This window comes from Silvanigrella paludirubra, assembly GCF_009208775.1.
Classification (GTDB): domain Bacteria; phylum Bdellovibrionota_B; class Oligoflexia; order Silvanigrellales; family Silvanigrellaceae; genus Silvanigrella; species Silvanigrella paludirubra.
Genome location: NZ_WFLM01000002.1, coordinates 634,385 through 692,055, shown reverse-complemented (window position 1 = coordinate 692,055; position 57,671 = coordinate 634,385). Strand labels below are relative to the sequence as shown.

At 28.5% G+C, this 57,671-nt stretch carries 48 protein-coding genes and 1 other RNA gene (2 of these 49 running past the window's edge); 13 read left to right on the top strand and 36 right to left on the bottom strand.

The annotated features are described in order from the left end of the window. From GCL60_RS07110 to GCL60_RS07035, 16 genes are all read right to left on the bottom strand, one after another. On the bottom strand, positions 1–737 hold the 5' portion of the coding sequence (locus GCL60_RS07110) for a hypothetical protein (RefSeq protein WP_153419642.1). The gene continues 85 nt to the left of window position 1, outside the view; 737 of the gene's 822 nt are visible here — the first part of the coding sequence; it begins with the start codon at positions 735–737; its stop codon lies beyond the left edge, outside the window. 1,098 nt (positions 738–1,835) lie between these two features. Continuing rightward, positions 1,836–2,654 carry a hypothetical protein gene (locus tag GCL60_RS07105; protein WP_153419640.1) on the bottom strand — a complete coding sequence of 273 codons (819 nt, stop codon included), beginning with the start codon at positions 2,652–2,654 and terminating at the stop codon, positions 1,836–1,838. Continuing rightward, positions 2,638–4,170 (bottom strand): DUF456 domain-containing protein, encoded by a 1,533-nt coding sequence (locus GCL60_RS07100; RefSeq protein WP_153419638.1) that lies wholly within the window; start codon positions 4,168–4,170, stop codon positions 2,638–2,640. The genes GCL60_RS07105 and GCL60_RS07100 overlap by 17 nt, the downstream gene beginning before the upstream one ends. Then, positions 4,167–5,303, bottom strand: coding sequence for a type VI secretion system protein TssA (locus GCL60_RS07095; protein ID WP_153419636.1), 1,137 nt, complete (start codon positions 5,301–5,303; stop codon positions 4,167–4,169). Before GCL60_RS07095 ends, GCL60_RS07100 begins: the two co-directional genes overlap by 4 nt. Positions 5,304–5,311: 8 nt before the next feature. Continuing rightward, positions 5,312–5,704 carry a type VI secretion system baseplate subunit TssE gene (gene tssE / locus GCL60_RS07090; RefSeq protein WP_153419634.1) on the bottom strand — a complete coding sequence of 131 codons (393 nt, stop codon included), beginning with the start codon at positions 5,702–5,704 and terminating at the stop codon, positions 5,312–5,314. 28 nt (positions 5,705–5,732) lie between these two features. Beyond that, positions 5,733–6,308 (bottom strand): hypothetical protein, encoded by a 576-nt coding sequence (locus GCL60_RS07085; RefSeq protein ID WP_153419632.1) that lies wholly within the window; start codon positions 6,306–6,308, stop codon positions 5,733–5,735. Between the two features lie 40 nt (positions 6,309–6,348). Then, the gene (gene tssC / locus GCL60_RS07080) at positions 6,349–7,842 is read right to left on the bottom strand and encodes a type VI secretion system contractile sheath large subunit (RefSeq protein ID WP_153419630.1); all 1,494 of its coding nucleotides are present in this window, start codon (positions 7,840–7,842) and stop codon (positions 6,349–6,351) included. Positions 7,843–7,865: 23 nt separating this feature from the next. Beyond that, positions 7,866–8,399 carry a type VI secretion system contractile sheath small subunit gene (gene tssB, locus GCL60_RS07075; RefSeq protein ID WP_153419628.1) on the bottom strand — a complete coding sequence of 178 codons (534 nt, stop codon included), beginning with the start codon at positions 8,397–8,399 and terminating at the stop codon, positions 7,866–7,868. 102 nt (positions 8,400–8,501) lie between these two features. Continuing rightward, on the bottom strand, positions 8,502–12,353 hold the full coding sequence (locus GCL60_RS07070) for a hypothetical protein (protein ID WP_153419626.1): 3,852 nt from the start codon (positions 12,351–12,353) through the stop codon (positions 8,502–8,504). A 19-nt stretch (positions 12,354–12,372) separates the two neighbouring features. Continuing rightward, positions 12,373–13,086, bottom strand: coding sequence for a DotU family type IV/VI secretion system protein (locus GCL60_RS07065; RefSeq protein WP_153419624.1), 714 nt, complete (start codon positions 13,084–13,086; stop codon positions 12,373–12,375). Further along, a complete protein-coding gene (tssK, locus tag GCL60_RS07060; RefSeq protein ID WP_153419622.1) occupies positions 13,083–14,420 on the bottom strand; it encodes a type VI secretion system baseplate subunit TssK in 1,338 nt (445 codons plus the stop codon). Before tssK ends, GCL60_RS07065 begins: the two co-directional genes overlap by 4 nt. A gap of 15 nt (positions 14,421–14,435) precedes the next feature. Further along, entirely contained in the window at positions 14,436–15,071 is a 636-nt protein-coding gene (locus GCL60_RS07055) for a hypothetical protein (protein WP_153419620.1), read from the bottom strand. After that, complete coding sequence (locus tag GCL60_RS07050; RefSeq protein WP_153419618.1) at positions 15,064–15,579, bottom strand: hypothetical protein; 516 nt, start codon at positions 15,577–15,579, stop codon at positions 15,064–15,066. The genes GCL60_RS07055 and GCL60_RS07050 overlap by 8 nt, the downstream gene beginning before the upstream one ends. Before the next feature lie 399 nt (positions 15,580–15,978). Further along, positions 15,979–17,286 (bottom strand): phosphatidylinositol-specific phospholipase C domain-containing protein, encoded by a 1,308-nt coding sequence (locus GCL60_RS07045; protein WP_153419616.1) that lies wholly within the window; start codon positions 17,284–17,286, stop codon positions 15,979–15,981. A 303-nt stretch (positions 17,287–17,589) separates the two neighbouring features. Beyond that, positions 17,590–17,985, bottom strand: a complete 396-nt coding sequence (locus GCL60_RS07040; protein ID WP_153419614.1) for a NirD/YgiW/YdeI family stress tolerance protein — start codon at positions 17,983–17,985, stop codon at positions 17,590–17,592. A 208-nt stretch (positions 17,986–18,193) separates the two neighbouring features. Then, entirely contained in the window at positions 18,194–20,539 is a 2,346-nt protein-coding gene (locus GCL60_RS07035) for a helicase-related protein (RefSeq protein ID WP_153419612.1), read from the bottom strand. Positions 20,540–20,644: 105 nt separating this feature from the next. Here GCL60_RS07035 and secG point away from each other — a divergent pair, with 105 nt between their 5' ends. Further along, a complete protein-coding gene (secG, locus tag GCL60_RS07030) occupies positions 20,645–21,082 on the top strand; it encodes a preprotein translocase subunit SecG (protein ID WP_153419610.1) in 438 nt (145 codons plus the stop codon). 32 nt (positions 21,083–21,114) lie between these two features. On the opposite strand, the gene GCL60_RS07025 is transcribed toward secG, so the two are convergent. From GCL60_RS07025 to GCL60_RS07015, 3 genes are all read right to left on the bottom strand, one after another. Then, on the bottom strand, positions 21,115–22,704 hold the full coding sequence (locus GCL60_RS07025; protein WP_153419607.1) for an SGNH/GDSL hydrolase family protein: 1,590 nt from the start codon (positions 22,702–22,704) through the stop codon (positions 21,115–21,117). A gap of 311 nt (positions 22,705–23,015) precedes the next feature. After that, a complete protein-coding gene (locus GCL60_RS07020; RefSeq protein WP_153419605.1) occupies positions 23,016–24,209 on the bottom strand; it encodes an acetyl-CoA C-acyltransferase in 1,194 nt (397 codons plus the stop codon). A 14-nt stretch (positions 24,210–24,223) separates the two neighbouring features. Further along, positions 24,224–26,602 (bottom strand): 3-hydroxyacyl-CoA dehydrogenase/enoyl-CoA hydratase family protein, encoded by a 2,379-nt coding sequence (locus GCL60_RS07015; protein ID WP_153419603.1) that lies wholly within the window; start codon positions 26,600–26,602, stop codon positions 24,224–24,226. Between the two features lie 165 nt (positions 26,603–26,767). On the opposite strand from GCL60_RS07015, the gene GCL60_RS07010 reads away from it, so the two are divergent. Continuing rightward, entirely contained in the window at positions 26,768–28,063 is a 1,296-nt protein-coding gene (locus GCL60_RS07010) for an MFS transporter (RefSeq protein ID WP_153419601.1), read from the top strand. Here GCL60_RS07010 and GCL60_RS07005 read toward each other — a convergent pair. Together GCL60_RS07005 and GCL60_RS07000 are read right to left on the bottom strand one after the other, a co-directional pair. After that, positions 28,060–28,410 (bottom strand): CZB domain-containing protein, encoded by a 351-nt coding sequence (locus tag GCL60_RS07005; RefSeq protein ID WP_153419599.1) that lies wholly within the window; start codon positions 28,408–28,410, stop codon positions 28,060–28,062. The genes GCL60_RS07010 and GCL60_RS07005 overlap by 4 nt on opposite strands. Before the next feature lie 163 nt (positions 28,411–28,573). Further along, positions 28,574–28,930 carry a type II toxin-antitoxin system PemK/MazF family toxin gene (locus tag GCL60_RS07000; RefSeq protein ID WP_161998115.1) on the bottom strand — a complete coding sequence of 119 codons (357 nt, stop codon included), beginning with the start codon at positions 28,928–28,930 and terminating at the stop codon, positions 28,574–28,576. Positions 28,931–29,457: 527 nt separating this feature from the next. Here GCL60_RS07000 and GCL60_RS06995 point away from each other — a divergent pair. Then, entirely contained in the window at positions 29,458–30,708 is a 1,251-nt protein-coding gene (locus GCL60_RS06995) for a BaiN/RdsA family NAD(P)/FAD-dependent oxidoreductase (protein ID WP_153419595.1), read from the top strand. A 10-nt stretch (positions 30,709–30,718) separates the two neighbouring features. On the opposite strand, the gene GCL60_RS06990 is transcribed toward GCL60_RS06995, so the two are convergent. Continuing rightward, positions 30,719–31,528 carry a substrate-binding periplasmic protein gene (locus GCL60_RS06990; RefSeq protein WP_153419593.1) on the bottom strand — a complete coding sequence of 270 codons (810 nt, stop codon included), beginning with the start codon at positions 31,526–31,528 and terminating at the stop codon, positions 30,719–30,721. Positions 31,529–31,797: 269 nt separating this feature from the next. Here GCL60_RS06990 and GCL60_RS06985 point away from each other — a divergent pair, with 269 nt between their 5' ends. Beyond that, positions 31,798–32,286 carry a hypothetical protein gene (locus GCL60_RS06985; RefSeq protein ID WP_153419591.1) on the top strand — a complete coding sequence of 163 codons (489 nt, stop codon included), beginning with the start codon at positions 31,798–31,800 and terminating at the stop codon, positions 32,284–32,286. Positions 32,287–32,334: 48 nt separating this feature from the next. On the opposite strand, the gene dnaE is transcribed toward GCL60_RS06985, so the two are convergent. The 6 genes from dnaE to ssrS form a co-directional block, all read right to left on the bottom strand. Continuing rightward, a complete protein-coding gene (gene dnaE, locus GCL60_RS06980; protein WP_161998114.1) occupies positions 32,335–35,991 on the bottom strand; it encodes a DNA polymerase III subunit alpha in 3,657 nt (1,218 codons plus the stop codon). 26 nt (positions 35,992–36,017) lie between these two features. Then, entirely contained in the window at positions 36,018–36,617 is a 600-nt protein-coding gene (locus tag GCL60_RS06975; RefSeq protein WP_161998113.1) for a DUF507 family protein, read from the bottom strand. A gap of 101 nt (positions 36,618–36,718) precedes the next feature. Further along, positions 36,719–37,747: a tetratricopeptide repeat protein gene (locus tag GCL60_RS06970; protein ID WP_153419585.1), complete on the bottom strand. Its 1,029-nt coding sequence runs from the start codon at positions 37,745–37,747 to the stop codon at positions 36,719–36,721. Beyond that, positions 37,744–38,313: a 16S rRNA (guanine(966)-N(2))-methyltransferase RsmD gene (gene rsmD / locus GCL60_RS06965; protein ID WP_153419583.1), complete on the bottom strand. Its 570-nt coding sequence runs from the start codon at positions 38,311–38,313 to the stop codon at positions 37,744–37,746. The genes GCL60_RS06970 and rsmD overlap by 4 nt, the downstream gene beginning before the upstream one ends. A gap of 10 nt (positions 38,314–38,323) precedes the next feature. Continuing rightward, positions 38,324–39,208, bottom strand: coding sequence for an aminotransferase class IV (locus tag GCL60_RS06960; RefSeq protein ID WP_161998112.1), 885 nt, complete (start codon positions 39,206–39,208; stop codon positions 38,324–38,326). Between the two features lie 210 nt (positions 39,209–39,418). Further along, a non-coding RNA gene (gene ssrS, locus GCL60_RS06955) (6S RNA) lies at positions 39,419–39,608 on the bottom strand. 174 nt (positions 39,609–39,782) lie between these two features. On the opposite strand from ssrS, the gene GCL60_RS06950 reads away from it, so the two are divergent. Both GCL60_RS06950 and GCL60_RS06945 read left to right on the top strand, forming a co-directional pair. Next, positions 39,783–41,366: a sigma 54-interacting transcriptional regulator gene (locus tag GCL60_RS06950; RefSeq protein ID WP_153419579.1), complete on the top strand. Its 1,584-nt coding sequence runs from the start codon at positions 39,783–39,785 to the stop codon at positions 41,364–41,366. A 121-nt stretch (positions 41,367–41,487) separates the two neighbouring features. Next, entirely contained in the window at positions 41,488–41,964 is a 477-nt protein-coding gene (locus GCL60_RS06945; protein WP_153419577.1) for a hypothetical protein, read from the top strand. A gap of 1 nt (position 41,965) precedes the next feature. Here GCL60_RS06945 and GCL60_RS06940 read toward each other — a convergent pair whose 3' ends face one another. Next, complete coding sequence (locus GCL60_RS06940; protein ID WP_153419575.1) at positions 41,966–42,607, bottom strand: hypothetical protein; 642 nt, start codon at positions 42,605–42,607, stop codon at positions 41,966–41,968. Positions 42,608–42,882: 275 nt separating this feature from the next. Here GCL60_RS06940 and GCL60_RS06935 point away from each other — a divergent pair, with 275 nt between their 5' ends. The 7 genes from GCL60_RS06935 (at position 42,883) to GCL60_RS06905 (ending at position 50,671) form a co-directional block, all read left to right on the top strand. Then, entirely contained in the window at positions 42,883–44,115 is a 1,233-nt protein-coding gene (locus GCL60_RS06935; protein ID WP_161998111.1) for a hypothetical protein, read from the top strand. 228 nt (positions 44,116–44,343) lie between these two features. Next, positions 44,344–44,880 carry a hypothetical protein gene (locus tag GCL60_RS06930; RefSeq protein WP_153419571.1) on the top strand — a complete coding sequence of 179 codons (537 nt, stop codon included), beginning with the start codon at positions 44,344–44,346 and terminating at the stop codon, positions 44,878–44,880. Positions 44,881–45,154: 274 nt separating this feature from the next. Beyond that, complete coding sequence (rph, locus tag GCL60_RS06925; RefSeq protein ID WP_153419569.1) at positions 45,155–45,871, top strand: ribonuclease PH; 717 nt, start codon at positions 45,155–45,157, stop codon at positions 45,869–45,871. A gap of 8 nt (positions 45,872–45,879) precedes the next feature. Continuing rightward, the gene (locus GCL60_RS06920; RefSeq protein WP_153419567.1) at positions 45,880–47,250 is read left to right on the top strand and encodes an ATP-dependent 6-phosphofructokinase; all 1,371 of its coding nucleotides are present in this window, start codon (positions 45,880–45,882) and stop codon (positions 47,248–47,250) included. A gap of 50 nt (positions 47,251–47,300) precedes the next feature. Next, positions 47,301–49,355 (top strand): sensor histidine kinase, encoded by a 2,055-nt coding sequence (locus tag GCL60_RS06915; protein WP_153419565.1) that lies wholly within the window; start codon positions 47,301–47,303, stop codon positions 49,353–49,355. A 154-nt stretch (positions 49,356–49,509) separates the two neighbouring features. Continuing rightward, a complete protein-coding gene (locus GCL60_RS06910; RefSeq protein ID WP_153419563.1) occupies positions 49,510–49,746 on the top strand; it encodes a DUF2795 domain-containing protein in 237 nt (78 codons plus the stop codon). A gap of 214 nt (positions 49,747–49,960) precedes the next feature. Further along, positions 49,961–50,671 (top strand): PilZ domain-containing protein, encoded by a 711-nt coding sequence (locus tag GCL60_RS06905; protein WP_153419561.1) that lies wholly within the window; start codon positions 49,961–49,963, stop codon positions 50,669–50,671. Positions 50,672–50,679: 8 nt separating this feature from the next. Here the strand turns inward: GCL60_RS06905 and GCL60_RS06900 are convergent, their stop codons facing one another. The 7 genes from GCL60_RS06900 to GCL60_RS06870 form a co-directional block, all read right to left on the bottom strand. Next, on the bottom strand, positions 50,680–52,032 hold the full coding sequence (locus tag GCL60_RS06900; RefSeq protein WP_153419559.1) for a TldD/PmbA family protein: 1,353 nt from the start codon (positions 52,030–52,032) through the stop codon (positions 50,680–50,682). A 23-nt stretch (positions 52,033–52,055) separates the two neighbouring features. Beyond that, the gene (locus tag GCL60_RS06895) at positions 52,056–53,519 is read right to left on the bottom strand and encodes a TldD/PmbA family protein (protein WP_153419557.1); all 1,464 of its coding nucleotides are present in this window, start codon (positions 53,517–53,519) and stop codon (positions 52,056–52,058) included. Between the two features lie 30 nt (positions 53,520–53,549). Further along, a complete protein-coding gene (locus tag GCL60_RS06890) occupies positions 53,550–54,335 on the bottom strand; it encodes a substrate-binding periplasmic protein (protein WP_161998110.1) in 786 nt (261 codons plus the stop codon). Between the two features lie 28 nt (positions 54,336–54,363). Further along, positions 54,364–56,178, bottom strand: coding sequence for an aspartate--tRNA ligase (aspS, locus tag GCL60_RS06885; protein ID WP_153419553.1), 1,815 nt, complete (start codon positions 56,176–56,178; stop codon positions 54,364–54,366). A gap of 98 nt (positions 56,179–56,276) precedes the next feature. Next, positions 56,277–57,020: a tRNA (guanosine(37)-N1)-methyltransferase TrmD gene (gene trmD / locus GCL60_RS06880; RefSeq protein ID WP_202614006.1), complete on the bottom strand. Its 744-nt coding sequence runs from the start codon at positions 57,018–57,020 to the stop codon at positions 56,277–56,279. Then, on the bottom strand, positions 57,017–57,577 hold the full coding sequence (gene rimM, locus GCL60_RS06875) for a ribosome maturation factor RimM (protein ID WP_153419551.1): 561 nt from the start codon (positions 57,575–57,577) through the stop codon (positions 57,017–57,019). Before rimM ends, trmD begins: the two co-directional genes overlap by 4 nt. Beyond that, on the bottom strand, positions 57,574–57,671 hold the 3' end of the coding sequence (locus GCL60_RS06870) for a cyclic di-GMP-binding domain-containing protein, MshE-related (RefSeq protein WP_153419549.1). 262 nt of this gene lie beyond the right edge of the window; 98 of the gene's 360 nt are visible here — the last part of the coding sequence; the start codon falls outside the window, past its right edge; it ends in the stop codon at positions 57,574–57,576. Before GCL60_RS06870 ends, rimM begins: the two co-directional genes overlap by 4 nt.

Below are 57,671 nucleotides of genomic sequence, written 5' to 3'. Positions count from 1 at the left end.
TATGCATGAATAATAGAAATAAATATGTTTATATTACTTTCTGATTTAATTGTATATGGAAATTCAGAAAGTTTTGGTTTTATTAAGTAATTACTCATTTTGATCTTGAATATTTTTTTTTCATATAAAAAAAGGTCTTTTATGTAGTTTGAAACATCGAAATATTTAAAAAGAAGAAAATTAAGATTATTTTCTATTTTAACATTATATTTTGTTTCAATTGATTTAAGTATTTTAAATTTTATAAAAGGTGTTAATAATAAATAAACTAATAAAAATCCCATAGAAGTATTAAATAAGCATTTATTTGTATATTCCATTGAGCTGGTAAATAATACGTACATTTCTTGGAAAACTCCTGTGAGTAATCCAATAGAAATAAATAATAATATCAAAGTCTTTGTTGAAATGTAAAATATAAGACATATTATTATATTTATTTTCGTTTCATCCTTTAAATCATAATTTAAATGGTGTAATAATGGTTTAATTATTACTGGTTCTTTATATTTTAAAATATTTAATTTTATTAAATATAAATATAATATATAATCTGCAACATTAGAGCTTTTGGATAAAGATGATTTTATAAATAACGGGTAATCTAATTTAGTATTGTATCTTTTTTCAATATTTTTAATTACTTTTAATTGAATTAAGAAAAATGAAATAATAAAAATTATAAAGGAAGCAAAAAGAAAGTAAAAGCATAATACGATATCAATTGACAATGACATATAATGGTTCCAATCATTTTTAATGAATAAATTAGTAAGTAAATATTTATAATAATTAGTTTATTTCTTATTGCTTTAATTATTATTAAAAATCTAATTTGGTTTCATATTTTAACTAAATAATTTTAATTTTAAAATGGTAATTTAAAACTCAATTATTTTTTTTATATAGTTTTTTATTTACAAGTAGAAATAGAAAATATATCTTGTGAGTTATTTATCACCAAAAACTAAAACAAAATCAAATGTTAATCCTATAATAAATATTAATAAAAAAATTGCAAATAATTTTCCGCTATATGAATGAATAATGGAAATATATGTTAAACTTACTTTCTGTTTTTACTGAGTATGGAAATTCAGAAAGCTTAGGTTTAATTATATAATTACTCATTTTAATCTTGAATATTTTTTTTTCAAATAAAAAAAGGTCTTTGATGTAGTTTGAAACATCAAAATATTTAAAAAAAAGAAAATTAAAATTATTTTCTATTTTAACATTATATTTATTTTCAATTTCTTTAAATATTTTAAATTTGATAATAATTGTTAATATTAAATAAACTAATAAAAATCCGATAGAAGTATTAAATATGTATTTATTAGTGTAATCTAGTGAGCTAGTGAATAATACATACATTTCTTGGATACCTCCAGTAGTAAATCCAAATAAAATAAATAAAAAAATCGTAATTTTATTTGAGAAGTAATATATAATACAAATAAAAATATTTAATTTAGATTCATCTCTTAGATCATATTTTAATTTATATAGCAATGGAATAATTATTACCGGATATCTGAACTTTCTTATATTTAACTCTACTAAATATAAATAAAATATATAATCAGCGACATCAAAGCATTTGGCAAAAGAAGAATTACTAAATAATGGATTACTTAATTTAGTAAAGTATCTTTCTTCAATATCTTTTATCACTTTTATTCGGATTAGGATAACTGAAAAAATACAAATTATAAATGAAGAAAGTAGAAAATAAAACAAAACTACTATGTCAATTGATGATAACATATAAAGGTTCCAGATGTAATAAAGTATTATAAATATAAATCTTTTTTTGCAAAAGTTGTATATTTTTACTTATTATCCATAAAAAATATAAAACAAATAAATAAAAATATAACAGATAAAGAGATTAATAATAAAAATATTATAAAACTATAACAGTGTATTGCACATATATATATATTGAATTTAGTTTCATTTTTAGTTGAATAAGATGTTTTGGATAAAATAAGGTCATCTAAATAAAAATTTCTTTTAAAAATTTTATTTTCCTCAAAAAACTTATGTATAATATATTTGCTAATATCTAGACATATCATGCTTGTTCTTGTGGGTATTTTATTAATAATAATTTGATAATTTAATTCTAAGTTTTTAATAACTTTAAATTTAATTATTGGAGTAACAATTAAATGAATTAATAATAAAATTAAAGATATTTTGATTATTAAAAATATAAATGGATTTAGTGAATTTGTGAAATCAATGTATAATTCCTGAAAAAGACCAGTTTTAAATCCAGTAAAAAATGCTACTATGATTAAAGATCTAAGTGTTATTGAAAATAATACACATGTAAAAATATTAAATTTTGATTCATGTTTGATTTCATAGCTTAATCTGTAAAGTAGAGGGATTAAATACTTTGGTTCTTTAAACTTTAAAAGTCCAATTTTTACTAAATATAAATATGTTATATAATCTCCTACATCTAAATATTTAGCTCCAAAAAATAAAGAGCTTTTTATATAAAATAAATTTCCTAATTTTGTGTTGTATCTTTTTTCTATGTCTTTTATAACTTTAAAAGCAATTAGTGATAGTGTTATTATTAAAATTGAATAGCCAAAACAATGAAATAAAATAATTAATTCATTTGATTTCAACATATAATGGCTCCAATATTTTTAAGGAATTATTTTTGTCAGGATTTACATAATTATAAATATATGAGCACCTTTTTTTTGCCTCATAGTCAGCTAATATACTAAAGGCAACACTCCCAATAATACCTCCAGCAAAAAAGCCAATAATTATTCCTGGTGGGCCTAATAAAAATCCTAATTTAGCTCCAATAGCAGCTCCTGTTATAGCTCCCATTTTTCCTCCCAAGGTTCCTCCAACCCAATATGCCCCAAAACCACAAGTTTCTTCAAATAATTTTTCTTCACCCGCTCTTTTGCTAATTTTATAAGCTGAGTCTACATTGTCTATTCGATCGGCAAGATTTGTAATAAGGAAGACTTTATCTAAAAATTTTAAATATTTTAAGGATGTTAAATTTGCAGAAATAGAGCTAATTGAAATTGTAAAAGTTTTTGGAGGTCCGTTTTTACGTATATTTTTTAAAATTTTATTCGTATTATTAATTCCATTTAAATCTTTAAAAGCAGCTTTTTTTAAATTTGTTTTAATTTTTGAAATGCCTTTAAGTTTTTTATTTTCATTAGATAAACTGTATTTATGAATTTTATTGAGAGTATTTTCTCCAACAATGTTTTGTAAGTTTTTATGCATTATTTTAACTTTTAATGCCGCAAGTTGTAACCGATTGCTATGCATTTTACTAACATTTTGAGTTCCTTTTTTTATGGAATTGTATTTTTGTTTTTCGCTTTGAAATTCTTTTGAATATTCTCTAATGCTAGAGTCTAATTCTTTTATTGCAGTATAAAGTTTTTCTTTTCGTGAACCTATCTCTGCGGTTAATCCTTCTCTAAGACCCCTGACGACATTTGCCGAATATTCATTTTTAATTTCTTCAATTATCTTTGAAGCCTGAGTATTTGCTTCTTTGCTATTGCTATTAACGTTAATTAAATTTTCTTGATTCGCCTTCACTGGAGGAGAGTATTTTGAAATGAAATTTTCTAATTTTTCAAAATTTTCTGAGAGTTCATCAATAAATTGATTAAACCAAATGTCATCTTTTAAGCTATTATAAGAAAGACTCGTTTCAATGATTGCATTAGTGTTTACGATTCCTAATTTTTCAATCATTTGTTTAAAAGTTAAAAAAATATGATCATCATTAAATAAGTTTTCAAAATGATTATTGATAATATTTGCAGTTTCAATAATTAAAGAAGTATTTATGGTATCATGAAAAAAGATCAATTCATAAAGAAAAGAATTTTCGTCTGGTAAAATAAGCCAGATATTTTCTTTTAATTTATTATTAGGTAAAAAAAATGCAAATCTATCTAAATCTCTATTATATTTATTCATGATTTGAATAGATGATTTTAAAATTTGGGCTTGCTTTGATAAAATAATTTCAGGATAAATTTCGTCAATAATGCTATCAATAGACTCACCTTCCGATGTTTGGTGAATTTTGATATCAAAATTTGCCGAATTTATGGAATCTCTGTTTTGTCTATATCTTTTTATACTCTCAATCAATTTCCATTCTCCGCATTTTCAAAAAGTCTAACAAAAGAATTTTTGCCGTTACAAATTTCTTCTAGTTCTTGGAAAACTTTATGAATGGGGAGATTTCTATAGCTTAAGTTTTTTTGAATCATATTAGGGATAAGAGATTGAGGATCTTGTTTTAATAAAAATTGAATCGATTTTTCGATCATTTTATAAGCGTCTTCTCTTGATTTAATTTGAATTTCATATAAGTTTTCTTGACTTAATGTAGAATATGAAGTTGGCGTTGTTTCTGAATTTAGAAGAGAAAGAAAATGGGACTCTTTTGGAGTCATTTGATTGATAATATTAAATGCATTATCTGTTTGTTTTACTTCTTGATTTAAATTTGTATTACTAACAACTTGTTCTGAATTTGCTTTCGCTGCAGTTAAAAGATCATTCTGTTTGTCTAAAGAATTTTGATATAATTTTAAAGTCTTTTTAAGATATTTATGACATAAAAAAATGTCAATGTCGTCAACAGGAATGAGTTCTAAATAATCATTTGTTTTTTCTAAGCATTCTAAAATTTCTTGAAATAAATTGACTTTATTTTCCAATTCTGACTTTGGGATTTTAGATAAATAATTTTCAATTTTATTTTTTAATATGCTTAATTTTGTCGAATTTGTTTCATCAATAAAATGTGTAAGTAATATTTTTTCTTCTTTATCTTCACATAATAAGTAACTAGATGATAATTTATAAAGACCCGTTTGCAAGAGTTTAAAAGGCATAGCACGAAGATCGTAATCTTCTGTAGACAATTCTGGATAAATATTTTCCCAGTAAGTGTCACATAGAGCATTATATACCTTTAATCCATGTAACATACCTTGAATAGAATATGTTTTAAAAAGGGCTTCAATATAATAATTACAGACCATAAGGTCTTTTGAAACGCTTTTTAAAATATTTTCACACATTTCTATTAAGGTTAAATAAGTTGCTCCTTTTTTTTTGTAATTCCATTCGCTATTATTTTCTGTTTCGTTCTGTTGAAGTTCAATGCGAAGATCACGCAGCTCGCGCAATTTATCGGATACATTGAGATCGATTCCACATGGCATTTGAGAATCAATTGGTTTTAAAAAATTTTCAATATTATTATCAAACATATGTTATTTTACTCACAATTGAATTTCCAAACGGAGACATGTAAAAATAAATTAATAGTCGCATTTTCAGAATCTATTTTTCCACTTGCACAAATTTGGGCAATACGTTTGTACTTATTATAGTTTTGGAAAGTTACTTCTAAATTAAAGAAACGGGGTTCAAAAAAATTTAAAGCCTTTTTAATGCAGAGGCATAAATTTTCTTTATCACTTTCATTCGCTAAAGTGAGGCGATTGATATTTGGTAAACCAAAATTAGAGGAGTTTATATGATGCCTTGATAGGGTTAAAAATTCATCAACCGATAATGTATTCCGTGTATTTAATATATAATCTATATTATGTTTTACAGAATAATGAATATCTTTAAATGAATAATTTTCTTCTACCAAACGCATCATAATAAAACTCCTTTTTAATTACTTTAAATTAAGCTTTTAAAGCAAAATCTTTATAAGAACCAAGTGTTACCTTGATATTTTTAAGATCTTCGTAAGTAATAAGTTGTGGATCAAGAATAACAGGATTGCCTTGAACTTGGTTTTTCGCAGCATATTTAACTCCAACATAACCAGTAGCATTGCTGATAATGATTTTTAGAGTTTTTTTGCCGTCTGCTGCTAGAACAGGAAGAGCAAGTTTAACGTGAATGTCTAGGTAAGCACCATGCTTAACATAAAGTGGAGAACGATCTTGGTCTTCTACGTACTCAAGAATTTTTGCAGATTTTAGCTTAGATTGTTCAAGCTGAGCATAAATATCTTCAATTTCTGCTCCTTCTGGAGAAGAAAGAGTGATTTCCACATTTACTGGATAGTTTTTGAATGTTCTTTCTTTTAAAGATGTATTAATTGTAGACTCTGGCATAAATTCGCCGTTGAGTTCTTGAATTAATAAGTAAGCAGGCAACTCTGGGTGAGCTGCATTTTTAGGATCATAGTCAAAGAAAGAAATCGCTAACTTAGTTTGTGACTTTGGAACTGGTGCTACTAATGTATCTGTCATAATTATACTCCATCATATTATGAGTTGTTTTAAAAAAAAGTTATTTACCTGCTGGTAACTCGCTAACTAAACGCATTGAAATTGTTAATTCGTTTAAATAGAAGTGTGGCCTTAAGTACATTACTGCGCTGTAAACACCAGGCTTGCCAGGAACGGTTGAGACGTCAATACGTGCTTCACGTAGAGGAAATGCGCTTTTTACCCAGTCGGAAGCAGTATCAGATAAAATAACGTAACGGGAAATCCAATTGTTTAAATAAGCGGAAACACCTTCTGGTGTTGAAAAACTTCCAATTTTATCACGCATAATACTCTTTAAATAATGAGCAAAGCGAGATATAGCCATTATGTATGGCATTTGTATAGTTAATGATGCATTTGCATTGGCTAGATCATTGTCATACTCCTTCAATTTATGAATTGTCTTGGAGCCAAAAAATACGGCTTGGTCTGTACCACGTTTATAAACAAGGCTTAAGAAACCAAGGTCATCTAATTCTTTTTCACGACGGTCAGTAATTGTTACTTCCACAGGATTTTTTTGAACTCTGTTCCCTTCTTCATCTGTAAATAGGTAAATAGGGAGGCCATCAACGGTTCCGCCATTTTCAACGCCGCGGATATTTTGGAACCAACCGAATTGACGATAGGATTGTCCAATTCTGTCTGCTAAATAGAATGCAGCATTACCCCATAAGAATTTTTCGTGGTCTTTTTCATTTAAATCTTCTACAAATTTAAATTCTTTAACAGGAATGCCATCATCAGAATATTCATTACGCATGATAACGCTTGGCATAGCTAAACAAACATATTTAGATTCTTCTTTAGAACGGAATGTATTCCAGTTTGCATAATCTACAGAATTAAACATGCGCTCTAAGCTTTTTGGTTTGCTTAAATCGGTAAAGGAATCCATGTCAAAAAGTTTAGAACCTGCAGCTGAAATAAAAGGAACGTGAGCAGCAGAGGCAACTAAAGAAACAGCTCTTAAAAATTCAATGTCTGTTTGACTACGTGAGCAATAGTAATCACCTACTAACATTCCAAATGGTTCACCACCAAAAGTACCGTATTCGCTTTCGTAAACTAATTTAAAAAGTCCACTTTGGTCCCAGTCAGGAGCGGTGCGGTGGTCTAAAAGAATGTCATCTTTTGTTGCATCAAGAACGCGAATTTTTAATTTATCATCTGGTTCTAAATTATTGATTAGCATTTCTAGACCACGCCAGCTTGCTTCTAATTTTTGAAATTCAGCATGGTGAATAATTTTGTTAATTTGTTCTGTTAATAATTCATCAATTTCAGAAATTCTTTCATTGATCATTTTATTAAAATCATTTTTTGTATTTAATTTTTCTTGAACAACTTCTTCTGCAAATACTTGCAACATTTTTTTGAAGTTTTCTTTTTGCTGATCATCAATATCGCTGTGTGTTACTTCAAGAATTTTTTCACTGATATCAAAATCTTTCATATCTAAAAATGATAAATCAGCTTCCATTACTTCCTGGTATCTTGCTTGTGCGTTCATGTTTATCCCTTCTTTTTCTTCTTTTAATTATTAGAATTAGTTTCTTCAGGTTGTGAATTTGGTTTTTCAGGAGCAGCCGCTAATTTTTTTAGAGCTCCTTTATTATCCATTAACTTTTTCAAAATCACTTCAAGAGATTCATTGCTGTCTACTTTAGACTGAAGGTCAATTAATTTTTTTCTTACTTCTAAAAGTTTTGAAAGAGTAGGATGATTTTCTGCAATTTTACCAGGAGTAAAATCAGCCATGCTTTCCATTTTTAAATTAACAGCTAAATTTGAGCCATTTTTTTCAAGTGTATTTTCTACTGTAAATGAAACTTCTGGTGCAATTTTTTGCATAGTTGAATTATAGTTTTCTTTTTCAACAGTCAAAAATTGACATTGTTTTATTTTTTGAGGTTTTTTGTTTTTATGACCAGATAAGTTTGAAATAAGGCCAATTACAAAAGGAAGATCCTTAGGTTTTAAGCCGCCTTCTGCATGAAGATCATATGTAATTTGAACTCTAGGTGGTCTTACTTTTTTTAACTTATGTTGAATACTTAATGCTGACATTTATGTCTCCTTTTATGTTTTACACTTCCCTGTAACAATTAAAAAATTGATTGATAATTAAACTTTCATGTTTAATCCTCCAAACTCTAAAATATATATTCCTTAAATATCTGGTAACTCTGAACTTTCATCTTGTGAAACCCGACTTGATTGGTCTTTTACTTCTGGTGCAAAAACTGGGAATTTTGGAATTGCAATTTGTTCATTTAAACTGTTATTTTTAAATAATTTATAATTGAAATTAAATAAAATTGCGTTTTCACCGTTTGAGTTAATTAAATTCATTTTTAATTTGTTTGAATTATCGCATCCGTCTTTGCAATCACGATATCTCATAATTAAAGCAAGCATTCCCCATGGGTTATTTTCATCGGAGACAATATTTTGAATATCGCTATTTGTTACCTTGCTTGTTTTAGACTTTGAAATTTTGAATGAAAGCTTACATGGGTCACCAAATGTCCATTTAAAACGGGCTTCTTCTTGTGTTCCATGGTTTGATCCAAATTTTTCAGCTCCACATTCTAATTTCCAATTTAAAATTTTATTCCCATTGATTTCATTTTGTCTATCTGCACGAAAGAAAAATTCTACAGGAAATTTAATTTTACCATCGGAGTCTTTGCCAGAAGCCATAAAGGAATAAAACTTATTCGTTTTTTGAATAAAGTCTTTATATTCTGGTTTAAAGAAACTTGGGTAATATTCTTTCAAAAAGCTTAAATATGATTTTGCAAAAACTAAATAACTTTGCATAAATGACTTCACATCATCTAATAAAGCATATTGTCCCATCTGTGAAATTTTATTTGTTTCAATAAAAGGAAATTTGTTTGATAACTTTTGATTAAACATTTTAGAGATTAAATTGTATTCAATTATGCTTCTTTCATAATATAAAGATTGGCATCTGTTTCCAAATTTATTGGCAAGATTATACTTAATTACATCAAAATAATCTTCATCATTACGGCGATTTATTTGAATTGATTTTAAATATTTATAACAAGTTTCTGTAACTGTTTTATTTAATGAGTTTAATATAAAATCATTTAAGGATGAAATAGAACCAACTTCCGATTTTTCAATTAAATCAATTTTAATACGTTTCCAAAATTCTCTACTTTCAATTTCGGAAGAGTCTTTAAAGGATAAATTTAATTCTTCATGTATTGTCATGAGAGGAGAGACTTGGTCATTGTATATTTTTAAAATAATTCCTTTTTGTTTTTGAAGATATTCTGACAATTCAGCTTCGGTTGAAACAGCAAAATATCTTTGGGCTGCAGGACTTTCTCCATTCCACCAGTTAAAATTTGAGGTTGTTCCTGCATAGAGACCAGCGCCAACTAATTTTCCTTTTAATGTTTGAAAATTGTGGTTAATTTTTGAATACACAAATGGAAAAATTGTTTGAGCAATTTGAGATAACTGGTATTTTGTAACAAACGTGTTCATTTGTTTTATAACCTGATACGATTCTACAAGATTTTTTACATGGTCATCTTGCGAATTTTCAATGGTATTCAAATTTGAGCGATAAGAAGAAGTAAATAATTTATTTTTATTATTAATTAAATGCAATTCAACAATAAATTTCAAAGTGCTTTCAATTTTATTTTGTAAATTTGGCGTATACTTTTTATCTTTAAATGATTTAATAATATTATCTAAATTAATGGTGTTATTTAAAACTGTTTGTAAAAATTCGATATTAAAATACTGAATTTCATTTAAAGCTTCTAAAGAGTGCTCATTTGATGGATTTAGTGCTGTATAATCAGATATAATTTTACTTAAGTGTGAAAAATAAAAGTCAATATCTTTATGAATTACTACAGATTTATCTAATTCAATTAAAAATAGTTTTTGATCGAATTCCTTAATTTGGTAGGTCAGCATAATGTCTTTAAAGTCTTTAAATATGTCTTCAATTCTTTTTTTATAAAAATCGATGTCTTTTTTAGAGATAATAGATGCATTTTGAAGACTTGTATACAAAACATTATAATGATTTGTATTGATAAACTCATCAACCGATTTTGTCGTTTGAGAAGTTATACTAGCAAATTCTTTTAGTGCTAAATAATCGGCTACAATTTGTTTTATAAATTTAAATTTTTCTTCGTTACTTAAGGAATTAAAGTTAGGTTGCTCAATTTTAAAAGCAGTACTAAATAATTTATTCATTGAATAAGCGTGTGCATCGAGTTTCTTTTTATTAAACTGTGATGTTACTAAAATTTCGAGAACTTTATCAAATTTATCTTTTGATTTTTTTTGAAAAGCGTCATGGCTCATTTCAAGTTCGAGCTTAAAATTTTTACTTTGTAAGGTAGCAATTTTTGCATTTGATTTAAAATCAAAATTACATTGAGTTAAATTACTATCTGTCCCATAAATTGTCTGAAGCATTTGGTTAATAGAATCACTGAATGAATCGGAATCTTTGTGATTAAGTTTGCTATAAATATTATTGATTCGAGACATTCTACTCACGTTGTCTGATGCATAAGCGTAAGCTTGGTCATGGTTTGAAAAATTAGAAATATCATCATGAGCAGTAATAACGACGGTATCGCTCACATATTTATTGAAAGAATGAATTAAATTTTTATTAAAAAATTTGGAAAAATGGGTTGAATATTGTTCTTGGATAGAAGAGGAAGAGCTTTTACTCCAAGAAGGAATGATAAAAGTATAATTGCTATCCATCCTGCTTAAATGATAGGCGTCATTGATGATTTCGCAAGAAATATTTGTAATTTTAGAATTTTTTCCTAAATCAGAAAGGGAATTATACTCTTTAATTTTATTATTTATGTGGCTTATTTTATCGTATTCCTTATGAAAACTTATAAGAGAATCCGTTAAACCAACCCCAAGTGCTACGGTTGTGATTCCAGCAACTCCAGCTCCAGCAACAATTACATTTTGGTACTTATTAAAACGATTGTTATTTAATCTAATATTTTCAAATTGAGATTCTGAAATTTCTTTTAAAAGAGACTCAATATTAATCATGGATGGATGATCTAAATGATAAAAGAACATGCCAGCGGAACAAAGATTAATTTTATATTTTTCAAGATTCTTTTCAATTTCATAGTTGTAGTTCTTATGGCAATTACTAACTCCATTTTTTAAGGATGAAACAATACCAATATATTTTCTAATTTCATTTGAATCTAAATTTTGTTGAACAACATTAAATTTTTTAAAATCGAGAAGTTTTTTATAATTTTCAATAAATTTATCTGAACTTTGTTGAGCAATATTTGAATTTTCAAAATGAAAAGGATATTCACAAAATCCAACTATTTTTGTATTATCTTTTATTTTGAAATCTGAAATAATTTCAGAATAGTTTCCTTTAATTGGTAATTCTAATAATGAATAATATGGAATTTCTGCTTTATAAATTCCATTTAACTCTGAAAGTACAAAATAGTCACGAAAAACAATAGCATTTAGTTCATCAGGATTATTTTTATTATTGGAAATATCTTCGTTATCTTTGAAAGAAAGAATTCCTTTAAATAAATAAAAATCATTATTTTTTCTGATTCTCTTTAAAAGTCGAATGAAACGTCTTTTAAGAGCTTGCATTTCTGGATTTCGCTCTTGATTGAGGACTTCTGTGTTTAAGATAATGTAGCTTGTATTATTTACAAAAATTGCTGAAAATAAAGATTCTTTTGGAAAATTGTAAATTTTATTTGTTTCAGGGTTTAGTTTTTCTATTATTTTAGTTGTATTTTCATCTAGAATAAAAAAGTATTTTTTATATTTAAAATCTTTTTTTATGGATTGAAAATAAAAATAATCTAAAAAATAATTTTTTAGTGCCGGTTTTCTTAAAAATTTAAACTCTCGTTTTTTTAAGAAAATTATTTTTCTTGCAATATAAAATATACTGCAAAGAAATAAAATTATTAAGACAATTTTAATCATAAATTAAATTACCACTTGATTAGTTAAGTTTAAGCATAATATGCCAGTATATTTCACCAATTAAAAAAGAAACAACAATTCCAACAAAAATATATTTTATTGTTAAATAAATTAATTCTTTTTTTATAAAATTCTCATATTTATTTCTTGTCACTAAATAAGAGGGTTTTTCGAATTCTTTGCCAATACTTGTGGAATCTGAAAATATTTCTCTTAGTTTCTCTGTTAGCTCTTCATATTTTTCAGTAAAATCGAGTTCACGGTATTTTCCTTTAAAACCAAGTTTCAACAATGTATAATAAATTTTTGCAAGTTCAGCGTCTTTCGAGTTTTTTTCTTGTATTAATTTTTCGATCGTATTAAAAATAAGATCTCCACCTGCTTGTGAAGTGTAAAGAGCTTTTTCAATAGAATCTAATCGCCAAAACTGTCTTCCATTCCAATTTAAACAAATAAAAGTTTCATCAAAAAAGCAAATTATTGTGAAGACGATTTCGTCAATAATTTTTATGTCAGATGATCTTCTGTTTTGCTTTAAATATTTTTGTTTATTTTTAAAATATACTATTAAATCATTTTTTAAATTTTTAACTTTTTCTTCACAATCAATTGAATTGAATAAATCCGTATTGACTGCATCATATATATGTTCATTTAATTTTGATATAGATTCATCTATAAATTTATTTATATCAGAAAAAATATCATTGATTACTAGGTTTGAATTTATCATGATACTTTCTCTTGATATAAGTAAATTTCTTCTGGTTCAAACTTATTTAGTAATGAATTTGATTGTGTAACTATAATTACGTTATCAATTTTATTTTCAATAACCTTAGTTTGAATATTAAATGTTATGAAATCTTTTTTAACAATAATATCTGGGTTTAAAAACTCTTGTTTTCTTTCAAAACCTATTGCTCTTTTTTCTAAATTAAATTCCATATCTGTTTTTTCACAAATAAGAGCAGTTTTAATCCACTCTAATATTTCTTCGTCTTTTGTGTTTGCTTGTTTTTTAATTGAAACTTTTATAAACTCAGGAAGTTTATAATTTAAATTGATAAAGAATATATTATCTTTTTTGTTAAAACGATATGTTCTATATTTTTCTGAAATTTCTTGCTCTAAGGAGTTCTGAATTTTAGAAATAATATTATCAAAAACATATTTTATATTTGTATGGTCATAGATTGTATTTTCTACATTCTCAAAAATTTGATTGATTGAACTAATTAATGATAAAGCAACACAGCATTCTTTGTATAAAATTTCTGGTGTTGTTGATTTTAATTGCATAATAGATTCAATATTTGAGATGGCATGTTTTAAATTTATATTTAATTGAGTTTTTTCAATATAGCTTAAAAAGTTTTCTGTGTTCTTAATGAAATCTATATCTTGATTTAAAATATCAAGTTTATTTCTCATAAATTCAATTAAGCTTAAAGAAGTTTGATATAATTTATCGCTTGATTTTATAGAAAGACTTGGTGGAATATATTCTAAAAAATGAATGACACCATCATCAATTTTAATTTTTCCGAGTGGTAAAAAGGCACAATTTACAGGTGGATGAGTATCCATATCTAAAAATACGTTTTCGTCTAATGTAATAAATTGTTTTTCTTCGTTTTCCCAATCATTAAGACTTTGAGTTTTAGATGATTTGTAACGAGAGTCCTGTTCTCCAAAAACAAAATTCTTTGGTGAACATTCTGGGATAGAAAGAAAAATATAAGTTTCTTCTATTGGATTATTTTTATACTGATTTAAATCAATTTTAAGTTCATATTCATTTTCAAAATTTTTACAAAACAAAGTGCCATCGGAAAAAATACACTCAATTTCTTTAATTTTAAAAATATTATATTGTAAATCATCTTCTTCAATTTTAATTTTATGAATCCCATAAAAATTTGGATTTTCAATTAAAAAACGTTGTTTATTAATTATGTCAATTCTTTGAAATTCATAATATAATACCGATGGATGAAGGACATTACCTTCTTTCCAGTTTACTGCTTTTGGTATTATTGAAAATCCAAGATCTTTTTGTATCATTAGATATTACCTTATTTAAAAATTTCCAATAAATAGATGAAACATATATTCAACATTATTGTCTGATACTTTTTGTGAAGCTTTAAAAATATAACGATATTGAATACCAAATTCGAGAGTGGCATATTTCCATAAATTTATTTCAGCAGAAATAGCAGGACTAAAATAGTCAAAGTTATTTATTAATTTAAATTCATCATTCTCTATTTCAAAATAAGCTCTTCCAAAAGTTGCCCTTAACTTTGGATGTATAAAATATTCTCCAAAAAAGGAATAGCCAATTCCAGCATTGAATGAGCTATAATGATTCATAATTACGGATTCAGTTGTTTCTTCAATTTGATATTCAATACTTGTTTTTGTAATTGAATATTGTATGCCAGAAAAAATTGAAAAAGAGTTATTTAGTATTATACCAAGCTGTGTCGACAAAAGAGGTGTATATTTATTTCCAAATTTAGATACATAAAGGCCTTGATCTAAATAATACCCTACATTCTTATCAAAATCTTGATATGAATTTACGTTTATTACATTTTGTCTAATATCAGCAGGATATGCTGTATCAATTTCATGAGCTTCAATTTCAATTGCATTTAAACTTAAAGGTAACAATGTAATTATAGAGAATAATATTTTTCCTTTAAGCATTGTCATCTTCCTTAATTGTTGCTTCGAGTTCATTCGATTTTAGATCAATTTCTTTGACTTCAATCTTTAATTTATCAAATAACATTCTTATGTTACTTTCTGAGTTTACTTTTATAGGAAAGGCATTTTCTTGTGAGCTATAACGATTAAATATATAAATATATTTACAATTTTTTGGAATATTTACTGTGACCATTTTTTTAGATTCGGTAGGTATAATATATGTCTTGTAAACTTTAACGTATTTTGATTTTTTAATTTCTTGAAACTCTGTATTTGATTCGTCAAACCAATCTTTATTTGAAGTTTGCTCTATTTTTTTACTAAACTCTGGTGAAGAACTTGTAACAATATCATTTTCAAATGCCATGTTTTTATTTGATTCACTTTTAATTTTCATTCTAATTACGAGTGTTTTGCCAAATAAAGCCTCATCCAGAGTTTGACAGCCTGTAATAAATGTAAGAAAATTAGATATTACTAATAAATAGAAATATTTTTTAAACATTCATATCTTCCTATAGAGTAATTCAAATGAATGACACTATACTTTTTGTTTAATTGAATTTTAGAAAACTAATTAATTTTATTTTTTTTATATGCCTAAATATGAATTTTTAAAATTACATATTTTATTATAAAAAACTATAAAAATTAAAATTTTTTAGTTTAATTGAATTAAAAATATAATTCAATTGGTATATTTGTGATAAATAAATTTTTAATTTATTTCAATTTTTAATTAAAAAATTTTTAAAGTATTTGGAATATATTTTTCCTTTATTTTTTATCTAAATAAAGTGTATTTATTGTTTTTAAAATAATTTTATAGCTGTTTTATTTGATTAAAATTAGGAAGAATATTTTGAAGTGATTATAAATTACATATTTTTTAGATATTCATTTCTTAATTATCATTTTTTATGTTGCTTCGAATTATTTCAACTGCATAAACAGAATCTTTCATTCCATTTTTTCCAAAATATTTTAATTTAAAATTTTTGTTTTCAAAAGATGCATCAAATGAATCTATGTTAATAGGTTCTGTAAAATTTAAATCATTTAGGACTTCTATTTCTGTGTATTCTGAATTGTTTAAATTGTAGTCAGAACTATAAATTAGAATTTTAGTTCCTTTTGGAACTCCTTGTAATTGCGCCTTTGTTACATAGTCATAACAACCCGCTTTGTATAAAGGAATTTTTCTATTGAATGTAGTGGCTAGGCCACAAACCAAACTTTCGTAATTAAAGTTTTTATTATAAAATAAAATTCCACCATTATTATGCCATTCAACATATTCTAAAGCATTGCCATGAGTAATGTTGTCCACAGCTATAAAATTAGGAAATCTTTTTGAATAAGGTTTGCAATATTTTTCTTCTCTTTTTTTCAATTTATAAAACTTATTATCTTCCTCGGAATGAGGGGCATAAGGTATTCCATGAAATTGGTTCATAACAAAAATTCTATCCCAGTAATTATAAAAGGGTGAAGCCTTTTCTGTGGACAAGGAGATGTCTTTCCATCTAGAGTAACATCTATAATCATGACTCATATAGGTGTCACCTAAGCTCCAATAATTTTCTACAGAAATATCTTGCCCAAAAATAACGTGGACTTCACCAGAATTAATTTCAAAATAGCCAGAGTTTTTTTCATTTTCAGAAATTATAAAAAGTCTTTGATTTTTTTGGATGAGTTCATTTAATGTAGGCCAGTTACTTCGATCGTTCCATTTTTGAGGATTAAAAACATATTTTGAAAGATCTTTAACTTGATTTAATGCTCTTTTAAAAAAATCTTTACTGCTATGGTCTTCTAAAAATAATGTTAAAACTTCATTTGGATTATTTTCTAAGAAGGGAATAATAGTGTTATTCATTTCTTCAACAAATGTGCCATATTCACTTAATAAACATGTTTTATGGCATAAATAAATCTCATCATTAAAATCATATAAATCAAGCATAAGTCCTCTAACGCCTAATTCTAATTGTTTAGAGATTTTAATGCCATATTGATTTGAAAAATTAGAATAATTTGAATAGGCATTATGAGCAACAAGCCAGGTATATTGGTTAAATGGTTTATCATAATTTGACACATAGTCTGGTCTGGGTGCATAGTCATTAAACTCGAGACAAAAAACATTGAATTGAATAAAAAATAAAAATAGAAATGTAAATAATTTTAAAAATATATTGTTTTTCATAATTTTTTTCCAGAGTATTATAGGTGTATATTATTTATAATAAATTATGAATTCAATTTCAAGAGAAAATATTTTTATTTTTATGCTTTATTTTAATTTAATTATATATTTTTAAGATTAATTTGTAATATTTTCGAAATAAAAAATATTTTTTAAAATTTTGCTTTTGAGCAGTAGGAATTTTCAGAAGGTAACTTTTTTCTAAAAAGAAATTATTTACGACATTAGATATGCAATAATATGTCTGAATTTTATTCAATATATCAACTAATTATATTTTTCTATTTATGAAATTATTAAATTTTAAAGAAGTTCTATAGGTTCCTTTACATCAATCTTAAATCTATTGCATTTTCCAATATCTAAATAACTTTTATCTATTTCTCCACGAATTCGAATTTTTTGATTTTTGTCAAATGGTTTATCAGGCATGATTTTTTTTCCATCATCAAATTCATCTATTTTTAAACAAATATTTTCTTTTGATTTTTTATCAGTAAATAAATATTTATCTGATGAATTAGTTAATTTAGATAGAATATAGCCTTCTAAAATAACGAAAGAATCATTGGGCATTGACATTGCTTCTTTAATACTGATCGCTTTATCTTGAATCGTATCATCTACAAATCCTGCATTTGCAGTTGAGCTAGAGAATGATACTAATAATACAGAGAAAAATTTATTTATAGTCTTCATTAGATCCTCCTATGAGAAAGAAAATTTACTATATTGTTTTTTTATTTTTTTTCAAATTTTATAAATTAGCTTATATAAAAAAAATCAAATTATTTTTAAAGATAATAATAATTTGATTCAATTTAGTGAAATTATCTAATATTAAATTTTTTATGTTTTTTATGGGAGTAAAAAGTAACATTATTTTAGCAAACAATGTTACTTTAAATTAGTTTTTTTTATGTTCGTCTTGCAGTTTTGATGGTTTTTTTAAAATTTTGAAACGATCAAGAACATTGGATAGTGTTGGCAAGTTTTCTTGAATATTTGTTGCCACAGAATCCTTGGCTGCAACGGCAGCAGACTGAACAGCATCTTGAACTAAAGACACCATGATATCGAATAGTCCAGGACGTTTTGGTGGGGTAGAAATTTTTTGAGTAGAGCGATCTTTGCGCTTATCGTTAGCTGTTTTGGCAGCATGGCGAGCAGCATCAATCGCATCTTTTGCTCTTTCATCCCTTCTATTGAATTTATCAGTTGTTTGGCGATTTGTTGTGCCACCATCTTGTTGGTGTTTGTGACCTTGTTGGTACGAAGCTTTACGCTGCTCGAAAGGCTTTTGATTGAAACTTGCTGTCTGAGATTTGGAGCCCTCTTTTGCAGTGATTTCTTCTTTTGTTTCGCTTTCTGGGCGTGGATAAAGTTTAGCTGTAAAGGCAGCTGTTGAAACATTGTCTTTTTGAACAGGAGTTTCAATTTCGTATTTTTTAGTAACTTTTTGAATTGGTTCTTGAGTAATTGTTTCAGGTTTAGATATAGGAGTTATATCATCTGCTACAGCTGTTACTTCTTCCTCTTCGTAAGAAACACCAATTCTCTTTACTTTTCCGCTAGACTCTAAAGGATATTCTGAAATATCTTTCATATTAAAATAATTTTTATCAGGATTTGCAATATGAATTTTAAAGCCCAAAGTATTTTCAATTGCTTTAATATTAAAACCATAGTCTTCACAAATAAAAGAAACAGCAATAGGATTTTTTGCCCCTTCTATTCGACAAATACGGTTCATAAATGTGCTAGGGGAGTCTGGTAAATCAAAATTATAAATACAACTTAATTCACGAATGCCGAGAGATTTTGATATAGCATCTGTTGTTACAATTACATTTACATCGCCTGATTTAATAGATTTTATCAATGCAATTCTTTTTTGAGAACTAATTTGTGATGTAATCAGTTCTACTTTTACTCCATTCCCATGAAGTTTAAAAGCAATCCATTCAGCAACTGGTTTTGTATTTGCAAATATAGCAGCACAATTAGGTTTGTGAGTTTTAAGGTGTCCAAGTAAAACTTGAAATTTTTGTGTTGCTTGTAATGCATGTGCAAACTGTTTTGGTTGTCTTTCTTTAATTTGGCTTGGTAAAGTAGTAATGTATTCTGGATCTTCAAGAAATTTAAATGAAAACTCTCTTACATAGGGAGAATTTTCATTTGCAGAAATAATTTTTTGTGTTCTTTCTTGAGGAAGCTCTGCAAGAGTTAATTCTAAATCTGTAATGGATTCTTCATTTGAAAAACTTTGGGCTTCAAAAGCAAAATATAAGCCTACATTTTTAGACTTAATAGATTTATTTTGAATCGCTTTATTCAGACTCTTAGGAGTGGAAACTAAAACGTCTATGGGTTGTCCAAGTTCTGTTTCTTTAAGTTCATCTTCGTCTAGTTTTGAAATAGATATTCCTAAACTCTGGAAAATAGAGTGGCTTGCTTTATATAACTCATCTGCCTTGGATTGAGTGGGGCTGATAAAAAGAACAGATGGAGAATGGGCCGCACCTTTAGGCAAACTTTCAGATAAAATTTTAGAAGCAGCTGTTACTGTTCCAATTAAAAACCCTTCCACCTGTTTGGGCTTGATAAGCAAAACATCGGATCCCCTAAGAGATGCAGACAATGCTTTTTGAAGTGTTTCGTTAGGTTCAGAAAACCCAGCTTTTTTAATAGCTTCAATGATAAAGTCATTTGCTATTATGTTTTCAAAACGTACTCTTTTTTTTGTGTTTTCAGACTCATCAGGTACAACGTAACTAGGTGCTGGAGATGATTCCGCTTGTAAAACTTTAAGCTTAGGTTCTTCTTTATAAGGAAGAGTATAAGACATGGTCTTTTTTTCTTCCGACTTCACTGTGGCTTCTATTTTTACAACAGGCTCATGTTTTATTGTCTCAATTTCAATATCTGGAAATAATGTATTTTGAGGCAAGATTTCAGTTTCTTTAACTATTTTAGCACTTGATAACGTTTTTTTCTTAGCTGCTGGTTTAACAACTTCTTGTTTAACCGCTTTTTCCTTTTTAACAGGAACTTCTTTTACCTTTTTAGGTGCCTGTTTTTTTATAACTTTATCCTGTTTAGTCGCTTTGGAGGTTTCTGCCTTCTTTGATTTTGGTGCAGCAACATCCGATTTCGTCGTAGCTTTTTTAGACCTAATTCCAGAAGGCTTTGCCTTAGTCGTTTTGTCTACTTTGGATTCTGAAACTTCTTTTTTTTTGGTCATGCGCGTCATTTAATAAACCCACTTGGTGAAACGAACTTGAGAAATCTTTATTGCTGTGCAATACCTATCCTACTTGAGTAGGCATACAGCCTTTTCTATCCTGAGGATACTAAGATGATTTCAACTCTTCTGACAACTCTTTTAATCATAGATGCCTTAGTTTTGATAGTCCTAATTATTGCGCTTCAGCAAGGTAACGAGGGTGGACTAGGCGGAGCCTTTGGTGGAGGTAACACATCAGGCTTTTTTGGTGCAACTGGTGGTGTCAAACTTATTGTTAGAGCCACTTGGATTTGTGGGCTTTTATTTTTTGTTTTAGCAATTTCTTCATCTTGGCTAAGAACTCATAATAAGTATGAGTTAAAAAACCAACTTGAAAAAAGTTTATCAACGCCAAGTGCTGCGGCTCCTTTAGATACTGCGCCTTCGGCAACATTACCACAACAATCTTTACCGTTGTCATCTTCTGGCCCTGCTTTACCTAACCCAGAGCCTAAAGCCCCAACTATTCCAAATCCGGAACCCAAAGTTCCTACGGCTCCTAAGCCATAAAAAAACCTTAACTTTTATGTTAAGGTTTTTTTTTAAATATTAATTTGTTTCTGACAATACTCTCTAATGTTTTCCATATTGTAGTCTGTTTTTGGAATAAAATTTTCCTCTTCCAATTTATGAATAACCATGTAAGAAATCCAGCAATGAGTATAACTTGTTGGGTGTGGAGAATTCCAAAAAATAGCAAATCTGTCTACTGTTCCATCCTTAGCTTTACAAGAGTTATTATAAGCAGATTGATAAGCAGATTTATCCCCCTTAATTGAGTTTTTAGATGCGGTTAAATAACTGCCTTTATAACAATAATCTTGGATAAACTTTTTAGTTTCTCCTGGAATAGGATAAATTGAATCTAGTTTTGTAAATCCATAATTAAAATCTTGATTTGTAAATATATCTTTTCCATCAAGAAGTGAATTAAAGTTTTTATTAACATCTAAAAGAGAAATATTTAAATTTTGATATGGATTATTTTCCATATTATCTAATTCTCTCTTTAAATATTGGTTATAAAAACTAATTACATTGGAAATATTGATAGAAAATTCTTGTTTATCTGTTTTGTCATCAAGATTTTTGTCAAACTTCATTTCTAAAGTTAATGGTGTTTTTCCAAAATCAGGAAGATTTAAAACTAAAAAATGTCTTCCCCCTCTATCACTTAAAGTTTTTATTTGCGAAATAATATTATCTACAGCTCTTTTAGAAACTGTTCTTGAACCATTAATGGAATCAGGATATTTGAAAAAATCTTCAGAATACATTGTTTGTTCAAAAGTTGAAATATAATCATTTGCACCAATCCACAAAATAAATAATGTTTCTTCTGGATTAGAGATATAATAAGATTTATTAATATAAGAATCATTTGTTAAATAATTATTAACATAATTATTAATATAATCTCTAGAACTTCCTGTTACTATATTTCTTCCAAATGAAATTATATAATCCATGAAGTCTTTAATATAGAAATTATTGTTACCTTCTGTTTTTGCGCCACCAAATGAAAAATTTAATATTGGTAAATGTGCTAATTTTTTTAAATAGTCATTCCAAATGAATCCATCTGAAAATCTCCCATACCAAAATGGATAAAATGGCATTACTTTTGTCCATCTTTTTAAATTGCCAGAATCAGAAAGACTATCTCCAAACAAAACAATTTGTTTGATATTTCCTTTAGTTGAGTCATCTTTTTTAAAACGAATTGGATACTCAAATCCATCATAATTTGAGCGGGATGCTTTAATGTCGTATAGTTTATAACTTTTGTTTGATTTCCAAAAAAATGTACCTTGTGTTATTGCTTTTTGGCATTGTTCTTTAGCTGTCTCATAATTTAAATCTTCGGCATAATAAAAGCCATCTACAATTTTTCCATTTAATTGAACATAGCTTGAATTATTTAAGTCGATTGCCCAAAAATAATTTGTTATTGCTCCAGGAATTAAAGTACTTGCTTTCATAAGCGACGGATTATGAGAACTTTCACCACGATTTGTATCGTAGTAATAGCAAGCCATATAATAGTTTGCTGCTATGGCGGCAAAGGAATATTTCATAAAAAAGCATAGGAAAAAAATATTTTTAAAATTGATAAATTTTTTTATATGCATAATAATTCCTTTATTTTTTATATATAAATATTTTAAATCCAACTATTTTTTACAAAGCAATTCTTGTGCCATATATGTTTTTTAAATTAAATTTATATAATTTATAGTATATTTATGGTTTTTTGAATTTATAGGATTTTTTGATAAAAATAAATTATGTTTAGAATACATTAAATTTTATTTTATTGTATTTCTTTCATCTATTTTTAATAATAAGTTAATGATTAAATTTGTTACTAAGCAAAGGGATTTTGTTTCAATAAAGAGATTAAGAAGAGTTTTACTCTTCTTTTTGAAGAGGAGAGTTTATTTTAAACCATTTCTATTAAACCAGCAGCACCCATACCTGTTCCAATACACATCGTTACAATTCCATATTTGAGATTATGTCTTTTCATACCATGAACGATTGTTGCAGTTCGGATTGCACCTGTTGCACCAAGGGGATGTCCTAAAGCAATTGCTCCGCCTAAAGGATTTACTTTTGAAGGATCTAATCCTAAATCATGAATAACGGCTAAGCTTTGTGCTGCAAATGCTTCATTTAATTCAAACCAATCAATATTATTTTGTTTTATTCCCGCTTGTTTTAAAACTTTTGGAATAGCTTCTTTTGGACCAATTCCCATAATTTCTGGAGGAACTCCTGCAACAGAAAAACTCACAAATCTTGCTAAGGGAACAAGATTATATTTTTTGATTGCTTTTTCACTTGCTAAAAGAATAGCTGCAGCACCATCACTCATTTGTGAACTATTTCCTGCGGTAACACTTCCTCGTGCTGCAAAAACAGGTTTTAATTTTGCTAATGCCTCAATTGTTGAGTCTGCTCTTGGGCCTTCATCATGGATAATTACTTTGTTACTTGTAATGATTTCCCCAATTCTTCCAGGAGAAGCATCCGTAATTGTGTATGGAATAATTTCATTTTTAAATTCACCATTTTTAATTGCTTCTGTAGCTCTTCTGTGACTTTCTAAAGCAAATAAATCTTGTGCTTCTCTTGTTACTTTCCATTTATCAGCAACCTTTTCAGCTGTCATTCCCATTCCATAAGCAATCCCAATGTTTTGATCATTGAAAAAAGCAGGATTCATCACGACTTTATGGCCCATCATTGGAATAAGACTCATGCTTTCTGTTCCTGCGGCAACCATTAAATCGGCTTCTCCCAATTTAATTCTATCTGCAGCCATGGCTACTGCTTGAATCCCAGATGAACAAAAACGATTGATCGTCATACCGGGAACTGAATTTGGGTACCCTGCTAATAAAAGTGATATACGAGCGACGTTCATTCCTTGTTCAGCTTCAGGCATGGCGCAGCCAACAATAACATCTCCAATTTCGTTTGGATCGATTTCGGGTGCTTGAATTAATAAGCCTTTTAAGCAGTGAGTAAGAAGATCATCAGGTCTTGTTACTTTATATACTCCTCGAGGAGCTTTACCTACAGGAGTTCTTATTGCGGCACAAATGTAAGCATCTTGAATTTGTTTTGACATATGGAAACTCCTTCTTAATTTCTTAGTGGTTTGCCATTTTTTAGCATGAATTCTATTCGTTGCTGTGTCTTATTTGTTTTTAATAGTTCCATAAAGAAACGGTATTCTAATTCAAGTAACCATTCGTCAGTTACCATGTTACCTTGTTCGATTTCTCCACCACCTAAAATGGTTGCTACTTTTTTTCCAATTTCAAAATCATGCTCAGAGATAAAACCGCCTGCTAACATATTTACAAGAGCTGCTTTAAAGGTCGCAATTCCACCTTTTCCAGTGACTATGATATCTCTAGATTTTAGAGGTGGACGATAACCAGATTCATACATTCCTTTTGCTTCTGCAGTAGCAACATAAAGTAACTCATTAGGATTAAAAATAATGGTGTCTGATGGTCTTAAATAACCAAGCTCTTTTGCATCTTCAGCACTTCTTGATACTTTTGCCATTGCTATATTTTCAAAATATCTTTGCAAAAATGGGAAAATATTTCCTCCTTTTGCTTCACGGCTTGCTCGTAAGGCAAACTCTTTACAGCCTCCACCTGCTGGAAGAAGTCCTACTCCCACTTCTACAAGTCCCATATATGTTTCAAGTGCTGCTACTGCTTTGGAGCAATGCATAACAAATTCACATCCCCCTCCAAGAGCAAGACCTTGAACGGCAGCGACGGTAGGGATTAATGAATGTTTTAATGCCATGGATGCTTCTTGAAAACGTTTTACCATTGTTTCAAGAATGGTGAAGTTATTTGTTTGTAACGCTTGAGTTACTTGAGCAAGATTTGCCCCTGCACTAAACGGAGATTCTGTTTGCCAGAGCACCAAACCTTTAAAGTTTTTTTCTGCTACTTTAACAGATTCAATTACGCCATCTAAAACATCGGAACCAATAGCATGCATTTTACTTTTAAAAGAAAGAACTGCAATATCAGGATCAATATTCCAGAGTCGAACACCATCATTTTCAAAAATGGTTTCACCATACGAGTGTTTTTCCCCTAAAACTTTTTCAGGATAATGTTGTCTTAAGTAAACTGGAAGTTTTCTTCTTTCTTCATTTATTTTTTTAGTTGGCGAATAGCTTCCTTCAGCAAAATGGACAGCAACACGATTTTGATCTGTTACCCAAGTTGGAAGTGGTGTATTTGTTATAGATTTACCTGAGGCGATATCATTATTTATAGCTTCTGTAATTAATTTCCAGCCCGCAGCTTGCCAAGTTTCAAATGGCCCCATGGACCAGCCGTATCCCCAACGAATAGCTAAATCGAGATCTCGTGCATTTTCAGATATATCTTGTAATTGAACAGAACAGTAATGAAATAAATCTCTGAAAATAGACCATAAAAATTGAGCCTGCGGATTATCTGATTTAATTAATTGTTTAAATTTTTCAGAAGGATCTTTTATTTTTAAAATAGCTTCAACAGAGGGATCAACTTCTTGTTTACTTAAGCGATAGTTTTGTAATTCAAGATCAAGAACATGAATTTCCTTACCATTTTTTTTGTAAACCCCTGCCCCCGCTTTTTGTCCTACAGCACCTTTAGATATTAAAGTTTGAATCCAATTTGGTACTTTAAAAATGGAGTGCCAAGGATCATTTGGGAGTGTATCCCCCATTGTTTTAATAACGTGAGCAAGAGTATCAATGCCAACTACATCTAATGTTCTATATGTTGCGCTTTTTGCTCTACCAATTGATGTACCTGTTAATGCATCAACGGTATCAAAACCTAAATGAAATTTATCGGTATGGTACATTGTTGCTAACATGGAAAAAACCCCAATTCTATTTGCAATAAAATTTGGGGTATCCTTGGCACGAATAACGCCTTTACCAAGTGTCGTTGTTAAAAAAGCTTCTAATTGGTCAAGAGTTTTAGCGTCTGTTTCTTTTTGAGGTATGATTTCAACAAGAGTCATGTATCTGGGAGGATTAAAAAAATGAATTCCGCAAAAATTCTTTCTTAAATGAGATGGTAAAACCTCAGATAAAGATTGAATAGATAATCCAGATGTATTTGTTGCAAATATAGCATGTGATGCAATTTTAGAAGAAACTTTTGAATAAAGATCTTTTTTCCAATCCATTCTTTCGCTAATTGCTTCAATAATTAAATCACATTGTTCAAGAAGATTTATATCATTATCATAATTTGCTGCAGTGATATAATTTACTTTTGATTTTACAGAAAATGGAGTTGGTTCTAATTTTTGTAAAAACGCTAAAGATTTTTGAACAATACTATTTGGATGTCCTTCTTTAGAGGTAAGATCAAATAAAATAACTTCAACATTTGCATTTGCTAAATGTGCTGCAATTTGTGAGCCCATTACACCAGAACCTAAAACGGCTACTTTTCGAACTAAAAAACGATTTTCATTTGCCATTTTTAACCTCGCATTTAAAACGTAACAGAACTTATACGACTTCTAGGTTGCGCTGGAGTGTAAACTTTTAAATTAGATTTGACAACTTTAAGTGATTGCATACCTTTTTTGTAAAGCGAGCTGATGTTAGAATTTCTTTGTTAATTTAATTAATTGGAGGAATGAATGGCTAGCTTTAAAATAAAGTCTACTTCAAGTATCTTTTTAACCGTTTTAGGTAGTGGTTTGGGGAATGTTGTTGAGTGGTATAGTTTCTTAGCTTATGCCTATCTAACTCCTGTTTTATCAAAACTTTTTTTTCCAGATGTTAGTGAAAAGAAAAGTATAATTTATGTTTTTTTAATTTTTGCTATTGGATTTTTAGCTCGACCATTTGGAGCTATTTTTTTTGGTTATTTAGGTGATAAAGTTGGAAGAAGAAAAACATTAATTATTTCACAATTATTAATGGCTATTCCAAGTTTAATTATTTGTTTTATTCCAACCCATGAACAAATTGGTTTTAGTGCAGCAATTATTTTATCTATATTAAGATTTGTACAAGGTTTTTCTATTGCAGGTGAATATACAACCTCGCTTTGTTACATTTCTGAAATGAGTCCTAAAAAAAGGAGGGGCTTATATACAAGTACAGTACCTTCTAGTACAGCAATTGGGATTTTAATAAGCTCATTTATCACTCTTGGTATAATTCATTATTTTGAAAAGAATAACACTTTGTATACTTATGGATGGAGAGTTAGTTTTTTTATCGGATTTGTTTTAAATACATTAGTTATTTTTATTAGACTCATGCTTAAAGAAAGCTCTGTTTATACAAATCAAAAAAAAGAATTGGGGAAAATATCTTTCAAAAAATTTCTTTCTCTTTTAGCGAAAAAAGAAGTTATTAAGTTAATTACTGTTGTCGTTTTACTAGTTGTGGCTTATGCATACTTTTATCAATTAATTTATATTTGGAATCCTACATTTTTAGAGTCATATTTAAAAAAATCGAATGATTTTTCTCTTGCTGTTAACGGTTTTTCAATGATAGTATTTTCTATTTTTATATTAATTGGAGGTTTTATTTCTGATTATATAGGAAGGAAAAAAGTAATAATCTATTCGTCTATTTTTATGATACTTGTATTTGGGCCTTTGTTTTATTTATTGGCAAATATGAATGAAGTTATGTTTATTTATCTATATATGTTCATTTTATCTATTTCTTTTGGGCTATATGTTGGAGCATCTAGTTCTTTATTTGCAGAAATTTTTGACACTAAAATTAGAGCGACAGCCTTATCTCTTGCTTATAACATACCCTATGCAATAGTAGGAGGTTTGACTCCAGCACTGTTATCTACAGTTTTATTTCAAGGAAATTATTTATTTATAATATTAATCACAATGTTAATAATGCTAGTTGCTTTTATAACATCAATTTATCTTAAAGAAACTTACAAAAAAAATCTTTAGATCAGTAAATGCTGCATTTGCATTAGTAAAGAAACAATTTCATTTGATAAAGTATTAAACTTGGAATTATTTCCTGTGATGTCTGTCTCATTTATTTTTTCGCCATTATCAATTCTCTGCACAATATTAGCTGCTTCTTTATGAAAATCTGCATGAATTGACTTTAGCTTGAGATAGTTTTTGTTGGTTGAAAATTTATTTTCAACTTTATAAATCCATTTACCTAAATCACAAACATTGTCTTTGCAAACAATGTTGTGATCAAGAGATTTGTCTGGATTTTTTAGATAATTAAACAATTTCACTTTCCATGCGGTATGGGCTTTTACGGCATCATCAAAGTTCATAGGAAATCCTTTAACTATAATTAAATAACTTAAGGAAATAATATTATTATTTTTAATTAATGTAAAGTTATTGAAATAATTTTTAATTATCGTTTTATATGAAAAAAGTTAAATGAATATATTTTCATTTAACTTTTTATATTTAAGATTGATTTTTTATATTTTATTCTTTGAAGTATGCAAATAATTTATTTTGAATTTTAGATCTTAAGTTTTCAGGAACTAAACCAACTTTTTTGATAAAAATATTTCTTTGAACAGTTAATATTTGATCGCAAGTAATGTAGGATTCACAAAAAAGACCAGTTTGTTTACTTCCTTCAATTGCAATAGCAGAATAGCTTCCTAAACAATGAAGCATTATAGGTAATACAGTAGGTGCGTGATAAGTATCTAAATAGCTTTGTCCAGTTACAATAATGCAGTAATTAATTTCACTTTTTTCTTCAGATGTTTGAGTTAATGTTGCAGGATCGGTGAGTTGACTTAAATCTATTTTCCAAATTTCCCATTGTTTCATAATGAGCTTTCCTTCCATCAGAAAATATATGAATAAATTACGAGGTTGAAAAACTCGATAAATTAAATTAACAAAACAGAAAAAAATTGTCACCTTATTTTTAATGTATTTATGAAATTATTTATATTAGTTATTATAGATATTTGTAAGAATAAATATCTGTATTTAAGTATAATTTAATCAATTAGGCGTGTTACCTTGTTAGTTCATGTTTTAATTTCGCGAATTAAATAATGATTAAGATATCTTTATATTATAAATACATAAAATATTGTTATATTTGAATTATATTTTCTTTGACCTTTATATTTATATATAATTTTTTTAATACCTGATAATTAAAGTGTTTTTTTGTGTATAAATTAAAAAATATTATAACATCATGAAAATATAGATAAAATATTATTATTCCGGCTTTTCTTTTTTTATGTATGAGATAAAATGAATTTTATCATTCAAAATCTTGCCAATTAATCCTTTAAAATATAGGTTTTACCTCTTTGTTAGGCTCTTTTATGGAGATAAAAATGGAAGAATGGGATTTTGTCGTTATAGGAGGGGGAGCTGCTGGATTTTTTGGAGCTATTGCCTGCGCAGAAGCTTATCAGGAGGCTAAAGTTCTTATATTAGAAGCAACAGCTCGCGTTCTTACAAAAGTAAAAATATCGGGTGGGGGGCGTTGTAACGTTACGCATCATCAATATGAGCCGAAACAACTTGTTACTTATTACCCTCGTGGCCAAAAAGAACTTGTCGGACCATTCCATCGTTTTCAACCTAAGGACACAGTTTCCTGGTTTAAAGAACATGGTGTTGAGTTAAAAGTTGAAGATGATGGAAGAATGTTTCCCATAACAAATGACTCTCAAACAATAGTGGACTGTTTACTGAACACGGCAAGAGAGTCGGGTGTTTTGCTTAGAAAAAACAAATTGGTTGAAAATATTGTTAAAGTAACAGATGGTTATGAATTAATCGTAAAATCTGAGGAACGAATTTTTGCTAAAAATATATTATTAGCAACAGGAAGTATGCCTTATGGAGTTTCTTTGGCTGAAAAACTAAGCCATAAACTAATTTCACCTGTTCCTTCTTTATTTACATTTCAAATAAAAGATCCATTATTAGATGATTTACCTGGTATTTCTTTTCCTCAGGTAAAAATAATTTTAAAAATAGAAGGTGTTTCAAAAGATTTTATTCAGGAAGGTCCTTGTTTAATTACCCATTGGGGGTTAAGTGGCCCTGCAATATTAAAGCTTTCTGCTTTTGCTGCAAGAGAATTATACCAATCAAAATACAAAGCAAGTATTATTGTAAATTGGCAAGGTAATTTAAAATCTGATAATGCTTTACAAATACTTGAAAAATGTAAAAAAAATTCACCAAAGAAAAAAATAATAAATGAAAATCCATTTCAATGCGTAAAAAGATTTTGGGACTCCTTATTAAAAGTTTCAGGAATAGATGAAAACCAAATTTATGCAGATGTAACAAAAAAGCAATTAATAGATTTGGCTAATAAAGTAACACAAACAAAACTAGATGTATCTGGAAAAGGTGTTTTTAAAGATGAGTTTGTAACTGCTGGTGGAGTTACAAGAGATGAAATAGATTTTAGAAATATGGAAAGTAAAATTCATCCAGGCCTTTATTTTGCTGGTGAAACTATTGATATAGATGGCATAACGGGTGGCTTTAATTTTCAAAATGCTTGGACTGGAGGCTGGTTAGCTGGAAATGATATAGCCAAAAAACTAAAATTGAGTATTTCGTAAAAATATTTTTTTATTTTAAAACTTCTTTTATTTTTGCTTTATACTCATTTGATTCTCTTACTTCTTCAAGACTTTTCCAAATTTTTTTTGCTAGTTCAGGGTCTTCTTTTACTAATTTATGAGATAAAATTAAAAAATATGATTTTTTTTCAAGTGGAGGATCTAACTTAATTACATTTGAAAATTCTTTATTTGATTTTATTGTGTTATCTGCTTGAAAAACAAGCATAGCAGCTGCATCTAAGTTGCCTTTAGATACATTATTTATAAGAGCTACCGAGGTCTTAGCAGAGTCTTCCACAGTTTCAATATTTTTCATTTCTTTTTGTTTATTTAATAAATCAACTATAGAAAAACCGCTTTGTGCTCCTACTTTTTTAGCTCCTGTTATCTTACTTCCATCCCAATGAATATTTGCTCCTTTTTTAATATAAAGCGCATATTCAGATGTATGAGTTCTTTTAGAGTCATCTGGTTTTCCTTCTTTTGAGCCTAGTGGGATACCTGGATAAGCTCCATTTTCAAGACGATCTGCTTTGTAGCTTCCAGCAAATACACCATCAAATTTGTTTTCTTTTAGTTCTTCTAAACAACGTTTCCAGGGAGCTGCCGTTAATTTAACCTTTAGCTCTGGTATTTTTTTTTCAATTCCTTGAATTTCAAACATATTCAGTCCTGAATTATTTTTCATAATCCATGGGAATGATTCATTATCTTCATGGCAAAATGTCAATTCTTTTGCATTTAATGAGTTCATTAATATAAAACTAGAGATAAATAAAAGAGACTTCGTTTTGAATGAATAAAATTTTAGTACCATATATTCTCCTTTTAAAAATTCTTATTCTATTTAAATATAGCACTTTTATATATTTGTATTCAAATACTATGACAATATTTTGTTAAAATTATATTTTATTATTTGAATTATGTAATAGTTTAATTTTTTAGTCCTTTAAATATATGAATTAACTATTAAATAAATATATTTAAAAAACATAAAATATATATTTACTTGTTATGTTTTCTATAATAGCTAAATCAAGTTGTTTTTAAGTGTAATTTTATTGAATAAAGGGAAAATAATTAATGAAAATCAACAAATTAATAGCTATAATCACTTCGCTTTTAATCACTACTGCCGTAATCAGTTGTGGAAAAAAAGATTCCAATTCTCCAAAAGTAGAACAAATCTCTTCTGATGCAGATAAAAGAATTTTAGGGAATTGGTTTTTATTTAAAATTCCAGTAATAAATGATAGTACAGGGTTAACTATTCCTAATCATTATCTAACAACAGTAATGAAAGTTGAAAATAATGAATTAACATTTATAAATTCATTTGATAATAATGGGATAGTTTATTGTACTGTTCAAGCATCTACAAATAATTTTAAAATATCAAAAGATACTATAGAATTGAAACAAGATTTATCTGCTGAAAATACACAAGGTGGATTTAGTTGCAAAAATAAAGTTAAAAGTTTTAATTCCAAATATGCTCTTGAATCTGATGATATTCTTGTTTTAACAAATGTTGAAAGCAATGATGTAATAAAAATTAACAGAGTAAAATAATTTAAAATATTTTATTAGCCCACCAAATTGAACTTTTGGTGGGTTTTTTTATATTTGCTGAATTGGTAGTTGATATAATCTTTCTACTTTTATCATACCAGGCCAAGTGTTTTCTATATCAAAAATAAAAGTATCTGTTGGTTTAATAAAATGATTTCCTAATTTTGCTTTTATTCTTAAATTTTGATCTTGAATTAAAATGTCCATAAATAAAGGAGTATTCCCTTTGTTTTTTTTGAGTATTTCTTCAAGTAATAATAAATTTTTAGTTTCTTTTAAAAAATCTTCATCTGTATTTAATATGATACGTTTTACCAGTTCAATTCTTTTATTTGAAATTCGATCAATACTTTGTACAATTCCTTTGACACTTCCTTCTTCTATACCCTTTTTAATTTTGCACTCAATTAGCAGAGCTTCTCCTATTTTAATAGGTTCTGTTAATGCTGTATATTGTTTGCTAAATAAAGTAACTTCTAATTCGCCATAGCCATCTTCAATTTTTAGAACTAAAAAAGGGTTTCCATCTTTATTCTTTTTTTCTAAAACCATAGATACAATGCCAGCTATTTTAATTGCTTTTCTTTTGTAATCAGGAACATTTTCTGGCTCTAAATAAAATGCAGTTTGATCAAGAGTAATTTCAGTAATTTCTTTTATATCTTCTCTTAGTAAATCAGCGGGATGTCCCGTCATATAAAAACCAAGTGTAGAAAATTCATGACTTAATTGTTCTTGATAATTCCAAGGTTTTGTTTCTTTTAATTGTACAGCAACCAAGTGGTTCAATATTTTATAGGAACAGCTTTCTGTTTTAATTAATGTAGGAATAGCTTTTGGACAAAACTCAAACTTATTTTTAGAATTTTTATTTGTTTTTAATTCTTTAATAGGTTCTTTTGTTTTTTCTGTTTTTAAAGGTGTTTGTTCAATTATACCAAATATATCATAGCCTGTGCTTTCGTCTCGTTCTGCCTCTTTGGCAATCGTTCGCATCCAGGAATCAGAGTTTGTTAATAATTCAGCACGATTTGAGGCGATGGAATCAAAGGCTCCTGCTTTAATTAAACTTTCCATTACTTTTTTATTTAATTTTCTTGCATCTAATCTGGCAATAAATTCGGGAACGGTAGAAAAAATACCACCTTTTTCGCGTTCAGAAACAATCATATTTATAATACCGGAGCCAAGTCCTTTTATGGCACCTAATCCAAATTGAATGACTTTATCTTCTGGAATGCTAAATTCAAATCGAGAATGATTTACAGAGGGAGGTAAAATTCTGATTTTCATGCGTTTACAGTCACGGACATACCCAACAATTTTATCTGTATTATCCAAGTCGCATGTCATAATTGCAGTCATAAATTCGGTTGGATAGTATGTTTTTAACCAAGCAGTTTGGTACGTTACCCAACCATAAGCGGCTGTATGACTTTTGTTAAAGCCATATTCAGCAAATTTTGCCATAAGATCGAATAAGTCGGCAGATTTTTGTGGATCATGTTTATTTTCAGTTGCTCCACTAACGAAACGGCTTTTTTGTCTTTCCATTTCATTTTTGTCTTTTTTACCCATGGCACGACGTAATAAATCAGCTTCACCAAGGCTATAATTTGCAAGTACGGCCGCAATTTTTTGGACTTGTTCCTGATAAACAATAACGCCATATGTATCACTTAATATAGGTTCTAATTCAGGAAATGGGTATTCAACTTGAGTTTCTCCATGTTTTCTTTTTACAAAGTCTTCAACCATCCCTGAACCTAGAGGTCCCGGTCTAAATAAAGCTAAAACAGCAATAATATCTGTAAAGCAAGTTGGTTTTAAATCGGCAATGAGTTTTCTCATGCCTGTGGACTCGAGCTGAAAAATTCCAGTAACATGAGCGGTGGAAATCATTTCATAAACTTTTTTATCTTCAAGTTCGATATATTCTATATCTAGTTTTGGATCTTTTTGTTTGTGAATAAGTTTTACAGCATTGTCTATAACAGTAAGAGTTTTTAAGCCTAAAAAGTCAAATTTTATAAGCCCAATTTTTTCTGCATATTTATTTTCAAATTGAGTTAATAATTGGCCTTCTGTTTCTAGCAAAGGACAGCGTTCGTCTAAAGCCCTATCCGAAATAATAACTCCCGCAGCATGAATACCTAGAGAGCTAAGAGTGCCTTCAACTTCAAGTGCACCTTCCCAAAGATTTTTTGCTCTTTCATCGGCTTCTATTCTTTGGCTAATTTTCTCTTCTTCTTTAATTGCTTGTTCTAAAGTAATACCAGGTGATTCTGGAATTAATTTTGCAAATTCATTGCTGTCATGAAAAGACCAGCCATTAATTCGAGCCAAGTTTTTTAAAGCATTTTTTGCCATCATTCGGCCAAAGGTAACAATTTGTGAGACAGCTCTGTTACCATATTTTTGATAAACATAATTTAATACTTCTGCTCGTCTATCTTGGCAAAAGTCTGTATCAATATCGGGCATAGAAATTCGATCGGGGTTTAAAAATCTTTCAAATAATAAATTAAATCGAATAGGATCAATATTTGTAATTCTTAATGCATAAGTAACAACACTGCCCGCTGCAGAACCACGCCCTGGACCAACCGGGATATTATTTTCTTTGGCCCAGTTGATAAAGTCCTGTACTATTAAAAAGTATCCAGAAAACTTCATTTTTAAAATAACTGATAATTCATAATCGAGACGTTTTTTGTAGTCTTCCCAAATTTCTTCTGAAAATTTATTTCCCATCCATAATGCAACAGCACTTTTTCTCAGTTCAAGGCCTTCTTTTGAAAGTCTGACAAGGCAATCATCTGAAGTCTCATGTTCAAATTGTCTGTAGTCAGGCATAAAAATACTTTTTGTATCTATTTTTACATGACACCGATCTGCAATTTTTTTTGTATTTACTATGGCTTCGGGGTAAGAGGAAAATTTATTTATCATTTCTTCAGCAGTAGCAAGATGAAATTCAATTTCATCAGGAATGCCTCTTACATCTGATTTTTGCAATTTATTTTTAATTGCAAGAAGTGACATATGTGTTTCTTTATCTTTTGGATATAAATAATGGACATCTGCAGAAGCAACAATTTCAATATTTAATTTTTTTGCAAGTGCGACAAGTTGATTTATTAAAAACTTTTGTTCTGGGATTCCATTATCAATAAGTTCTACAAAAGTATTATTAACACCAAAAACTAAGGCTAATTTTTCTAAGTATAAAGCTGCTTTGTCACTTTGTTCTAATAATATAAGCTTGGATAATTCACTTTTCATGCAACTTGTCAAACAAATAATACCTTCAGAATGTTTTTTTAATTCATCCCAAGAAACATTTGTTGAATCAGGAAATAGAGCATTTTTTCCTGAGGTATTAGCTATTGTACAGAGTTTTATTAAGTTTGAATATCCTAAATCATTTTCTGCTAGTAAAATTAAATGTGTTACTTGTTTTTTATCTTCTAAGAATACGGGCTCTACATTTATTTCGTATCCAATAATTCCATTTATTTTTTCAGATTGGCAGGCTAAGTAAAACTCAAGAACACCATGCATACCATCATGATCAGTTAGAGCCGCTGCTTTAGCGGCTCTTTTGCTGAGTTCTTTTACGAGTTTTTTAACTTTTATTGAGCCATCTAAGAGAGAATATTCCGAGTGAATATGAAGGTGAACGAACTCTTCTGTTAGCTGCACGATAGATTTTCTCTTATGTTTTTAAGTTAGCCACCCATTGAAGGAGATTCGTCGGAAGATTTTTGATTGGCAATGCGTTGGCGAACTTCATTATAGCACTTATCATAAGCTATGCACCAAGCATGGCTGTATGGTTCTTCTCCACTTTTCTTATTAACGATTTTTTCAACAGCTTCAATGATACGATCGTCTTCTAGACGGAAACGATGGATAGCACGGGCAATGCAATTTTGCACTTTCATGTCTTCGCTAAAGAAATCAAGGCTGTCGATCTTCCATATTGCTTTTAAAACTTTTTCAGCTAGGGAGTCGGCACGTTCTGGATCATCTCCAAGAATGACTCTTTTTGATTTTGCTAAACGAATTTTTACTTCGTCTACAAGATTTTCATAGCTTTTGCCTGATGATTTTGCGATTTGGCTTTGTTGTTGAACTAGGCGCTCTGCTTCGCGAGATAGTCTGTCTTCTGTTCTGGAGTCGTCTTCAAGAACATTTGTGATTTGTTCAATCACTTTTTCTTCAATTCGTTCTTCGGTATCATAGTCAAGTTCGATATGACCAGAACACTTTAGCACTTTAAATACACGCTCTGCGAGACGTTCGAGTTGTTCTGATGAGAGTTTCATCGTTTGATACCTTTCTTTCATTTGGTTTATTTTGTGACAAATAATCTTCAACCCTTGAAGGGTTCATGCGCTTATTATAGTTATCTAATCTGAAACAAGCGTCAATCAGATTTCTTACTTGAGTCGAAGTTTTTAGCTTGCAGCTGTTCTAAAGAAGCCTGTGCTTGTTTGCTTTCCATTTCAAAGTTTTTATCATCAGAACTGATTTCTATGAATTTTTTGTAGTAAAAAGCAGCTTTTTTAGGGTCATGGTTTGTATAAATTTTGCCTAATAGAAAAAGAGTTTCAGGGTAATCGGGTTCAGAAGAGTACGCTTTTTCAAGTTTGCCTCTTGCTTGAATCGTATTGTTTGTTTTGAGGTCGCATTTGGCGGAATCGGTTAAGGTTGGTGCTAGGAAAGGTCTTGATTTTAATACTATATCAAATATTTTTTGTGCTTTATTGCAATCATTAATCCCGGCATAGGCATTGCCAAGAACATTTAATAATAGAATTTTTTCTGTTTCTGCTGTTGTCTGGTCGCGGCTTACAATTTTGTATTCTGATTTTTCAAATTCTTGCATTTCTTTTATTGCTTTTGTAAAGCGCTCTTTTTTTACATCTATACTAGTCATAATTAGCATTAGCTGAAGATCTAGTGGGTTTTTATCATAACTCTTTTTAATTAGATTTTCAGCTTGATCATAATTTCCAATTTTAAGATAAACCCAACTTAAGGATTTAATCGTTCTAAGATCATTTGGATTCAAATTTAAAGCATATTGATAAGCTTTAATTGATTCTTTTTCAAAACCAATACCTCTATTTGCTTCGCCTAAAAAGTAATAAAGCTCAGAATCTTTAGGATAATTAGGGGCAACATCATTTAATAAAGCAACGGCTTCTTTATACTTGCTAATTTTTACAAGGACCAATCCTAGGTTTCTTTTTGCTGTATTTGAGTCAGGTTCTTGCTTTAATGCGAGTTTATACTGCTCTGCTGATTTTGCAAAATCACCTTTTTCTGCGTATTTATTGCCTGAAATAATATAATTTATACTATTTGAAGAATTCGAAGGAGTGCTGCAACCACTTAAAGTTGCGATTGAAAAAGATAATGATATTATTGTTAAAATAAAGTTTTTTTTCATTCAGTTTGTCCTCTCCGCCAAATTTCAATTTTGGTTTTTCCATAAATTCGCTCATCGTCTTTAGTCCAACTCTGAGAATTGGATTGTAATTGAATTTTTGAATTTGTGGGCATTTCAAAAATGACAGTGCAAAATTGATTGCAAATATTAGATTGCTCAATTTCCATAAGTGCATTTTCATACCAATTTGAAAGATAAGGAGGATCAATAAAAATAATATCAATTTTAAAATCGAAATTACTGGAGTTTAAAAATTTGGAAGCATCTTGTTTAAATAATAAATAATCATTCGAATTTATTTTTAAATTATCAAGATTAAACTGAATATTTTTGGAAGCATTTATGTTATTTTCGACAAAAATAGCTTTATTGGCTCCTCTGCTTAAGCATTCAATCCCTAAAGAGCCGCTTCCTGCAAAAAGATCTAATACGTTTGCATTAGGTATTTCGTTTGAAATGATATTAAAAATACTTTCTTTCACTCTGTCTGATGTTGGTCTTGTAACATCATTTCCTGGTAAGGTATTTAAAAGTCGGCGTTTGTATTGCCCAGCAATTACTCTCATTATTTGTGCCTTAGGATTCTTCACTTTGAAGGGCTAAATTTAGCTTTTCAAAGAAATATTTATAAGATTGGATGTCAAAATGATTATCATCAATTTGATTGATAGGAAGAATTCCACGAATTGATGAAATAATACCGCATCCTTTAACAGTGGATATATTTGTACGATTTAATTCGCTCCAGTCAAATGATATTTTCATTTTTTTTAATCCAGAGATAAGTCTACTTAAGGTAACTCCAGCAAGACAGGATCCATTAAATGCAATAGATCTTACTATTAAATCTTCATTAAACCATATAAAGTTTGATGTTGTAGATTCTGTTATTATATTATTTGAATTATAAAATAATGCATCATTGAATCCTTCTAATCTAGACTTTTCTATAGAAATTAAATTATATAAATAAGAACAGCTTTTTATTTCGATAAGAGCTGGCGATCTTAGATCAGGAATAGATTTCAATGAAATTCCATTTGTATAATTATCTTTAGTTGGTCCTGTTACATTGCGACAAATAATGATAATATTAGGTTTTGGTAACAATTCATTTTCTTTTTTAATAAAAAGATCAAAAGAATTACCACCAGTAATGATAATTCTTAATTGTGCTTTTTCATTTATAACACCTGATTTTTTTATATTTTCTTTAACAGCTTCAGAGGCCCATTCAAAAAGTATTTCTTCATTAGGAATTTGAATAAATGCTTCATGGCAACTAAATTTCATGCGTTCAAAATGATAATCCCAGCTAATTATATTTCCATTTTTAATAAGTAATGTTTCAAAAATAGAATGTCCAAATAAAAAACCTCTATCGGATAAAGATATTTTTGCCTCATTTAGATCCGTTATTTGCCCATTAATATTTGCAATTCCAGAATATTCGTTATTCATGAGAGTCTCCTTTTGTAAATCCATAGTTACAAAACTTAAAATTTGTAAGGATCCTTTTTTAGTCGAGGGGATATTAAGTGAACATAACAATGAAATCGAGTTATTTTTTTAGGCAGATTTTTGAAAAGTATAAAATTAAATTTTTATTTGTAATTTTTAATATAAAATAAATGTTTTGATGGAAATAAAAAGATATTTTAGAGGAATAAAAAAACACCTCAAGTACTTTTTTATGATAGGAGAAACCCACTTCCTAAAAAGTGGATGCTTCGTGATTTCTCTTTAGGCTTCCCTCAATCGTACTTGGCCGGAGGGCGTGCGCACCAAAAAACCTTTAGCTTCCTAATACATTAATTGTAGGTTCTGCCATATTATTTAACAAAAACTACTCGAGGCTAAGGCAATTATGCAAATAAAATGATTTTGCGTCAAGTCAATTTTTCCTTTTTTTTAACGACTTTTTATTTTGCATTTAACAAAACTGTTTATTTTTTTTTCAAATTGATTAAAGTTTTTTCATTTTTCTCCGAAATGAATGAGTTGTAAAATAAGACCTCATTTTGGGGGATACTAAGTGGCTGAAGAGATTGAATTCAATTTCGATCATTTCGAAAACCTTAATATTGTTAAGAGATTAAAGCAAATTATTGGAAGTTGGTGGAATATCCAATTAAATTTTACAGATGAAAAAGGATTTTTAAGAGGAGTCCCTCAGGGTAGATTTTTTAATCCAAAAAACCCAATATGCAAATTAATAACAGAAAATAATGAGTCTTTTAAAGACTGTGTAAATGTTGCTAGAGTAACAACAATTGAATCTGAAGAAGCAAATGAACAATTAATTTCAACATGTCATGCAGGTTTCTCTACTATTTCATTACCATTAAAATTAGGTGACAAATATTTAGGATGTATTTTTGCTGATGGATTTATAATTGAAGAGACTGTTGAAGAACAAAAAAGTAAATTACGTAACTATTTAAAAAAATCATTTATAAAGGAATCAACTGAATTAGAGTCTTATATTAATGAATTACCTGTTTTATCTATGAAAGAAGTTAAATATTTAGAAGAGTTATTGCAAGTCGTTCTAGATGAAATTATACAGCTAAGAAAATCAATTTTAGATAATAAAGATGAAATAAATGCTATATCATCTAGCCTAAAAAAAGATTGGAACTTTAATAATATTGTTGGAAAAAGTTCTGCTATGCAAGAAGTGTTTAAGCTATTATCTAAAATAAGTGAAAGCGAAGCAACTATTTTAATAACGGGAGAAAATGGTACTGGTAAAGAAGGAATTGCTAAAGCAATTCATGTAAATTCAAAAAGAAAATCTAAAAATTTTATTATTCAAAATTGTGGTGCCATAAATGATAACTTATTAGAAACAGAATTATTTGGTCATGTTAAAGGTTCATTTACCAATGCAATAAAAGATAAAAAAGGTTTATTTGAGTTAGCAGATAAGGGCACACTTTTTTTAGATGAAATAGGTGATACTTCTACAACAATGCAAGTTAAATTATTGCGAATTTTGCAAGAAGGTACTTTTATTCCTGTTGGAGGAACAGAGCAAAAACAAGTAGATGTTAGAATTTTAGCAGCAACAAATAAAAATTTAGAGCTCATGGTAAAAAATGGAACTTTTCGTGAAGATCTTTATTATCGATTAAATGTAATTAATGTTAAATTGCCTTCATTAAAAGAAAGAATTGAAGATATTCCTCTTTTGATAAAAAAATTTTTAGATAACTATAGTAAATTAAATAATACGAAAGTTAAAAAAATTTCATCAGGATGTTTATATCGAATGGAAAAATATGCTTGGCCTGGTAATGTAAGAGAATTAGAAAATGAAGTAGAAAGGCTTTGTGTTTTGTCAGGAGAAAATGAAGAAATTAGTGATGATTTACTTTCAGAAAGAATTTTTGGAATTCAAGATAAAGAGGAAAAATTTAAAGGAATTAATAAAGAAGGGAATTTAAAAGTAGCTATAGAACAGCTAGAAAAAGAAATGATATTTGCTAATTTAGAAAAGGAAAATTGGAATAAAAGCAAAGCTGCAATTAAGCTTGGAATAAGTAGGGCAAGTTTAATTATGAAATGTGAAAAATATCAATTAGACAAAAAATCCAAAAAATTAAATACAGAATAGAATGATTCTCCATAAGTGTTTCATCTATTAATTGAAAAAAAATAAAAAATTTGATAAAGCTATTTAATTGGTTTTTAAAGTTAATAAAAATCAATTAAATGGATTAATATTAGGAATTGTCATGAAAATATATATTATTATTTTAATTAATATTTTATTCTTTTCTATAAAGGTATATTCTAATAGTTTAAATTCTTTAGAAATGTTTTTACCCAAGGATAATATCGAATATGAAGATCATACAGAATCTGATCTACCTGTTAAATCTAGATATGAAAAAATAGAGGGGGATTTGAATATTTTTCCTTCAAAAAATTATTTAAAAAATAAAAAACAACCTAATTATAACTATGAGCAAAATATTTCTAATCAATGTGATTTTCCTTCATATAATTACAATAATTCTATAAAAATTAAAGAAGGAAAAGATTATAAAATATCTATTAATACTTTTATTGGTCGAAATAATGGTTATTCTTTTGAAAATAATAATATTGAAAAAAACTCAAATATAAATAATAATTATAATAAAAATAATATTTATAAGTCAGATAATACTATTGGAATTTGTCCGCCAATACATCCACAAATAAGGTAATTTAAATTAGATCGTTTTCTAATGTATACTTAATAGCATATATTTCATTTTTGTTTAAATTAAATCTTTTCTTAGAGTTTAATTCATGATTGTAAGCTTCTTTTTCAGCCATATAAGATCCATATCCTAAATTACCATAATTTAATTTAAATGAATTAGGAATAAAATTTGCTATAAATTTCTCGGGAATTGTTTTAAGAGAATATAAATAATTTAATATTTCAATTTCTAAAAAGGATTGTTTTCCATGAATTTCGATTTCATGAGCCAAAGTTGAGCCTAGAATTCCCCAGCTTTCAAAAGCCATTTTTCCAATTAAAACTTCCTTATTTTTTGAAAAAGCATTCCCTAAAGTAAGTCCCCTGTAAGGTAACTCATCATTGAATATGGGGTATTCTATATTTTCATCTATATCTATGGAAAAAAGTGCCATAGCAAGGTCTATATTTTCATTTGAAACTTCAGGCACATCATTAGGATAAATAACTGAAATATCAGCCATATTTTTTTGTAGTAGAGCGTATTTTCTTCTTTCTTGAAAACTTAAAAATACACAATAAAATAATGAAGTTATAAAAAATAAAGGAATAAATAAATTCATTAATGATATGTTACTAATGTGTTTTTTAATTGAAAAATTCATTATTTAGCTCACTTTTTTGGAAAATAGAGAGAAATAACATGAAGTGTTATTCTTAATTTTGTATAAGAAAGATCCGTGCCAATTTTTAAAAATAAATTAATATCATTGTGTTAGGGTAATTTTGAAATTTTAAAAGTCTGTATCTGAAATAATTTGTCAATAATATAAACAAATTTATCTGATTGTGTATATATAATACACAATTGATTTTTTATTAATTAAATGAAAGATATTTTATGGTTATAAGATATATTTTTAAAGTGTTTATAATATTCATGTTTTTATTGATGAATTTTAAAGTCTTTAGTAACCAAAATTCAACAAAAATACTAGATGATACCATTTTATTATATGAAAAAAATGAAAATAATTTAAATACGGAACAAATAGAAAAAAATTTGATTGATTTAAAGGAGTCTATTCAGCTTGATTTGAGAATAGGTAATGCAGAAACACCAATAAATAATTATTTATTTTTAAATGGCATAATTAAAGATGATATTTATTCATTACAATCTTTATTATCTCAAAATGAAAAAAAAGAGCTTCCTAATGAAATATCTAAACATATTAATTTTTCTATCGCTAAAAAATTAGCATTAGGTTTAAAAGAAAATAGAACTGCTTTAAAAACTAAAATTATTATTGAGAGAATGCAAAATAAAGAAGATTGTTTATTATATATCAATGGATCTCAATACAAAAATGTAAATTTATTTTATACTCCCTCGGGAATTCCAATTTACCTGGGGCTATACTGCAAAGATGAGAGTTTTGAAATTCAAAAAATTCACCCGTCTGAGTCTCAAGAAGTATTAAAAGTCTATTTTAATCAATTTCAAATTAAACAAAAAATACCAATAACTCTTCCAAACCCATACAAAGCCAAAGAAAATAATTATGATATACAACCATTAAAGAAAGAGGAAAAAAAACAAGACAAGATATTAAAAGAGGACTCTTCTAATTCTAATAGTAATGAGAATAATTTTCAAATACGGACGGGGGTTGGTTATTTAAAATCATTTGGTAATTTATCAAATGATCAATTGAATAATTTAAACTTGCCTCAAAATAGTTTTTTATATTCATCTACTTCCTTTAAGTATAAGTTTATAATATTAAATTTTGATTATGCAAATGTTAATAAAATGGAAACAGTAGAAATAGTTTATAACATCCCATATTCACAAAATAATATAAAAAATGAAGAAAAATTTAAAGATACTGGATATTTTATAAGATCTGGGTTAGGAGTGCATCTGCAAATTTTTAAATTTACCGAAAATTTGGATTTAGAAACTAACCTTCTTTCAAATTTTGTTTACTTAAAAGGTAAATATCAGGAATCAAATAAATATGGAGTTGGAATACAAACATTCATAGGGCCTGTCTATAAAATAGATTACGGTTTTTTATTTGATTTAAAATTAGGATTAGGATATATATTTGGTAAATTAAATGGATTGCAAATAGATTCAAAAATTAGTTTTGGATATTCGTTTTGATTGCTTTATTTAGCAATTATATGTTCATTTTTTATGATTTATTTTCATAAGAAATAAATAGGGAGGTAGCTAACTGATAAACGTGCTCGTTTCAGGTGCAAAAGGCTAAAAAGCATATGGAGTTTGATCCTCCTATTTCGTACCAAAAATATTTATATAATAAATTAAAATGAGCCTCTAATAGAAATTAATTATTTTAAATCAAAAAAAAATAAATAAGGATATATTATGAAAAAAATGATACCTTTTTTTGTATTTACATTATTATGTTTTGTAGGATGTGGCAAATCTTCTAATGAAAGTGTTAACCAAAATAAAAACTCAAGTGATGTTAAAGATGAAATTGTTGTAGACTCTGAGTTTTTAATATATCTTAAAAATCTAAAAGAAAAATTATTAAAACTAAATATTAATCCTTCACAAATTGAAAAAATAAATAATGTAAGTCTTATTTTACATAAGAACGATTCATCAAATGAAGTAAATAGTTTTTCACGTGACTCTTCAAAAGATATTTTGGGTGTATGTAAAAAAAATACCTTAAATAATGAAGTAACCTCAAGGAAAATTTTTATTGATAGAAGCAAATGGGAATTATTAGATGAAGAAAAAAGACTAAATTTAATTGCACATGAATTAGGTCATTGCGCATGGAATTTAAAGCATTTGGATACAAATAACCAAATTATGAGTCCACATGTAACTGATTTAAGTGAAAACGAATGGGCCTATTTTGCGCAACAAATAAAAGAATCAAATTCTTAGAAATGATATAAATCTTTTCTTTTTGATATTTTTCTATCTTAAAAAAGTAAATTCAAATGACTCTTATGATATAATGAAAGAAATCTAAAATTTTTTAAAGTTTTTTTTTATATATACAAAAGGATTTTAATCTCTTCCCTCCTCCCCAGATAAAATAATTTAAAATTTTTATCAGTTATTCTTTCCCTCTTTGCATAAATTTTTTAAGGTATAACTTTTAAAGGGCTTTTCATCAAAGATCGGGCTCTGATTCTTATTATAATAGAGGTAATTTATGTCATTACGTTCACATGGTCGTACAGCTTCTCAGCCAAGAGCAATTAAAATTACGCCTAAATATTTAAAAAATCCTATGGGTTCTGTCTTAATTGAATACGGCGAAACTAAGGTTTTGTGTTCGGCAAGTGTTGAAGATTCCGTACCAAATTGGATGCGTGGAACAAGAGGACAAGGTTGGGTGACAGCAGAATATTCTTTATTACCTGCATCTACTCAAGATCGTTCGCGTCGCGAACGCCAACATCTTTCTGGTCGTACTCAAGAAATCCAAAGACTAATTGGCCGTTCTTTACGCTCCATTGTCGATATGAAATTATTAGGTGAAAGAACAATTATTATTGATTGTGATGTCATTCAAGCCGATGGAGGAACAAGAACTGCTTCTGTTACTGGTGGTTATGTTGCGTTAAAACTAGCAATTGAGGCTTTGATAAAACAAAACAAAATCAGAAATAATCCATTAAGAGACGCAGTTGCTGCTATTTCTTTAGGGCTTTTTGAAGACCAAATTTTTGTGGATCTAGATTATCAAGAAGATCAAAAAGCTGATGTTGATCTCAATGTTGTAATGACAGCGAGTGGACAACTTCTTGAAATCCAAGGGACAGCAGAAAAACGTCCTTATACTCGCGAACAACTTAACAAGATGTTAGATCTGGCTTCCGATGCTTTAAAAGAAGTATTTGATGAACAGAATGCTGCATTTGCTTGAGGTTAAAAATGAGTTATACCATTGAAATTAAACCAGAAACGTTTATGGTCGAAAGTTTAACACAATCTTTTGGCCAAGCGCATATTCCCTCACCTTTAAGAGTCTCTTTTCAAACAGAGAATTTTATTGAAGATGGGAAGGATAGAATTTTGGTTGATATTTCTTTGGAAGGATTGCTAAAAGCCTCTCGTCCAGATAATGGTAAAATTCTTTTTCAACCTTCAACTTTTGAATTGGCTGGTCCTAGAGAAAAAATATTTTGGAACCCAGATAATTTAAAAGTAGCTATTGTTACATGTGGTGGTCTTGCACCTGGTTTAAACAATGTTGTTCAAAATTTAGTTACCTTTCTTTCTGATCGTTACAGAGTAAAAAATATTTATGGTGTTCCTTTTGGATACCAGGGATTTACACATGACCCTTTAACAAAACGATTTGCATTTGGGTGGAGACGTTTAGACTCTCTTTCGGTTCAAAATATTGATTTTGAAGGTGGGAGTGTTTTAGGTACTGGTAGAGGTCACTCTAATCCTATCTCTATTGTCGATGCTCTTATGTTAAGAGACATAAATATTCTTTTTACAATTGGTGGCGATGGCACTTTAGCGGGTGCAAATGCAATTCACGAAGAAATTAAAAGAAGAAAAGTTCCTATAGCATTAATAGGAATTCCAAAAACGATTGATAATGATGTTTTATGGGTAAGCAAAACGTTTGGTTTTGAATCCGCTGTTGGTAAAGCTGTTGAGGCTTTGCGTTGTGCCCAAACAGAGGCTAGGTCTGCTTTTCATGGCATAGGCTTGGTTAAAATTATGGGTCGTAATAGCGGTGCTTTAACTGCTACAGCTGCTGTAGCTATGAATGATATTGATTTTGTACTTGTTCCAGAAGTTCCTATACGTCTAGATGGTCAAAATGGATTATTAAACGCTATTGTGCGCAAAGTAATTGATAAGGGTTATATTACAATTGCCGTAGCTGAGGGTGCTGGGCAAGATCTCTTCCCTCCTTCAGAGATTGAAAAAGATGCAAGTGGCAATGTTAAGTTAAAAGACATTGGAAAATTTCTTCAAAAAGTAATTACCGACGAATTTAAATCTAGAAACATTGAAACAACTTTAAAATATATTGATCCAAGTTATATGTTACGTTCGCAAACGACTTCTGCTGATGACTCCGTTTTTTGTGCTAAACTTGGTCAAAATGCTGTTCATGCTGCTATGGCAGGAAAAACAGGATGTATGATAGGATATGCACATGAACGCTTTACCCATGTTCCTTTAGCAGCTGTTGCTCTCGGCAAAAAACATTTAGATGTGAATGAGCCTTTATGGCTTTCTGTTTTAGCAGCAACAGGTCAGCCTTTTCAATGGAAATAAGTAATAATTATTAGGTTAAGCGTTAAAGATTAGGGAGCTTATTTTTTTGAATGGCTGTCAATTCTAAAACGCTTAAAAGCTATTTTGTACGCATTCTAATTTTTTCTTTGTTTATTCCATTAATTATATCAGTGACATTGCTTTGGACTTTTGTTTCTAATACAAATGAAAAAATAAAAATTGCAAATAATCAATTAAAAAGAACTTATGATTTAGAAATAACAGACTCATTACATAAATTTCAATCTATTTTAAATATTTTTGCTCAATCTGAAGAATTAAAATTTTACTTTAATTCAACAATTGATTCAGAAATAAGAAATAAAGATAATTTAATTAAAGTAATTCAGCTTGTTTTAAAGGATTTTAAATTTCAAGAAACAAAATGGTTTGTAATTAATTCCCGTGGTATTGTTATTATTAATTATCCTCAAAACTCAATAAAAACTAAATTATCTAAAGAATTTGATAAAAATATAGGCGTAACTTTAGATAATATAAATAACTCTATTCAATTTATTGTTCCTATTTCTTATAAATTATCAAATGATTCAAATATTGTAAAAAAAAACTTAGGATATATTTGTGTACTTATTCCATTAGATGAAATTAAAAAAGTTTTTCCAGACTTAGTTTCAATTGACAAAATTTCTAAAGATTTAGATATTAAAAAACTTCAAACAAAAGTCAAAATTGAGTATCAAATTGCTAACAATATTTTAATATTTTATTTATATATTTTTATTTCTTTTTTATTTGTACTATTTGGAACAATATGGGGGTTTAAAATATTCCAACAAAATATTGTGGATAAAATTTTGTCTCTAAGAGCAAGAGTTCGAAATGAAATGGAGTATATTGAAAAAAAAGAATTAAAAAATGAGTTATCTTCTTTATCACAAACATTTGATCTTTACTTAAGATATACATTATTTTTACAAAAAGAAATTTTAAAAAGTTCTCAATTAGCGGCTGCTGGTAATGTAGCTCATTATATGGCACATGATATTCGCAAACCATTTTCAAAGTTAAGGTTTTTTATTCAAGAGTTAAAAAATTTAAAAGATATATCTGAAATTAAATTAGCTATTCAAGACTTTGAGCCTACATTTATAATTTCAATGGAATATATTGAGCATATTTTAAATGAAGTCATGGATGCTGCAGTTACAAAACTTAATATTACTAAAGGAGTTCCTTTAGAGAGTGTCCTTATAATGGCATTTAATAATATAGGGACATTGCCAGAAAATACTAAAATTAAGATTGATTACAATTTGTCTGATCACTTACTTTTATCAATTGATGTTCAACGAGTTGTAAGAATTATTGTTAATATTATTTCAAATGCATTAGAGGCTATGAAATATATAGGTGATATATGGATCTTTTCTAAAGAAATAACTTTTGAAGATAATATATTTATGGAAATTTGCATTGGAAACAATAATTCTTATATAAGTGAAGATAATATTGAAAATATTTTTGAGCCTTTTTATACATATAAAAAAGAAAAAGGAACGGGATTAGGTTTATCAATAGCTCAAAAAATTGTTAAATTACATGGTGGAAAAATTTATTGTAAATCTCATTTAAATAAAGGGGTAGAATTTATATTTAATTTACCAGCTTTGATTGGAACTTATGATAAATCAAACTTCCAATTAGTAAAAAATTTAAATGGAAAAAAAATAGAGTTGTCAAAAATGAAAAATGACAATAAAATAAATTTATTAACAGAAAAGACTATAATAGTACTTGATGATGATCCTTTAGTTTGTAGAAGTTGGGAGAGAGCATTTAAATCAAGAAATACAGTTACTTTTTTGAATCCAGATGATTGTATTTATTTTATGGATGAAAACAAAAATCATTTGGATAAAATTGAGATGATAATTTCAGATTATTTTTTTGGAAAAAATTCTAGGACTACATTTGAGAATTTTATTGAAAAAGTGAGAAAAAAATATAGTGGAAAAATTTTTCTTTCTAGTGACATTACTTTAGAAGAAAAAAAATTATTTAATCAACTTAATATTATCATTATTGAAAAGAGAGTTTATTCATACGAAGAGTTATTAAATTTATTAAAATTAAACTCATAATATTTTATGATTAATATAGTAAATTAACATTTAATTTACTATATATAATTGCTTGACTTTTATTAAGTAATTATATATTAATTAATGTCGATCGACAATGTTATCTTAATTTGAAATCTTTCAATTACAAAAAAATTTAAGGAGAAATCCTACTATGACAAGTGAATCATGTAGTGTGAAAACCACTGAAAAAGACGCAACTCAAGATAAAAATAATATTGAAAAAATAGAGAAATATTTAAAAGGAAATATTTATCCTAGTGAAAAAAAACATTTAATAGAATGTGCTAATAAAAATACAGCACCAAAATATTTTTTAGATGATTTAAATAAATTAAAAGATAAAAAATATGAAAATAATTCTGAAATTATGAAAGAAATTTATAATTAATATCTTTCATAATTTAACTGATATTTCTGTTAATTAATAGAAATATCATTTTTTAGTATTAAAAGTATATTTTTAATACACATTATCTTTTTCTTGCCATAATTCAGTGTTTTGTTAAATAATCAAAGTCAAAATTTTGTATCTCTTTTAATGATAATTTTCATCAGGACGATAAATACCTAGATATAAGAAATTTTATCTTTGAAAGAGAATTATGGCCGCTGAAAGTGTTAAAAATTTTAATGATGAAAAGCCATTTGGAAAACTAAGTGTTGTTATTGCTGATGATCAATCCATGAAAGCCCGTATTATGGCTGATTATCTAAAGATTTCTGGTTTTTTAATAACAATTGCAAGTTCTATTGATGAAATGAGAAGAGCTTTAGATCTTGAAAAAATTGATGTTGTTATTATGAATTATCATTTTAAAAATGGTCGTGGATTATCAGATATCAAAAATGCTAAAAATAAAAGTAAAAATGCAAAAGTTAAATTTATTGTGATTGGATCAAAAGATGATGAACACGCTAAAGAAAATTCATATAGAAATCAATGTGATATATTTCTAGTAAACCCATTTCCTTGGGCTGAGCTGATTCAAGATATTAAAAAACTTTCAAAACAAGAATATCGTAAATCAGAAAGAATGAAATGTCATATTGCTTTTAAAGTTACAAAAGAAAATCAAATATTTGAATCAACAGCGATAGATATATCAACTGATGGCGTTTTTTTACTGGATAAGGAAAAGCTCATTAATCCCATTGTAGGATTAGATATATTTTTAGAATTCACCTTACCAAGATCAAAAGAGCTTTTAAAGTGTTATGGTAAAGTTGTGCGTGTTAATGATAAAGGGTTTGCTCTTCAATTTCAAAATTTATCAGATTTTGATAAAAGAAAAATTAAAACGGGTGTATTATGAATGCTATTTTATCCATTTCCTGTAATAGATAATTCTTTAATCCATACATTAGAACATACTCCGCTTGCTGTTACTTCTTCATTGTTATCAACGTAACAAATATCTTTTAGTAAAGTTAAAAAATCACCGGCAACTGTTGCGGATTCAATACTTTGTTTTTCTTCATTGTTTAGCAAAAAACCATCAAATGGAAGAGAAAAGGAACCTTGTAAAGCATTTACTCCAGCATGGAGAGATTTTACAGCTTCGATAAAAATAGTATTTTTTTCATTATTTAAATCGAAAGAAGCAGAGTGTGTACTTGCTCCAGTCACATGCAAAAAATGCGGAGAAACAGTGGTTTTAGATCCTATATTTCCATTTCCAGTAGATTTTGTTTTAAATTTTTTGGCCGTAAAACTGCTATGAAGTAATGACTTTAAAACTCCATTTTTAATAATTTCCGTATTTTGAGTTTTTGTTCCTTCTTCGTCAAAGTGAGATTTTGAAGGATTTTTATCATGTAAAGGCGAATCATAAAGATTGAATAAGGGAGAAGCAACAATTGTATTTAATGTTTCAATTGTAGAAAGACTTTTTTTATCTAAAATATTTTGTGCATTAATAAAATTTGCAAAAGCATTAAAAAGATCTAAAAAAGCTTCTGGTGAAAATATAACTTTATATTTACCAGATTTAATTCCTTTATAATTTAAATGATTTCTTGTTTTTAATATTGCTTTTTCAGCACATTCTTCCACATTTAAATTTTGAAATCCATTTACAATAGAAAGAAAACCAGCTTCTCTTGCAATTTTACCCTCTTCTTGTGCAAGAGGATAAAAGTAACAGTAAGAAATATTTTTATCTTCGGATTTAAATGCTCCTAAACTATTAAAATAAAACTTCTTAGAAATAGATTCAGAAACTTTATTATAAGGAACACTTTTAAACACAGAAGAATTTTCTAATATTTTAGTTTCGGCTTGTACTGTTTTTTCAACAAGTTCACCCATAGAAGTCATATTTGTATAATTTTGTTGGATATGTATATTTTGTGAGCTATTTAAACAGTCATCGCTAAAATCATAATTATTTTCTCTTGATGTAAATTCAGCGGAGGAGTGTGCTAATATTAAAGCATCTGTTAAGCCTGCATAAGTTAAGTTAGAAGTTGTTGTTACTCCCACTTGATGATTTCTATTCCAAACACGAATGAGCATATTCGATTTGCTTGATGAGTTTAAACCAAATGGTTTTTTATTTTTCGAGCTTGCAGAGCTTTCTTCTTTTGTTGAACCATAGACATCATATTGTTGAATTCCAAGAGATCTTGCGATTGAATCTATATCTGATTTTAATTGTTCTATATTTAATGACATAATTAATAAATCCTTATTAAATTCTAGCGACCACCAACTGTTATGGAATCAACTTTAATATGTGGTTGTCCTACAGTTACGTAAATACTACCGCTAATTGATCCACAAAAACCAGCAGAAATATCAAGATCATTCCCTGACATAGAAATCTTGTGCATAATATCTGTTGCCTGCCCAATTAATGTAGCACCTTTTACAGGTTTTGTTACTTTACCATTCTCAATTAACCAAGCTTCTTCTACCCCAAAATTAAAATCACCAGTTCCATTGACACTTCCACCACCTAAACTTTTGCAATATATTCCTTTATCAATACTGCTAAACATTTCTTCAGTTGTGTATTTACCTGGTGCTATATATGTGTTTCGCATTCTGCTTGCAGGTGCAAAAGTATAATTTTGTCTACGGCCACTTCCTGTTCTTGGGTGTCCTGTTAATAGATTTCCCATTCTATCGCAAATAAAGTTACGAAGTACTCCATTTTCAATTAATAAAGTTTTTTGAACAGGCATCCCTTCATCATCCATATCTATTGAGCCAAATCCATTTTCCCAAAAACCTTCATCCCAGGCGGTTAAATTATCATGAGCAATTTTTTCTCCTTTTTTATTTGCAAAAGGAGTTGAGTTTCCTTGAACGGCCGTGGTCTCAAGGAGATGTCCGCATGCTTCATGAAAAATGACACCACCAAATTGATTGGCAAGAACAACAGGATAATTTCCAGAGGTAACATAATCGGCGTGTAACATATTGCCTGCAATTTCAGATAACTTTTGAGAAAGATCATCGAAATTTAAATTTTTGAAAAAATTTGGAGTAGAGGCTTCTCCAATTCTTTTGTGTGATGATGTTCTGTGAGCACCATCTACACAAACAACTTGTGCAGAAATACTTTGATTTAAACGAATGTCTCTTGCAAAAACGCCATCACTTGATGCAACTAAAACTTCTTGCCAGTCACGAAAACCATTTGTAGTTACACTTTGTAAATATTTAGTCGCATTTTTTTGTTTATCGTTACATTGTAATAATAAATCACAAATTTCTTTAACTGAACTTACCGATGTGAGCCAATTGTTTTTATTTCTTATTACGCCGTAATCTCTAAGCGGCTCTAAATTAATATCGGTAATAATTCTATGGGATTCTAATTTTAAAGAGTGAATATCCAAAGCTCTTTCTAATATTTTTTTTAAACCATTAAAAGAAACATCGTTGGTTGAAACGTAACAATCTTCTTTTCCTTTAAAAACACGAACGCCTGCCCCTAAATTTAAATTTGGACTGATTGCAGTAACTTTTCCATTTTCAACAAGGCCACTAAGGTAGTTTCCTCTTTGTAAAAAAAACTCAATGAAATCAGCTCCACTTGCTCTACCTAATCCAAGCAAAATAGATAATGGTTTTCTCCAAGATTCATCAAAAATTGTATTTGATTCAGAATATTTAGCATTTGAAATATTTTCTAAGGAAAGGTTATTCAACATTTTCTTCCTCGAAGGTAAGGTTTTTTAAAATTATTGCGGTAAAAAAAGATCTTTTCTATATTTATCTAAAATTTCATCATATCTGCCAGAGGATTTAAATTGTTTTCCAGAGTTTGTTAATTTTTTAACATATTCTTTGGATGCGTTTTTTGTTAATGCAAGAAAAAAGGTAACTCTCATTGGCGTATATCCTTTTTTTAATTTTGTTACATCTAGATCAAGTGTTTTTGCCGATTTAATTAATGGTGCTTCAGACGAATAAAGGGCATCTACTTTACCAGTATATAGCATATTAACACATTGATTTAATGTAGGCACAGGTATTAAATTATGAAAGCCTTGATTTATTAAATATTTATTTAAAACGGAATCTAACCATACGCAAATTCCTTTTAAATTTTTAACTTCATCAACCGTTTTTGAGTTTTTTTTGCTATCTTTTAAGGTATAAAAAGAAGTTTCAATACTAATAATATTTAATATATTATGATATTTTTTAATATTATTTTCATTTAATACAGCGATGGTTGCATATATTTCTTTAGATTCTGGAGTTGTAGAATTCATTTTTTTATAAATACTAGGATAAGACTCTATTTGAGTTTTAACATTTGCGCCCGTTATTTTAAATATTTCTTGTGCTACTTCATAATAAAATTCACCAGGAGAAGGAGGGGTTAAAAGTGTTGTTCGATTTGTAGAAGCATGAGTATTTAATTGTATAATAAATAATAAAAATGTTATTAACAAAGTAACAGGCAATACTTTTACATTTTTATTGCGATTTAAATCGAGCCTCTTAAAATGAAAAATCACTTTTTCCTCGATATTTCTATGAAATAGTCTATAAAGTTTTCGTTTGAATATGAATTTCTTTTAATTGATTTCCCGAAACCATGCTTGGCGCTTTCATTAATAAATCCATCGCCTTTTGATTTAAAGGAAATGCGATGACTTCACGAATATTTGGCTCATTAAGTAATAACATGACCATTCGATCGATTCCAGGAGCAATGCCTCCATGAGGTGGAGCTCCAAAGGCAAAAGCATTCCATAAAGCGCCAAATTTATTTTCTACATCAGATTCGGAATAGCCGGCAATTTCAAAAGCTTTTTTCATAACATCACGACGATGGTTTCGAATGGCTCCTGAGGAAAGCTCAATGCCGTTACAAACTAAATCATATTGATGCGCTAAAATATCTAATGGATTTTTATTTTTCAGACTTTCCATTCCACCTTGTGGCATAGAAAATGGGTTATGGGAAAAATCAATTTTTTGATCATCTTCATTAAATTCATACATTGGGAAATCTACTATCCAAGCAAATGCCCAGACATTTGGATCTTTTAAATTTAGCTTGTCAGCAAAATAGTTTCTTATTTTTCCACCCGCTGTTTGTGTTTTTAATTTTTCATTTCCAACGATGAAAACCACAGCGTCTGAATTTTCAAATTTTAGTTGATTTCCAAGCGCCTTTTTTTCTGATTCACTAAGTTGTTTTGCAATAGAGCCCTTCCATTCACCATCTTTTACCGCAAGCCAAGGAAGGCCTCCTAAGCCAATTTCTTTTGCATATGCGTCTGCTTCATCAAAAAACTTACGACTTTGTGAAGCCGCGTTAGGAATTACAATTGCTCTAATAATTCCTTTTTTCTCAATTACAGATTTAAAAATTGCAAATTGAGTATGTTCTAAAGTTTCTTCTACATTTTGCATTTCTAATGAATAACGAAGATCTGGTTTATCAATACCATATTTATCCATAGCATCATGCCAAGGAATACATGGGAATTTACGCAAATTATTTTGAATATATTTAGTGTCATAATGTGATAAAGGAAGTATTTTGCGGTTTGAAAATTGTTTATTTTCAAATAATCCAATCATAAGTTCTTCAATTATATTAAAAACATCATCCTGAGTTGCAAAACTCATTTCGACATCTAATTGATAAAATTCTCCTGGAGCTCTATCGGCGCGAGGGTCTTCATCTCTAAAACAAGGTGCAATTTGAAAATATTTATCAAATCCTGAGCACATTAATAACTGTTTAAATTGTTGTGGTGCTTGCGGAAGTGCATAAAAATGTCCTGGATGAAGTCTGCTAGGAACTAAAAAGTCGCGTGCTCCTTCAGGAGAGCTGCTTGTTAAAATAGGAGTACTAAATTCGTTGAAACCGAGAGAATTCATTTTTTCTCTAATGTAACGAATAACGTTACAACGGAATAAAATGTTACGGTGCATTTTTTCAGTGCGTAGATCTAAAAAACGGTATGTTAACCGTGTATCTTCACTCTCTTGTTTTGGATTGTGTGCTACAGGAAAAGGAAGAATTTCAGAGGGAGATTCAATCATAAAATGAGAGGCAATAACTTCTATTTCACCAGTTGAAATTTTAGAGTTGATAGCGCCTTCACGTTTAACAACATTACCTTTTACCTGAATGACAGACTCTTGTCTGACTGAACTAGCTTCTGAAAAAAAAGGGGAGTCTGGATGAATAACAACCTGTGTAATTCCAAAGTGATCTCGAACATCGATGAAAATGAGTCCTCCCAAATCTCGTTTAGAATGAACCCAGCCCATCAATGTAACATTTTGATTGATATGATTCATATTAAGTTCTGAGCAATTATGAGAACGGAGAGTCTGCATTTTCAAATACCTTTCAAGGGATATACAAGATAACTAAATTGGCATAACACAAATAAATGCGCTGGTATAGTACGAGTCATTACTGAAATTATTGTATTTTATCCGCTTTTCCAAATTTTTTCGATAATTGATTTTTCTTGGCGGCTTAGGTTTTCCCACATTGATAATATGAGATCAGGGCGGTTTTGTGCTGTTAGAATAAGTTGTTCTTTTCTTTTGAATGCACTTATTTTTTTATGATCCCCAGAAAATAATACTTTTGGAATTTCTTGGCCGTGAAAATCTTCGGGATGAGTGTATTGGGGCGCCTCAAGAAGTCCATCTTCAAAGCTATCATTTAATGCACTTTCTTGGTTGCCAAGAACTCCTGGAACAAATCTAGAAATGGAGTCTATTAAGCACAAAGAAGGAAGCTCACCTCCAGATAAAACAAAATCACCAATACTTAAATTTATGTGGGCGTATTTCTCAATTAGTCTTTGATCAAAGCCCGCATATCGGCCACAAAGAAGGATTAAATGTTTTTTTTGAGATAATTTTTTAGCGATTTTTGAATTAAATACTTTACCTGATGGTGTTAAATTCACAATAAATGAATTTTCATTTGCAACAGATAAAATTGCTTTTTCTGCAATGTCGGCACGAAGAACCATGCCATCACCACCACCAATAGGGTGATTATCAACATTTTTTCGAGAATTATCTGCAAAGTCTCTAAGAAATATCGTATCTAATTGTATTAAATTATTTTTTATTGCTCTCGCTATAACCCCTTCTTTTTTAATTGTTTCAAACATTTCAGGAAAAAGGGTAAGAGCGGAAAAGCGAAGACCCGTAATCACGAATTATCATCCTCTAAAAACTCGGGGACATAAACAATGTCTATTCTTTCTTCAGCATCGCTTACTTTTTTAACAAAGGTTTCAATAAAAGGAAATAAGAAAGTTTTTTTGGAATCATTCATATAAATTTCAAGATTGTCTTGTGCACCAAAAGAACTAACCCCCTTAACAACACCTATGCAACCTTTTTCTTCAGCATAGACCTTAAATCCAATTAAATTACCAACAATGTATTCATCGTTATTTAGTTGAATTTCATCTTTGTGGACAAAGATTTTTTTATTATATAGTGGTTCAATATCATTTCGGTTTATGAACCCATCAAGTACAATGGCAAGAGCATTCCCACTTAAATAAGTCTTTAAAACTTTTTTTTCTATAAAACCGTTTGGGGTTTCAACTAATAGTTTTTTATAACCATCCCATTCTGTTCGCTTATCTTCTGTTTTCAAAAAAAATGCGCCCTTCAAACCGTGAGGGCGACCTACTTGAGCGAACTGGATAAAACCTTTATCTCGGAGCTTTTCTTCGTCTACTAATTCAAATTTTTTTGTCATGATTCTGGGTCTTTTAAAAATGCCTTTAATGCTGATTCCATATCAGGTTGGGTTATATATCCCAGTTCTACAAAGATTTGTCCAATAGGTCTAA

Excerpts from the sequence above, each read along its gene's own strand:
- GCL60_RS07105 (WP_153419640.1), bottom strand. The coding sequence starts at position 2,654 with ATGTTGAAATCAAATGAATTAATTATTTTATTTCATTGTTTTGGCTAT.
- GCL60_RS07095 (WP_153419636.1), bottom strand. The coding sequence starts at position 5,303 with ATGTTTGATAATAATATTGAAAATTTTTTAAAACCAATTGATTCTCAA.
- tssE (WP_153419634.1), bottom strand. The coding sequence starts at position 5,704 with ATGATGCGTTTGGTAGAAGAAAATTATTCATTTAAAGATATTCATTAT.
- GCL60_RS07085 (WP_153419632.1), bottom strand. The coding sequence starts at position 6,308 with ATGACAGATACATTAGTAGCACCAGTTCCAAAGTCACAAACTAAGTTA.
- tssC (WP_153419630.1), bottom strand. The coding sequence starts at position 7,842 with ATGAACGCACAAGCAAGATACCAGGAAGTAATGGAAGCTGATTTATCA.
- tssB (WP_153419628.1), bottom strand. The coding sequence starts at position 8,399 with ATGTCAGCATTAAGTATTCAACATAAGTTAAAAAAAGTAAGACCACCT.
- GCL60_RS07070 (WP_153419626.1), bottom strand. The coding sequence starts at position 12,353 with ATGATTAAAATTGTCTTAATAATTTTATTTCTTTGCAGTATATTTTAT.
- GCL60_RS07065 (WP_153419624.1), bottom strand. The coding sequence starts at position 13,086 with ATGATAAATTCAAACCTAGTAATCAATGATATTTTTTCTGATATAAAT.
- tssK (WP_153419622.1), bottom strand. The coding sequence starts at position 14,420 with ATGATACAAAAAGATCTTGGATTTTCAATAATACCAAAAGCAGTAAAC.
- GCL60_RS07055 (WP_153419620.1), bottom strand. The coding sequence starts at position 15,071 with ATGCTTAAAGGAAAAATATTATTCTCTATAATTACATTGTTACCTTTA.
- GCL60_RS07050 (WP_153419618.1), bottom strand. The coding sequence starts at position 15,579 with ATGTTTAAAAAATATTTCTATTTATTAGTAATATCTAATTTTCTTACA.
- GCL60_RS07045 (WP_153419616.1), bottom strand. The coding sequence starts at position 17,286 with ATGAAAAACAATATATTTTTAAAATTATTTACATTTCTATTTTTATTT.
- GCL60_RS07040 (WP_153419614.1), bottom strand. The coding sequence starts at position 17,985 with ATGAAGACTATAAATAAATTTTTCTCTGTATTATTAGTATCATTCTCT.
- GCL60_RS07035 (WP_153419612.1), bottom strand. The coding sequence starts at position 20,539 with ATGACGCGCATGACCAAAAAAAAAGAAGTTTCAGAATCCAAAGTAGAC.
- secG (WP_153419610.1), top strand. The coding sequence starts at position 20,645 with ATGATTTCAACTCTTCTGACAACTCTTTTAATCATAGATGCCTTAGTT.
- GCL60_RS07025 (WP_153419607.1), bottom strand. The coding sequence starts at position 22,704 with ATGCATATAAAAAAATTTATCAATTTTAAAAATATTTTTTTCCTATGC.
- GCL60_RS07020 (WP_153419605.1), bottom strand. The coding sequence starts at position 24,209 with ATGTCAAAACAAATTCAAGATGCTTACATTTGTGCCGCAATAAGAACT.
- GCL60_RS07015 (WP_153419603.1), bottom strand. The coding sequence starts at position 26,602 with ATGGCAAATGAAAATCGTTTTTTAGTTCGAAAAGTAGCCGTTTTAGGT.
- GCL60_RS07010 (WP_153419601.1), top strand. The coding sequence starts at position 26,768 with ATGGCTAGCTTTAAAATAAAGTCTACTTCAAGTATCTTTTTAACCGTT.
- GCL60_RS07005 (WP_153419599.1), bottom strand. The coding sequence starts at position 28,410 with ATGAACTTTGATGATGCCGTAAAAGCCCATACCGCATGGAAAGTGAAA.
- GCL60_RS07000 (WP_161998115.1), bottom strand. The coding sequence starts at position 28,930 with ATGAAACAATGGGAAATTTGGAAAATAGATTTAAGTCAACTCACCGAT.
- GCL60_RS06995 (WP_153419595.1), top strand. The coding sequence starts at position 29,458 with ATGGAAGAATGGGATTTTGTCGTTATAGGAGGGGGAGCTGCTGGATTT.
- GCL60_RS06990 (WP_153419593.1), bottom strand. The coding sequence starts at position 31,528 with ATGGTACTAAAATTTTATTCATTCAAAACGAAGTCTCTTTTATTTATC.
- GCL60_RS06985 (WP_153419591.1), top strand. The coding sequence starts at position 31,798 with ATGAAAATCAACAAATTAATAGCTATAATCACTTCGCTTTTAATCACT.
- GCL60_RS06975 (WP_161998113.1), bottom strand. The coding sequence starts at position 36,617 with ATGAAACTCTCATCAGAACAACTCGAACGTCTCGCAGAGCGTGTATTT.
- GCL60_RS06970 (WP_153419585.1), bottom strand. The coding sequence starts at position 37,747 with ATGAAAAAAAACTTTATTTTAACAATAATATCATTATCTTTTTCAATC.
- rsmD (WP_153419583.1), bottom strand. The coding sequence starts at position 38,313 with ATGAGAGTAATTGCTGGGCAATACAAACGCCGACTTTTAAATACCTTA.
- GCL60_RS06960 (WP_161998112.1), bottom strand. The coding sequence starts at position 39,208 with ATGAATAACGAATATTCTGGAATTGCAAATATTAATGGGCAAATAACG.
- GCL60_RS06945 (WP_153419577.1), top strand. The coding sequence starts at position 41,488 with ATGAAAATATATATTATTATTTTAATTAATATTTTATTCTTTTCTATA.
- GCL60_RS06940 (WP_153419575.1), bottom strand. The coding sequence starts at position 42,607 with ATGAATTTTTCAATTAAAAAACACATTAGTAACATATCATTAATGAAT.
- GCL60_RS06935 (WP_161998111.1), top strand. The coding sequence starts at position 42,883 with ATGTTTTTATTGATGAATTTTAAAGTCTTTAGTAACCAAAATTCAACA.
- GCL60_RS06930 (WP_153419571.1), top strand. The coding sequence starts at position 44,344 with ATGAAAAAAATGATACCTTTTTTTGTATTTACATTATTATGTTTTGTA.
- rph (WP_153419569.1), top strand. The coding sequence starts at position 45,155 with ATGTCATTACGTTCACATGGTCGTACAGCTTCTCAGCCAAGAGCAATT.
- GCL60_RS06920 (WP_153419567.1), top strand. The coding sequence starts at position 45,880 with ATGAGTTATACCATTGAAATTAAACCAGAAACGTTTATGGTCGAAAGT.
- GCL60_RS06915 (WP_153419565.1), top strand. The coding sequence starts at position 47,301 with ATGGCTGTCAATTCTAAAACGCTTAAAAGCTATTTTGTACGCATTCTA.
- GCL60_RS06910 (WP_153419563.1), top strand. The coding sequence starts at position 49,510 with ATGACAAGTGAATCATGTAGTGTGAAAACCACTGAAAAAGACGCAACT.
- GCL60_RS06905 (WP_153419561.1), top strand. The coding sequence starts at position 49,961 with ATGGCCGCTGAAAGTGTTAAAAATTTTAATGATGAAAAGCCATTTGGA.
- GCL60_RS06900 (WP_153419559.1), bottom strand. The coding sequence starts at position 52,032 with ATGTCATTAAATATAGAACAATTAAAATCAGATATAGATTCAATCGCA.
- GCL60_RS06895 (WP_153419557.1), bottom strand. The coding sequence starts at position 53,519 with ATGTTGAATAACCTTTCCTTAGAAAATATTTCAAATGCTAAATATTCT.
- aspS (WP_153419553.1), bottom strand. The coding sequence starts at position 56,178 with ATGCAGACTCTCCGTTCTCATAATTGCTCAGAACTTAATATGAATCAT.
- rimM (WP_153419551.1), bottom strand. The coding sequence starts at position 57,577 with ATGACAAAAAAATTTGAATTAGTAGACGAAGAAAAGCTCCGAGATAAA.